Genomic DNA, 43,304 nt, shown 5'->3' with positions numbered 1-43,304 from the left:
GGACTTCCCGCACCTCCTCCGATGATCAGTCGGAAGACATGACGCCTGTTTAGGGGCGTCACGTCCAGATACAAGGAGCGGCTTCAGCCGCGACAGACGATCCAGGTGATGCGCGTCGCGGCTGAAGCCGCTTCTACACGAAACTTCCCCGCGGGCATCAGAGGCGTTCATCCACCGCGGTTTGCGGCGAGCGCCCGAGCAGCACGCAGATCGCGATCGCCGCCAGCGCGGTGATCGCTGCCAGCACCCGGGTGAGCGTGCCGAAGGCCGCGGCGTAGGCCAAGCGCAATTGCGCCGCGGACAGCGCACCGTCCTGCATGGATGCCGCCAGATCGCCGGCGACCAGCCGCTGCGCGGTGTCCGCCAGGACCGCGTGCGGCAGCAGCGGCGCGACCGCGGCCAGCCGCATCTGTAGCAACGCCGCCAGCAAGGCCGCCACGCTGGCCAGGGCGATGCCTTCGCCGGCCACGCGCAAGGTGCCGAACAGACCGGCGGCCATGCCGGCGCGTTCGGTCGGCACCACGCTGACCGACAGCGCATCCATCAGGCCCCAGGGCAGAGCGGTGCCGGCGCCGATCAGCAGCAGCGCCGGCAACGCCTGCGCCGGAGGGCGCGCACCCAGCCAGCACAGGCCGGCCGCGGCCGCCGCCAATCCGGCTGCGGACAGCCAGGCCGGTGCGATGCGCTGCGCCAGTGCGGCGGCCAGGCTCGGCACCAGCAGCATCGGCGCCGACAGCGCCAGCAGCGTCAGGCCGGCGCTGGCGGCCGGCGTGCCGTCCACGCCGATCATGCGCAACGGCAGCAGCACCAGCAGCACCACGTAGCTGTAGCAGGTGGCGACCGGCAGCAACTGCACGCCGACGAAGCGCCGGTAGCGGAACAGGCTCAGGTCCAGCAGCGGATGGCGGCGGCGCCGTTCGATCCGCACGAAGGCGAGCAGCAGCAGCGCGGCGGCACCGAGCAGGGCCAGCGTCACGGCGTTGCCCCAGCCGCTGTGGGGACCCTGGATCAGGCCGGCGGTGAACAGCGCCAGCGCCGCGCTGAAACACAGCGCGCCGGCGCGGTCCGGCGGACCGGCGGCCGGACCGCGCGAGGCCGGCAGCCAGCGCGCGGCCAACGTCCATGCCAGCGCCGCGACCGCGGCCACGCCGACGAAGATCGCGCGCCAGCCGAGCCGTTCGCTCAGGGCGCCGGCGGCCAGCGGGCCGAACGCCAGGCCGGTGCCGAAGGTGGTGCCGAGCAGGCTGAACGCGCGCGTGCGCGCCACGCCGGTGTACAACTGCGCCAGCGCTGCGGTGCCGGCGGCGAGCGCAGCGGCGGCACCGACGCCCTGCAGCGCCCGCCACAGGTCGATCGCCGCGACCGAGCCGGCCACGGCCACGGCCAGGCTGGCGCTGGCGAACAGCGCCAGGCCGGCGAGGAACACCCGGCGGCGTCCATGCCGATCGGCGAGCGCGCCGGCGGCCAGCAGCAGGCTGCCGAAGCTGAGCATGAAGGCGTTGGTGATCCAGGCCAGGGCCAGCGCGCTGCCGCCCAGGGCCGCGCCGATCGCCGGGGTGGCGACGGCGCCGCCGGAGAAGTTCAGCGGCAGCGTCAGAGCGGCCAGGCACACCGCGGCCAGGGCGGCGCCGCGGCGCGGCAGGGGGATGGAACGGGAGGTCGAAGCGGAGGTCATCGGAGCGACTCTTGCGGCGGATGCCGGGACGCCACTAGAGATACCGAGGCGGCAATTCGCGAAAAAGACCGCGATTCTCCGGACTTTGCGGAATGGAACGCTCTAATATCGCCGCATGGACCGCCTCACCGGCATCGTTGCCTTCGTTCGTGCCGCCGAGCAGCGCAGCTTCGTCGGCGCTGGTCGCGTGCTCGGCATCTCGGCCTCGGCGGTGGGCAAGAGCGTGGCCGCGCTGGAGCGCGAACTCGGCGTGCGCCTGCTGCAGCGAACCACCCGGCGTATCGCGCTGACCGCCGAGGGCGCGCTGTTCCTGGAGCATTGCCAGCGCGTGCTGGCCGACCTGCGCGAGGCCGAGGACGCGCTGGCGCAGACCCGGCAGGCGCCGCGCGGGCGGCTGCGGGTCGGCCTGCCGACCATCGGCTACCGCTTCCTGGTGCCGTTGTTGCCCGAGTTCCGCCAGCGCTATCCGGACGTGGAGCTGGACCTGGAGTTCGACGACCGCGTGGTCGACCTGCTCGAACACGGCCTGGATGCGGTGATCCGCAGCGGTGTGCAGGCCGACTCGCGGCTGCTGGCGCGGCGCCTGGGGCCATTCCGGTTCTGCCTGTGCGCGGCACCGGACTACCTGCGCCGCCGCGGCGTGCCACAGACCCCGGCGCAGCTGGCCGCGCATGACGGCGTGTTGTTCCGCGTGCCCGGTACCGGCAAGCCGCAGGACTGGCCGCTGGCGGAACCGGCGCCGCTGCCGCCGGCGGTGCTCACCTGCAACAACATGGAAGCGGTGCGCGCGGCGACGATCGCCGGCATGGGCATCGCCTGCATGCCGGCGTTCCTGGCGCAGGACGCGCTGGCCGACAGCCGCCTGCAGTCGGTGCTGGACGCGCACATGGCCGATGGCGGCGCGTTCTTCGTGGTGTGGCCGTCACGCCGGCAACTGTCGCCGAAGCTGCGCGTGTTCGTGGATTTCCTGGCCGAACGCCTGTTCCGCGCCGAGTGAGGCCACATCGTCCGTCGCGCGGCGCGCGTTGTCGCAGCCGCTGCGCCGCTGCACCGGCTAAAATGCGCGGGTGGATGTCTCTCATTTGCTCGACGATCTGAACCCCGCCCAGCGCGAGGCCGTTTCCGCAGCGCCCGGCCACTATCTGGTCCTGGCCGGCGCCGGCTCCGGCAAGACGCGCGTGCTCACCCATCGCATCGCCTGGTTGCACCAGGTGCATGGCGTGCCGGTGCACGGCATTCTGGCGGTCACCTTCACCAACAAGGCCGCGGGCGAGATGCGCCACCGCGCCGACCTGCAGTTGCGCAACGGCAGCCGCGGCATGTGGATCGGCACCTTCCACGGCCTGGCGCACCGCCTGCTGCGCCTGCACTGGCAGGACGCGAAGCTGCCCGAGAGCTTCCAGGTGCTCGATTCGGACGACCAACTGCGGCTGGTCAAGCGCGTGGTGCAGCAGCTGGAACTGGACGAGGGCAAGTTCCCGCCCAAGCAGATCGTGTGGTGGATCAACCAGCAGAAGGACGAGGGCCGCCGCGCCCAGCATATCCAGCCGGAGCCGCGCGACGAGTGGGTGACCACCCTGCGCAACGCCTACGCGCTGTACCAGGAGCGCTGCGACCGCGCCGGCCTGGTCGACTTCGCCGAACTGCTGCTGCGCGCGCACGAACTGCTGCGCGACACCCCGGCGTTGCTGGCGCACTACCGCGCCCGCTTCGCCGAGATCCTGGTCGACGAGTTCCAGGACACCAACGCCATCCAGTATGCGTTCGTGCGCGTGCTCGCCGGCGACAGCGGCCACGTGTTCGTGGTCGGCGACGACGACCAGGCGATCTATGGCTGGCGCGGCGCCAAGGTCGAGAACGTGCAGCGCTTCCTCACCGATTTCCCCAGCGCGCAGACCATCCGCCTGGAGCAGAACTACCGCTCCAGCGCCAACATCCTCAATGCCGCCAACGCGGTGATCGCGCACAACCCCGACCGCATCGGCAAGCAGTTGTGGACCGACTCGGGCGACGGCGAGCCGATCGACCTGTACGCGGCCTACAACGAGGTGGACGAGGCGCGCTACGTGGTCGAGCGCGTGCGCCAGTGGGTGCGCGACGGCGGCAGCTACAGCGAGGCGGCGGTGCTCTACCGCAGCAACGCGCAGTCGCGCGCGTTCGAAGAGGCGCTGATCGCCGAACAGGTGCCGTACCGGGTCTACGGCGGCATGCGCTTCTTCGAGCGCGCCGAGATCAAGGACACCCTGGCCTACCTGCGCCTGGTCGCCAACCGCGCCGACGATGCGGCGTTCGAGCGCGCGGTGAACACGCCGGCGCGCGGCATCGGCGACCGCACCCTCGACGAGGTGCGGCGGCTTGCACGCGCGCAATCGCTGTCGCTGTGGGCGGCGGCGCAACAGGCCGCCCAGCAGGGCGGCGACCTGGCCGCACGCGCGCGCAACGCGCTGGGCCAGTTCCTGGGCCTGATCGAACAACTGGCCGGGGAAGTGGCCGGGCTGCCGCTGCCCGAACAGATCGACCAGGTGCTGGCGCGCTCCACCCTGCGCGAGCACTGGAGCAAGGAGAGCCGCGGCGGGCTGGATTCGGAATCGCGTACCGACAACCTCGACGAACTGGTCTCGGTGGCCTCGCGCTTCGTCCGCGCCGACGGCGACGAGGATGCCGACGAAGGCCGCCAGGCGATGACCGAGCTGGTCGCATTCCTGGCCTACGCCTCGCTGGAGGCCGGCGAAGGCCAGGCCCAGGCCGGCGAGGAGGGCGTGCAACTGATGACCCTGCACTCGGCCAAGGGTCTGGAATTCCCGATCGTGTTCCTGGCCGGCATGGAAGACGGCCTGTTCCCCAGTGCGCGGTCGCTGGAAGAGAGCGGGCGCCTGGAGGAAGAGCGGCGCCTGGCCTACGTCGGCATCACCCGCGCCCGGCACAAGCTGGTGCTGAGCTACGCCGAGTCGCGGCGCATCCACGGCCAGGACAATTACAACGTGCCCTCGCGCTTCCTGCGCGAGATCCCGCGCGAGCTGCTGCACGAGGTGCGGCCGAAGGTGCAGGTGTCGCGCAGTGCCTCGCTGGGTGCGCCGCGCAGCATGGGGCACAGCGTGATCGAGGCGCCGGCGATCAAGCTCGGCGCCAACGTGCAGCACCCCAAGTTCGGCGGCGGCGTGGTCATCGACTACGAAGGCAGCGGCGCGCATGCCCGCGTGCAGGTGCAGTTCGACGAGGCCGGCGCCAAGTGGCTGGTGATGGCGTACGCCAATCTGACGGTGCTGTAGACCACATCCTGCATTCCTGAGCGGCGTGCTCGGGAATTCGCCGCAGGCGCCGGCGTTGCGTTTTCGCCGCCCAACTGCGTGCCGCGGTGAGCGGCCTGCGCATGCTGGCTCGCCGCTGTCGCAGCTTTCCCGCAGGCACATTGGCGGATCCCAACCGCTGGCCGGCCAACGCTGTCAGGGCTGCGCAGATCCCGCGGTCGCGCCTCCGCTCATCCATGCCGACGACCGCTCACGTGCCGTGCCCCCCGTTCGTCATAGGTCGCTGGAGTGCGCTGTGCGGGCGCGCCAGCCTTGCCCCACATCACCAAGGGGAAGGCGCATGACACATCGTTTGGCATGGTTGTTGGCAACGGTTCTGGCCATGGTCGGCACGGCGCATGCCGCGGCGGGCGCGGTCGCCGCGCAACCGGAAAAGGACCTGGCCCAGGCCGCCACGGCCTTCTTCAAGGAGGCCGGGCCGGGGGGCGTGGTGCTGGTGACCCGTGGCGATCGGGTCCTGCTGCGCCATGCCTATGGCCTGGCCGACGTGGAGAATGGGGTGGCGATGCAGCCGGCGTCGGCGTTGCGTCTGGCATCGGTCACCAAGCAATTCACGGCGGTGGCGGTGCTGCAACTGGTGCAGGCCGGCAAGCTGGAGCTGGATGCGACGCTGCTGTCGCTGGACCCGGCCTTGAGCGGCCCATTGGCGAACGTGACGGTCCGCCAGCTGCTGACGCAGACCTCGGGCATCAAGAACGTCAGCAGCATCCCCGCCTCGCGCGCCGCGCGCCGCGAGGACACCGACGCCATGCACCTGATCGGGTACTTCCGGGATCTGCCGCTGGAGTTCGTACCGGGGACGCGGTTCCGCTACAGCAATTCCAACTACATCGTGCTGACCCACCTGATCGAACGCCTCACCGGCCAGCCGTATGCGGCCTACCTGCAGCAGGCCATCTTCCAGCCGCTGGGCATGACCCACACGCGCTACGACGATCACCTGGCGCTGATCCCGCATCGCGCCCACGGTTACCGTCGTGCCGGGCAGGCGCTGCAGAACGCGGACTTCATCAGCATGTCGCAGCCGCAGGGCGCCGGCGGCCTGATCAGCACCGTCGACGACATGGCGATCTGGCACCGCGCGCTGCGCGACGCGAGGCTGCTGCCGGCGGCGGCGATCGCGCAGGCCATGGCCAAGACCCGGCTCGCCGACGGCAGCCTGTCGCCGTATGGCTTCGGTTGGATCATCGGCCAGGCGAACGGCTTGCCGGACGTGGAGCACGGTGGCTTCATCAACGGCTTCAACAGCTACGTGGTGCGCATCGGCGAGCCGGATGTGTTCGTGGTGGTGCTCACCAATGCCGAATTCCTGGATCCCACCACCCTGGCCGTGCGCCTGGCGGCGATGGCGGCAGGGCGGCGGTATCCCGGCACGGACCCGGCGCATGCGCTGCCGCCAGGCCGCATCGGGCAGTACCGGTTCGCCGACGGCGCCCGCGCGCTTGCGCAAGTGGACGGACGTCTGCAACTGCAGCGCGAAGGTGAGGATGCGCTGCCGCTGCAGGTGCATACGGATGGCCGCTACTATCTGGACGGCGGATTGGATGCGGTGAGTTTCGGCCAGGACCGCGACGGCCGGCCCACGATGACCCTGCACGACCGGCTGATGGGCGACAGCACCGGCGTACGCGAGGCGGATGCGGCTACAGGCTCAACAGCTCCCTGAAACGTGCGCTCTGCCGCCGCGACACCTCCACCTCCACGCCGCCGCGCAGCGTGAGCAACAGGCCACCGTTGCTCCACGGCGCCACCTGCTCCACGTAGTCGAGATTGACGATGTACTTGCGGCTGGCGCGGAAGAACTTCTCCGGCGCCAGCTGCGCCTCGATCGCGCCGAGCGGGCGGTACAGCAGCGGCGCGTGCTGCAGGAAATGCACGCGGCTGTAGTTCCCGACCGCTTCGATGACCCGCACATCGCGCGGCTTGACCAGGAAGCAGTGCTCGCCGTCCTTGATGAAGATGGCGCTGTCCATCGAACGCCGCACCGGGCTCGCCGGCATCGACTCGGACAGCTTCTGGATCGCCTGCGCCAGCCGCTGCGGTTCGATCGGCTTGAGCAGGTAATCCACGGTGTTGAACGCGAAGGCTTTCAGGGCGTAGGCATCGAAGGCGGTGGTGAAGACGATGCGCGGCACCTGTGACAGACGTTCGAGCACGTCGAAGGCGTTGCCGCCGGGCAGGTCGATATCCAGGAACACCACATCGGGTGCGGCCGTTTCGATCAGCGTCACCGCCGCCTCCACATCGGCGGCGTGGCCGACCACGCTCACCTGCGGATAGGCCTTGAGTTGATGCTGCAACTCGAAACGGGCCAGTTCCGAATCCTCCACGATGACCGCTTCGATCACGCCGCCGCTCCTATCCACACGCTGGCCACCACACACTGCTCTTCCTGGGCCAGGCGCAAGCCGGCGCCAGGCCCGAACGACAGCAGCAGGCGCTGCCGCAGGTTGTTCAAGCCGGTGCCTTGCCCGTCGTCGCGGCGCAACTGGCCGGTGTTGCGCACCTCCAGTTGCAGATCGCCGCGCTGCAGGGCCACACAGACCTGCAGATCGCCGCCGGCGCTGCTCGGCCCCAGGCCATGCTTGATCGCATTCTCCACCAGCAACTGCAGGCAGAAGCGCGGCACGCGCACTGCCAGCGCCTGCGGGTCCACCTGTTCCCGGTAGCGCAATCGCGCCCCCAGCTGCAGGCCGACCAGGCCCAGATAATCGCGCACCACCTCGAGCTCCTCGCGCACCGACACCAGGGCGTCGTCGCCGCCGGAAAACTGATAGCGAAGCGTGGCGGCGAAGCGGGTCAGTTGCCCGCGCGCCGCCTCCGGGTCGATCAGGATCAACGCGCGGATGTTGTTGAGCGCATTGAAGGCGAAATGCGGGTTGAGCTGGCCCAGCAGGCGCTGCAACTGCGCGTCCTTCAACGCCAGTTGCAGATCGCGCTGGGTGCGGGCCGCCTGCTGCAGCCGGGTCTGCCGGCTGATGGCCAGGTACAACAGGCTCCAGGCGATATAGGCCACGGCCAGCAGCGGCGCGCGCGCCATCGCCGGCTGCGCGTGCTGCAGCGCCGTCAGGGCCGGGCTCAGCCCTGCGCCTAGCCACAGCAGTGCATACACCAGCAGATCGATCGTCACCGCCGCCAGCACGCTGGCGGCAAACAGGATGCCCAGCCAGCGCACCTCGCCATAGCCATCGGCCTGCAGCCGCCGGTAGATCCAGCGCAACGCCAGGCTGCCTGCCAACCCGGCTGCACTCAGTGCGAGCGTCGCCATGAACTGCAGCGAATCGGCGACCGCGGCTTCGCTCGGGCGGGCCACGTAGGCGATCGCCAGGAACAACGACCAGCCGAACGCTTGCAGCAGCCAGAACTTGGGCGTCACGGGGCATGTCCGGTCATCGGGCCGCTACTGTAGCGCCGTTGCCGCACGCCCAGCCATTGAGGCGTGTGCTGAAGACGCCGAAGTGGACCGCCGGGGATGCCGAACTGGTTGGGTTCCTGGCCTACACCTCGCTGGAGAGCTGCGTAGGCCAGCACCAGGCTGGCATGCGCCGCGCCCGGCGCGTGCGTCAGTGTGACGACGGCGTGGCAGACGCCGCGACGCAAGTGAAGTAATTGGTGCGCATCGTCGGCGTGCCGTCCGGCGCGAACGCGGACACGGTTTCGGTCATCGAGCGTCCGTCCGCGGCGACGGCGGGTCGAGGCCACGCTCCTGTCCTTGGACAGCATCATCACCAGCACATTGGGCGCGGGCATCTGCAGCGCGAAGACATCGGCCTGGAAATTGTTCTTCACCGGCGTGGCGCGGCCATCGAGCGCGGCGACGCCTTCGGCATGCATGGTGCCGCCTCCCTGTTCGGCAATGTCGACCTTGACCGCCCACTTGCCCTGGCCCGCCTCGCTGAAGCGCAGGGTGACGGCCTTGGGCCGATCCTGGGTGCTCGATCCAGGCGCGCCACGTCCACGGCCCAGTTGCCGAGCAGGGGCGAGGGCGCAGCGGGTGCGGCGGAAGCGGACAGATACGGCGACAGCAGCGTCGCCAACGCGACGGCGAACAGCAGTTTCATGCGACCTCCTGGGGATGGTGTGCGGCGATGAGGGCAGCCAATGATGTGTGTGCTGCGCGCGTTCACTCGGTCGACCATGCCGGAGTGCCGAAGAGCGCGTCCGTGTGGCGGCATGACCGTCCTGCTCCAGGACGCGTGCGCTGCGACGCTAGTACCGGAGGCGTACTGCAACAAGTGCGGTGGTCACGGGTCTGGGTCCGCCGCGCGCACGGCCTAGCTCAGCCCGCACCGCGCCGTCTCCGTGCCTCCAGCACCGCGTAGCCGGCGCAGGCGAGCAGCAACGGGCCGAGGTAGTAGAAGGCGCGGTAGGCCAGCAACGCCGCCAGCAGTTCCGCTTGCGGCGCCTGCGATCCCAGCAGCGGCAGCACCACCGCCTCGAGTACGCCGATACCGGCCGGCACGTGCGCGATGGCGGTGGCCACGGCCGCCGCCAGCAGTGCGCCCAGGACGGAGGTGTAGGCCACGCCGGCCGGCATCAGCACGTACAGCAGGGCACCCATCAACGCCCAGTTGCCGGTGCCCAGGCCGAGTTGCAGCAGGGCCAGCGGCAACGGCGGCAGGTGCAGGACGTGGCCGCGCACCTGCAGGGTGTGACCATGCGCACGCTGGCAGGCGATCAGATACGCCAGCACCGCGGCCAGCATCGCCGCGCCGATCCATGGCAGCGCCGCGCCACTCAGTGACCACTGCGCCGGCGTGCGCAGGCGGCCACTGACCAGCAGCACACCGGTCAGCAGCAGATAGCCCATCCAGTTGGTGGCGATGGCGAAGCCGACCACGCGGCTGATCGTCGCCAGGCCCAGTCCGGCACGTGCGTACAGGCGGTAGCGGATGGCGGTGCCGCCGATCAGCGCGCCGACGTTCAGGCTGAACGCATAGGCGATGTCCGCGATCGCCATGACCCGCGACGTTGGCACCGCATGCGCCGCGTAGCGACGCGCGGCCAGGTCGTAGCCGGCATACAGCAGGTAGCTGGCCAGGCTCAGGCCGGCCGCGGCGACCAGGGTGCCGGCGCCGTAGCTGGCCAGGGTCGTGCCGACCGCCGCCCAGTCCACCGTGCGTGCCGCGCGCACCAGCAGTATCGCCACCAGCGCCAGGAAAGCCAGATACGCGAAGCGGCGCAGCATGCGCCAGCGCTTGCGCGTGCGGCTCATGGTGCGTGCCGGTTGCGCCGCAACACCGTGGTACGCGGCGTACGCTTGGGCAGTCGGCTGGCCCACTGCGGCACGTTGCGCAGCAGATGGAACAGCAACGGCCGCAGCAGCGGTTGCCAGAAGCGCCCGCGCGGTACCTGCGTGGGCACCACCTCCCGGCAATGCCGTTGCATCAGCCGTTGCAGCCGCCCATGCAGGTCGAGGGCGAAGGCGGCGTCGCGGATCACCAGGTTGGCTTCCAGGTTCAGCGCCAGGCTCAGCGGATCGAGATTGCTCGATCCCACCGTACTCCAGTGGCCGTCGATCACCGCGACCTTGCCGTGGAACGGGCGCTCGCAGTACTCGAAGATCTGCACCCCGGCATCGACCAGGTGCCGGTACAGCGCGCGTGCGGCGAACAGCGCCAGCGGCGTGTCCGGTTGTCCCTGGAAGATCAGCTTCACCGCCACCCCGCGGCGCGCGGCGGCGCACAGGTCGCGCAGGAAACCGTAGCCGGGGAAGAAGTAGGCGTTGGCGAGCACGATCTCCTGCTGTGCGCTGCGGAACGCCTGCCGGTAGGCGCGTTCGATGCTGCGCGAGCGACCGGCATTGTCGCGCGGCAGGAAGCACGCCTCGGCCTCGCCGGCGGGCGGCACATCGACTTTTTCCTGCGGCTCCCAACCGGCGCCGGTCCCGTGGGTATCCAGGGTCCGACGCACGAACGCGACCATGTCCGCCACCACCGGGCCGTGCACCTCCACCGCGTAGTCCTGCTTGGCCTCCGCGCCGAAGTCGGCCAGGTGATCGGCCGACCAGTTGATGCCGCCGATCATGCCGATGCGCCCGTCCACCACCAGCAGCTTGCGGTGCATGCGCCGGAACACGTTCAGGCGCACGCCGAGCAGGGTCGGCTGATGGTCGAACAGGCGCAATTCGGCCCCGGCCTCGGTCAGTTCGCGCACGAAGCCGGGCGAGAGATCCGGCGATCCGAACGCGTCGACCAGCAGGTGCACGCGCACGCCGCGATGCGCGGCGGCGACCAGGTGGTCCTTCAGCGCCAGGCCGACCTTGTCCTCGAACCAGATGAAGGTCTCCAGCAACACCTCGTGCCGGGCCGCATCGATCGCGGCGAAGGCGCGCGGGAAGTACGCATCGCCGTTCTCCAGCAACTGCAGGCGGTGGCCCTGGCGCCAGCGCGTGTCCCGGTTCTCTGCACGGCTCACAGCGCGATCCTGGCGTGCAGCGGGGCGTGGTCGGACAGGTGCGACCACGGGCGGCCGGTCAGCACCCGCGCGGCCTCGATGCGCACGTTGCGCACATAGATGCGGTCCAGCGGCAGCAGCGGCCAGCGCGCCGGGAAGCTGCGCGCCACGCGCCCGTGCAGGTGCGCGAAGGCCTCGGTCAGCCCATGCCGCTGCAACAGCGGATGCCCGCGCTGGCGCCAGTCGTTGAAGTCGCCGGCGACGATCAGTGGCGCCTGTGCCGGCAATTCGGCGATCAGCGCACCGAGCAGGCCGATCTGCCGGCGCCGGTGCGCTTCGCGCAGGCCCAGGTGCACGCAGATCGCATGCAGCGCCACGGCATGTCCAGGGATCTCCAGCACCGCATGCAGCAGCCCGCGGTGTTCGTGGCCGGCGATGGAGACGTCGCGGTTGACGAAGGAGGCAATCGGGAAGCGCGACAGCAGCGCATTGCCGTGGTGCCCGTGCGGATACACCGCATTGCGGCCGTAGGCGAACTGCGGCCACAGCGCATCGGCGAGGAACTCGTACTGGCTCTGCACCGGCCAGTCGGCGTGGCGGCCGGCATGCAGCTGATGCTCGCCCAGCACTTCCTGCAGGAACACCAGGTCCGCGGGCAGGGCGCGGATCGCCGCGCGCAATTCCGGCAGCATGAAGCGCCGCTTCAGCACGCTGAAGCCCATGTGCGCATTGACGGTCAGCAACTCGATCGCAGGCATGCCGGGCAGGACGGAAACTCCGCCTGCCATTGTCGCCGGCATGCGCGTGCGGCGTGTGACGGCGCCGCGTCGCGCACGTGCCGCCGCTGCGTTGCCGGCAGCGGCGGCGAGCCTGGGGCGTGTCACCCGTCCCCGAGCGTGCCGCGCCGCGACTGCGCGTGCCTGTGGCAAGGAACAGCGAGGATCTGGACGCGCGTCCATGCCCGAGCGATGACACGGCCACGGGTACGCGCAATCGCAGCCCTTCGGGTTGGGCCTGGCAGGCGCGCGGCCGGCGCCGCGCGGCTTGACCTGACGGCCAGTCAGGCGCTGCGCCACGCAACACCGGCCGCGCGCCTGCCAGACCCAACGCGGCGCGCTCGGGGACGGGTGACACGCCCTTGGCTCAGCGCCGTGCGGCGATGATCTTGCTCAGGTAGTCGGGCGTGCCCTCGACCCGCGCCAGGTGCGGATACTGCAGGCCGTCGTGGTAGTTCACCGGCACGTCGCGCACGCCGCCCTGGTACTTGAGCGTCAGCACGATCGGCGCGCTGCCGCCCTTGGCGTCGGCGATGGCCTGCTTGAGCGTGTCGCGCGAGTAATCCTGGCCGTTCACCGCCAGCACCGTGGCGCCGCTGCTGACGCCTGCCTTGAACGCCGGTCCGTCCCACAGCACGTCGTTGATGCTGGCGTCGTCGTTCATCACCAGGCCGATCGACCAGGCGAAGTTGTAGCGGTGCCGCGCCGACTGATGGCGGCCGTCGTACTGCTTCTCGAACGCGCTGGGCTGGTCGGTGTACACCAGCTTCCAGCCGCTGGCCTGCAGGCCTTCCAGCAGCGGCGGGTCCACCTGGTACACGCGCCGGTTGATGTAGTCGGCCCAGTCGTAGTGGACCACGCCGTCGAGCGCGGCGATGACGTCGTCGAAGGTATAGGTCTTGACCGCGAAGCTGCCGTCGTCGACGCCGAAGAACGCCTTGGCCACGTCGTCCAGCGACTTGCGCCCGCCGCTCATCGCACGCAGCTTGGCGTCCACCGCCAGCCACACCATCTGCCCGCCGCTGTAGTAGTCCTCGCTCATCTGCCAGCTGCGGTAGGGCAGCGGTGCGCGGTGCGCGGCGGTGGGGTCGTTGGTGGTGTCCTCCAGCGAGCGCCAGCGGAAGCCGGCGCGGTTGCGGTCGTAGTTGGCCGCAGTCATCGCCAGCGCATCGCGGAACTGCTGCGGCGTCCACATCCCGGCACGCGCGGTCAGCACATAGCCCCAGTACTGGGTCTGGCCCTCGTAGACCCACAGCAACGAGTCGCCCATCGGCACGTTGAAGGTCGGCGTCCATAGGTCGGCCGGGCGCCGGAACTTGCCGTTCCAGGAGTGCGTGTACTCGTGCGCCAGCAGGTCGCGGTCCGGCGCGTTCTCGTCCCAGGCGCTGAAGTAGTCGGCAGCCAGTCCGTTCTCGCTGGACTGGTGATGTTCCAGGCCGTTGCCGCCCAGCACGTCCGACAACGAGAACAGGAAGTCGTAATGGGCGTAGTGGTGCGAGCCGAACAGCTTGATCGCCTGCACCGGCAGGTTGCGGTGCACCTGCAGCTGCTCGGCGCTGATGTCCAGGAACCGCGGCGCGTCGGCGACCACGTCCAGGTGCACCGGCGCGCCGCCGGCCGGGGTCAGGTCCACGCGCTTGAAGTAGCGCCCGGCATAGATCGGCGAGTCGACCAGGGTGGTGAAATCCACCGGCTTGAAGGTGGCGGTGGCGCCGTCGCGGCTGGCGGTCTCCAGCGCCGTGCCGAACTCCCAGCCGGCCGGCAGGGTCACGCTGGGCGACACGGTGATGCCGCGGGTGTCGTGGCCGGCCGGGTACAGCGCCACCTTGTTCCACTCCAGCTGCAGCATCTTGTCGGTCATCTCGAAGCCGTCGTCGCGCGGCGACAGGTACTGGAAGCTGGCGTCGATCGCGCTCACGCCCTGCGGCACGTCGACGTGGAAGCTGTACACGTCGAAGGTGTCGCGGCGCCACGGCAGCGGCTTGCCGTTGGCGGTGAGGGTGAGGCCGGCCAGCATCGCCACCGGCCCGCTCGGCGAATGGTCGCCGGGGATCCACTGCGGGTACTGCAGGGTCAGCCGCCCGGCGCTGACCGGAATGGTCTCGTGGACCCGGTAGATGCCCTGGCGCACGTCGCCGGCGTCCACCTGCAGGGTCAGGGTGCCGGGGTAGGGCGTGTCCTGCGGCGCCGGCACGTCGGGCGTGCGCACCACCTGCGCCTGCGCGGCGCAGGCGAGCGCCAGGCCGATGCCGAGGACCAGCGCCCGGCGGGCGCGATGGGAGGCGGGGAAAGCGGTGGCGGACATGCGCGGCTCCGAAGGCAAGATGAGGTGCGGAAGCGCGGAACGTTAGCACTTGCCGCCATTGCCGGCGCACCGGGTCGGCCTGGCCGTGGAGGCGCCAGGCGATGCCGTTCATGCGGGCGCCGTGTGGCTGGTGGCGGTCGGGGGGCGGGGTGCAAAAATGACCTCGGCAACCTGTTGCATCGCCAGCGACTGAGTTGTTCCTGGTCCGCTGCGGCCATAGCGGTGCCCGCGGGCGATCGGGTCGCCCGGATCGCGCAGACCGGAAAGGCGGCCGCCATGCCGAATCTGGTCTTGTGGGAGCGGCTTCAGCCGCGACGCGCGGTGATTGAACTTGCGATCACGCCCTCAGCGATCACACCTTCGATGGAACCGGCGCCCTGATCGAGGACGCAGGCATACCCCGGAAAGGGTATGCGTTCGATGCCAGGGCGGCGCGGTCGATCGTGTACGCCGCCGTGTCCGTGTCGCCGCGCGACTAGTCCTTCAGTGCCCCGTCGCTCGGATCGCTGGCGGCGTAGGTGGAGGTCGGCAGTTCCGCGGCGTGCGGGTGCCGCAACGCCTCGCGCAGCGAGGCCGGCAGGTGCTCGACCGCCAGGATCACCTTGCCGAAATGCACGTCGCGCACCGCGCTCGACGGCACCACGAAATCGCCGCCATTCTCGATGTTGACGACGAACGTCGCACCGCCGTCGCGTACTTCGCGCACCGCGCCGACACCGACCTCGCCGTCGGCGACGAAGACCATCTGACCTGCTTCCACACGCTCGGACATCGCACACCGCCTTGTCTGGGAGAAAGTCCGCACGTGGCCGCATGGGCTGGCGCGGTGGTTCGATGATCGGCTTCGTGTGCGTTGCTGGATGGTGAATGCGGCGTGGCCTGCAGGTCATGACGGCGGCGCATCCGCCGCTTGCGCGCTGTTACGCAGTGCGATGCGATCATTCCGGTCGACCGATGCCTGGGAGGGCAGGATGCGAAGCGAGAAAGACAAGATGCTGGCGGGCGAGGCCTATCGTCCCAGCGATGCGCAGCTGCAGGCCGAGCAGGACGCGGCCAGTGCCTGGATGCTGCGCTACAACGCGGCGCTGGCCGAACCGCCGGCGCAGCGGCACGCGCTGCTGGTCGAAGGACTCGGTTCGGTGGGTCGCGGTGCGGTGGTGCGGCCGCCGTTCCATTGCGACTACGGCTACAACATCCACCTCGACGAGGACGTGTTCCTCAACTTCAACTGCGTGATTCTGGACGTGGCGCCGGTGCGCATCGGCGCCGGCACCCAGATCGGGCCGGCAGTGCAACTCTATGCCGCCGATCATCCGCGCGATGCCACGCAACGCGCCGAGGGGCTGGAGCTGGGGCGGCCGGTGACGATCGGGCGCAACGTCTGGATCGGCGGCGGCGCGATCGTGCTGCCGGGCGTGACCATCGGCGACGACGCGGTGATCGGCGCCGGCAGTGTGGTCACCCGCGACGTGCCGGCCGGCGCGCGCGTGGGCGGCAATCCGGCACGGTCACTGAAGCCGCACAGCGCCTGAATTTGATCCGGGTCAAGGCAGGCGCCGCGCATCGGGTGTGCAATGCTGTTCCAGCCGCCGCGCGCGGCGTCAGCGGAGCATCCCATGTACCAGCGCATCCTGATCGCCATCGATGGTTCCGAGTTGTCCGCCAAGGGCTTGCAGCAGGGGTTGGCGCTGGCCGCCACGCTCGGCGCCGAGGTGGATATCGTCACCGTGTCGGAGCCGTGGGCAATGGGCATGTACGACGCGATGGGCTGGAGCGTGGGCTACGAGGCCAGCCCCGAGTACCGCCAGGACCGCGAAGCCGGCGCGCAGAAGATCCTGGCGCCGGCGCTGGCCGCCGCCGCGGCCACCGGGGTGACCGCGCACGGCCGCCACGTGCTCGACCGTTACGCCGCCGAGGGCATCATCGACATGGCCGTGGCCTGCAACAGCGAGCTGATCGTGATGACCTCGCACGGCCGCCGCGGCATGAGCCGGGTGTTGCTCGGCAGCCAGACCGCGGAAGTGCTCGCCAACAGCCAGGTGCCGGTGCTGGTGATCCGCTGAGGTGTCGATCGGCCCGCGCCGGCGTCGGCGCGGGCACTGGAAGGTCCGAGGCCTGCCTGGCGGTTGCCGATGCGGCGTGCTGCGGCGGCGACGCACACCGTCCATCGCGATCAGGCGGTCGTTGGCCAGGCCGGCGACGTCCATCACGAATGACGCCTCGCGGCTTGATGCAGGCCGCCGGGCTGCAATGCGCAGGCGGCCCACGCATGGTTTCCGCCGCTCCGCACCCGCTGTCGTCACCGAGCACCTATCGCGGTGCCTCTGCCGCGCATCATGCTGCTGCCAGGGACCGCCGATCGCATGCGTCCCGGCCATGGCGTAGCGCACTGGCGCCGTAGCGCGTCTTCTGTGGACCGGGTTACCTGCGAGCGCGTGTCATCGTGCGCTCCCATCAGGATCAGGCTTGGGCCGATGGCCCGCCACGCCGCGCGCGGCGACGCTGTTCCCGCCCGTGCTGCCGCAGCCGTTCACAGGCCTGGATCCGCGCGCGTTCGTAGGGAAGTGCGGCGCCTTGCCATGCGCCCGCGGAGGCGGCGGACGACAGCGCATGGAGCGGCGTGGCGCCGCCGGCGCTCATCACCCACTGACTGAGGAGAACGCGCATGACCATCAACACCGAAGGCTATTACGTCAATGGCGGCAAGTGGAAGCTCGGCGCCGAAGGCCAGATCACCGGCCAGGGCAAGCAGCAGCACTCGGAGATCGGCGTCTACAACGCGCTCGGCAAGAAGGCCGCCGCGGGCCCGTACCTGATCGTGCAGGATGCGTTTCCCTGCGCCGTCTGCGATGCCACCTTCAAGAAGCAGGCGCTGCCGGTGCTGGTCAAGGTGACCGCGAACAACGGGTCCTACTCGGCCGATCAGGGCCTGGGCCTGAACCCGCCGGCCAGCATCTATCCGTACTACCTGTGGTACCACAACGGCGCCAAGACCGCCGGCACCGCGACCGCACCGGCCGGGTTTCCGGCGATTCCGGCCTTCGCCGACGTCTAGGAGGCGGCTGTTGGGCTGCGGCCAGCGCATACGCCTGGCCGCGCCGGGTTTGGGCTGTCGGCGGGCTTGCGACGTGTGCGGCTGTCATCCGGTCGTTTGTCGGATGCGCACGCATGCCAAGCGCGCTGCCGTTCCGCAGCGCGCTTGGCATGCGTCACCAGCTGTAGAGCTTCCAATACACCGGCGAGACGTTGTCCTTGCTGCCGTCCACCTCCATGTGGCCGTCGCCGTTGCGGTCGTACAGGTAGTAGGCCGGGCCGCGTGCCGGCGTCACCTTGACCATGCGCAGCTGGCCGCCCACCCGGTACTCGTCGACGGTGTCGCCGTTGTCCATCTTGCGCTGGGTGGTTTCCGCGCCGCGCACGTCCATCGGCGCGCCGTCCGGGCCAAGGCCGGTGGAGGCACAGCCCGCCAGCAGCAACAGCGGAACCAGGATCAGGGCTTTCATTGCGGTGTTCTCCACGGACGTTGTCGCCACCGATTATGCGCCGCGTCGGTGCCCGCAGGGCGCGAAGGCGGCGCCCGCCCGGGGGCTTGCGCCGCGTGCTTTCAGGAAACAGAAGGCGTCGTCAGCGTGTCGCTGCGCACCGGCCCTCACCCTCACCCCAACCCCTCTCCCGGTAGGAGAGGGGCTAGTGCCGTTCCCTTCTCCCCTCGGGAGAAGGTGCCCCGCAGGGGCGGATGAGGGTACGGGCGCAGCGTCGTGGACCAAGTCGGCGCGTCGCTCTGCGCCGTACCCTCACCCCAACCCCTCTCCCGGTGGGAGAGGGGCTAACCGCCGTGCACCGCTGCCCTGGGGCGGTACTCATTTCGGGGCCGCGAACACGCCGCAGCGTAGAATTGGCCGATGAGCCGATTAGTCCTGATCGACGGGTCCAGTTACCTGTATCGCGCGTTCCACGCGCTTCCGCCGCTGACCAATGCCGCCGGCGAGCCCACCGGCGCGCTGTTCGGCGTGGTCAACATGTTGCGCGCCACCCTCAAGGAGCGCCCCGAGTACGTGGCCTTCGTGGTCGATGCGCCGGGCAAGACCTTCCGCGACGACCTGTACCCGCTGTACAAGGCCAATCGGCCGCCGATGCCCGACGAACTGCGCGCGCAGGTCGAGCCGATGTGCCAGATCGTGCATGCGCTGGGCATCACCATCCTGCGCCAGGACGGGGTCGAGGCCGACGACGTGATCGGCACCCTGGCCCTGCAGGGCGCCGGCGACGGCCTGGACGTCACCATCTCCACCGGCGACAAGGATTTCGCCCAGCTGGTGCGCCCCGGCGTGCAGCTGGTCAACACCATGAGCGGCAGCCGCATGGATTCGGACGCGGCGGTGATGGAGAAGTTCGGGGTCTGGCCGCACCAGATCGTCGACCTGCTGGCGCTGATGGGCGATGCCATCGACAACGTGCCCGGGGTGGAGAAGTGCGGCCCCAAGACCGCCGCCAAGTGGCTGGCCGAATACGGCTCGCTGGACGGGGTGATCGCCCACGCCGACAGCATCAAGGGCAAGATCGGCGACAACCTGCGCGCGGCGCTGGAGCGGCTGCCGCTGAACCGCGAACTGGTCACCATCAAGACCGACGTGGCGCTGGCCGGCGGGCCGCGCACCCTGGGCCTGCGCGAACAGGAGCCGGAGCAGTTGCGTGGCCTGTACCAGCGTTACGGCTTCACCCAGGCGCTGCGCGACCTGGATGGCGGCGTGGCCGCGCCGGAAGCCGCCAGCGAGGCCACGCCCAGCCTGCGCGGCACCGCTGCCGGCTATGCCCGGGCCGCGGCGCCGGCCGCCGATACGGCGCTGGATCCGACACTGGCCGCCAAGGGCGACTACACCGCGGTGACCACACCCGAGGCGTTCGAGGAACTGCTGGTGCGCCTGCGCGCCGCCGATGGCTTCGCCTTCGATACCGAGACCGACGCGCTGGACGCCATGCGCGCCAACCTGGTCGGCCTCAGCTTCGCCACCGAGCCGGGCCGCGCCGACTACCTGCCGCTGGGCCACGACTACCCGGGCGCGCCGGTGCAACTGGATCGCGCGCTGGCGCTGGCGCTGCTCAAGCCGCTGCTGGAAGACCCGGCCAAGGCCAAGGTCGGCCAGCACGGCAAGTACGACCTGCACGTGCTGCGCCGCCACGGCGTGGAGGTGCGCGGCTATGCCGACGACACCATGCTGGAGAGCTTCGTGCTCAATTCCACCGCCAGCCGCCACGACATGGACTCGCTGGCCAGGCGCTACCTGGGCTACGACACGCTCAAGTACGAGGACGTGGCCGGCAAGGGGGCCAAGCAGATCGCCTTCTCGCAGGTGGCCATCGACGATGCCACCCGCTACGCCGCCGAGGACGCCGACATCACCCTGCGCCTGCACCGCACCCTGTCGGCGCAGTTGGACGCCGAGCCGGCGCTGGCGCGGGTCTACCGCGAGATCGAGATGCCGCTGGTGCCGGTGCTGGCGCGGGTCGAGGCCAACGGCGTGTGCGTGGACATCGCCGAGCTGCGCAAGCAGAGCCAGGACCTGAGCCAGCGCATGCTGGCCGCGCAGCAGAAGGCCACCGCGCTGGCCGGGCGCAGCTTCAACATGGATTCGCCCAAGCAGCTGCAGGCGGTGCTGTTCGACGAACTCAAGCTGCCGGCGGTGCTGAAGACGCCCAAGGGCCAGCCCAGCACCAACGAGGAGGCGCTGGAGGCGATCGCCGATCAGCACGAGCTGCCGCGGGTGATCCTGGAGTACCGCGGCCTGACCAAGCTGCGCAGCACCTACACCGACAAGCTGCCGGAGATGGTCAACCCCGACACCGGCCGCGTGCACACCAGCTACCACCAGGCCGGCGCCGCCACCGGGCGGCTGTCCTCCTCCGATCCGAACCTGCAGAACATCCCGATCCGCACCGACGATGGCCGCCGCATCCGCCGCGCCTTCGTCGCCCCGCCGGGACGCAAGTTGATCGCCTGCGACTATTCGCAGATCGAGCTGCGGATCATGGCCCACCTGTCCGAGGATCCGGGCCTGCTGCGCGCCTTCGGCAGTGGCGTGGACGTGCACCGCGCCACCGCCGCCGAGGTGTTCGGGCGCAAGCTGGAGGAGGTCACCGGCAACGAGCGCCGTGCCGCCAAGGCGATCAACTTCGGCCTGATGTACGGCATGAGCGCGTTCGGCCTGGCCCGCAACTTGGGCATCGGCCGCGGCGAGGCCCAGGACTACGTGGCGCTGTACTTCAGCCGCTACCCTGGCGTGCGCGACTTCATGGAGCGCATGCGCGAGCAGGCGCGCACCCAGGGCTACGTGGAGACCCTGTTCGGCCGTCGCCTGTATCTCAACGACATCAACGCCCGCCAGCAGGGTCTGCGCGCCGGTGCAGAGCGTGCCGCGATCAATGCGCCGATGCAGGGCACCGCCGCCGACATCATCAAGCGCGCCATGGTCGGCGTGGACGCCTGGCTGCAGGACCACCGCGACCGCGCGTTGATGATCCTGCAGGTGCACGACGAACTGGTGTTCGAAGCCGATGCCGACTTCGTCGACACGCTGCTGCCGGAAGTGACCCGGCGCATGTCCGCCGCGGCGGAGCTGAAGGTGCCGCTGGTGGTGGACAGCGGCGTGGGCGACAACTGGGACGAGGCGCATTGAGCGCCCGGGTCCTGGACATGGATCCAGGACCCGGCTTGACCTTGCGGTGTCTTGCGTAGACAGCGTGCGTATCTGCCCGATGCGGATTGAATCTGGTTTTCGGACAGATTATCCCGCCAGTGATTTTTGCTTGCCATTCGCGCTGTTTTTGGACCCGATCGCGCGCTGGAAGCGCTGGAATTCCAACTGGCGTCACACCCTGCAGGATGCGGCGCTGCAGCGGTTGAACGGAATTTTGACGCGGTTTATTTGGAGCCGATTTTCGGGAATGAATCCGTCCTTAATCTGACAAATTTTTAACTTAAATCTTCACGAACGAGCAAGGTGGGAAATGTTCTTATATCCCTCGACAGGCGCAATACCTGTCGCGGATCTCCTCCCATCCCCTGGAGCAGATCCAGGAACGGCGACTCCTCCCCAAGTCTCCGTTCCCTGGCCCCGCCGACCTCCCCCTGGTCCGCGGGGCTTTTTTATGCCCGCAGCTTTTTGGGACGTGGCGCCAGCGACGTGCGCTGGCGCGTTCAGCGGCGCGCGTCGGTGGGCTGTTGCAGTTGGTACAGCGCGTCGTCCAGCGTGTCCAACTGCGCGGCCAGCAGCGCGCGGGCGTCGTCCAGGCCGCGGTTGTAATAGTGCGGGCCGATGCGCTCGGCAACGAACTCGAGCAGGAATTCGGCCTCGAACGCACCGACCTGCTGCTGCAGCTCGGTGCGCAGGTAGGCCTGCAGTTGTTCAGCGATGGCGCGCTTGTCCTCGCGGCCGAGCACGGCGGTGCGCGCCGGCGCGCTCATGCCAGCCATTCGCGCGGCACCAGGTACTCGGCCAGGCGCGCCTCGGCGCTGCCCGGTTCGGGCTGGAAGCCGTACTCCCAGCGCACCCGCGGCGGCAGGCTCATCAGGATGCTCTCGCTGCGGCCACCGCTCTGCAGGCCGAACAGGGTGCCGCGGTCGTAGACCAGGTTGAATTCGACGTAGCGGCCGCGCCGGTACAGCTGGAACTCGCGCTCGCGCTCGCCCCAGGGCAGGCCGCGGCGGCGTTCCACGATCGGCAGGTAGGCGTCGAGGAAGCCGTCGCCGACCGCGCGCTGGTAGGCGAAGTCGCGCTCGAAATCGGCATGCAGGTCGTCGAAGAACAGGCCGCCGACGCCGCGGGTCTCGTTGCGGTGCTTGAGGAAGAAGTACTCGTCGCACCAGCGCTTGTGCGCCGGATAGCGGTCTTCGCCGAATGGCGCGCACAGGTCGTGCGCGGTCTGGTGCCAGTGGCGGGCGTCCTCGTCGAAGGGGTAGTACGGGGTCAGGTCGAAGCCGCCGCCGAACCACCAGGCCACGGTGGCGCCATCGCGCTGCGCCTCGAAGTAGCGCACGTTGGCATGGGTGGTGGGGATGTACGGGCTGAGCGGGTGGAACACCAGCGACACGCCGACCGCGCGCCACGAGGCGCCGGCCAGTTCCGGGCGGTTGGCGCTGGCCGAGGGCGGCAGGCGGGTGCCGGCGACGTCGGAGAAGCCGATGCCGGCCTGCTCGAACAGCGCGCCGTCACGCAGGATGCGGGTGCGGCCGCCGCCGCCCTCCGCGCGCTGCCAAAGGTCTTCGGCGAAACGGGCCTGGCCGTCGGCGGCCTCGACCGCCGCGCAGATGCGGTCTTGCAGGCCAGTGAGATAGTCGCGAACGCGGTCGAAGGTATGCATGCCGCCATTCTAGAAGCTGGCTGTGTCAGGCGTCTGCGGCGGGCTGCGCGGACTGTGCTGGCCGGTGGATGTGCGTCAGCGACGGAACTCGGCGCGCAGCGCGGGGCGGCACAGCTGGTAGACCAGCCAGCCGTGCAGGCCGGCGAAGACCAGCGCGGTCAGCGCGCCGCTGACCATGAGGGTGATCCGGCCCAGGGCCAGGTCGTGCTGGAGCTGTTGCGGGTCGAAGGCGTGCTGCGGCGCCCAAGCCTGCAGCAGGTCGAGCAGTTGCCACAGCAGCGGCAGCACCGCGAAGTTGGCCGCGGCGGTGACCACCAGGAACACGATGAAGGCCCGCCGCCCCCAGTCGCGCCGCTGCAGCAGCGCCCACGCCGCCGCGCACAGGCCCGCGGAAAGCAGCGCCGACAGCCAGGACAGCGCCAGCGCATGGGCCACGCACCATTGCAGCAGCGGCGGCAACGAAAGGCCGGCCTCGCGCAGCACGCCCTCGATCGCCCCGTCCGGCAGCATCATCAGCAGCAGCGCCTGGCCCAGCGAATACAGCAGCGACAGCACCCCAATCAGCAGCGAGAGCTTGGCCATCGCATCGATGGTCTGGTTACGTGCGGCGGTCACGGGGAGGGGCGGGGGCGGCATTCGGCGATCCTTCGAGACGGGCGGCGCTGGCGTTGTCGCACCGGCGGCCGTCCGGCAAGGATAGGGACGACGGACCAGGGCGCAAGCCGGGTGGTGCGCGAGGGGGCTCTGTCGGTGCGCGGCCTCTGTTCAGGGCGCGGCCGATGCGGTGTCGCCAGGAGCGGGGCGACGCCAAGGTCGTGCCGATGCCGTCCGCGTCCGGACTGCCTGGATGCAGGCGCTCGCGCAGAAGCGGCTTCGGCCGCGACGGGCCTGACCGGGAAAGCCTCGTCGCGACTGAAGTCGCTCCCACAGGGGCTTGCGGCGAGTCCGCCGTATGCACTGTGGGAGGGACTTCAGTCCGACGCAGTGCGCCATCGGAAGGCTCACCACGTCGCGCGTCGCGGCTGCATGGCAGTTGACCCCCTACGGAATGACGCGATGCGTGGCGGACGCCGGTGGTTGGCGGGGGCCTGCGGGCGCCGCGCGGCGGCTCCCCGGCGCCTGCCGCATGTCGACGGCAGGCGCCCCGGCGAGCGGCTGGCTCAGCGCAGCTCGCGCTCGAACAGCTTGAGGATGCGCTTGTACTCGTCCAGCCAGGAATCGGCGCGGGTGAAGCCGTGCTTCTCCAGCGGGTACGGCGCGATCTCCCAGTTGTCCTTGTGCAGCTCGATCAGCTTCTGGGTCATGTCCACCGAGTCCTTGAAGAACACGTTGTCGTCGACCATGCCGTGGGCGATCAGCAGGTGGTCGCGCAGCCCGCTGGCGTATTCGATCGGCGAGGAGGTGCGGTAGGCCTCCGGGTCCAGGTCCGGGGTGTTGAGGATGTTGGAGGTGTACTCGTGGTTGTACTGGCTCCAGTCGGCCACCGGGCGCAGCGCGGCGCCAGCCTTGAACGTGCCGGGGCTGCGGAACAGCGCCATGTAGGTCATGAAGCCGCCGTAGGACCCGCCGTAGATGCCGGCGCGGCTGCGGTCGCCCTGCTTGCTGTCGACCAGCCAGTCCAGGCCGTCCAGGTAGTCCTCCAGTTCCGGATGGCCCATGTCGCGGTAGATCGCGGTGCGCCAGTCGCGGCCGTAGCCGGCGCTGGCGCGGTAGTCCAGGTCCAGCACGATGTAGCCCTTCTGCACCAGCAGGTTGTGGAACATCTGCTCGCGGAAGTACGGGGTGTAGCGCGCCGACACGTTCTGCAGGTAGCCGGCGCCGTGCACGAACATCACCACCGGATAGCGCTTGCCCGGCTCCGGCTGCGCCGGGCCGTAGTACTTGCCCCAGACGGCACCGGCGCCGTGCTTGGACGGCACCTGCACGAATTGCGGCTGCACCCACTGGCGTGCCTTGAACGCGGCGCTGCGGGTGTCGGTGAGCACGCGCGCGTTGCCGCCGGCGGCCGGCAGCACCGCCAGTTGCGGCGGCAGGTAGGGGCCGGAGTAGTGCACCAGCAGTTGCTGGCCGTCCGGCGACAGCGCGAAGTCTTCCACGCCATCCAGCGACGTCAGCTCGGCGACGCGGTCGTTGCGCAGGTCGAGCTTGCACACCTCGTAGTCGCCAGGCCACTTGCGGTTGCACAGGAACAGGAAGCCCTGGCCGTCGGCGCTGACCACCGGCGCGGACACTTCCCACTTGCCGGAGGTGCGCTGGCGCGGCTTTTCGGTGCCGCGCTGGGTGTACAGGTGCGAATAGCCGGACTGCTCGGACAGCAGCCACAGCGTCTGGTTGTCCGGCATCCAGCCGAAATCGTTGAAGCTCCAGTTGATCCAGGCCGGATCGGTCAGGCGGTGGCGCGGCTGCAGCACCGCCTTGTCCAGGTCGACGCTGGCGATCCAGCGGTCCTTGTTGTCCACCGCGCGCAGCAGCACGGCGACGTTGCGGCCGTCCTCGCTCCAGTGCATCGAAGCGCCGCTGCCGTCGCCGTCGGTTTCCACGCGCACCGCGCGCGGGCCCTGCAGCGGCTCCTGCTTGGCGGCCTTGCGCAGCGCCGCCAGCGGATCGGTGCCGATGCCGGGCAGTACCGACAGGTCGAGCTTGCGCGCGCTGCCGGCCACCGCATCGACCAGCCACAGGGTCTGCGCCACCGGCGAATTGCGCCCGACCAGGGTGCGCGCTTCCTGGAACTCGGCGTAGCCGGATTCGGTCACGTAGCGCGGCATCTTGCTGTCGCGGCCTTCCTCGGCGCCCTTGGCGTGGGTCACCACCAGCAGGTGGCGGCCGTCCGGCGACAGCGCGCTGTCGTCGACCACCACGTCGTCGCCCAGGTACACCGGCGCCGGCGCGCGGCTGCTGTCGGCGCGGCGCCAGGCCTGCTCCTGCTGGCGCAGCAGCTCGCGCTGCGCGCGGTCGCGGGCCAGGGTTTCCAGGGTGCGCAGCTGCTGGTCGCGCAGCACGTCCGGTTTGGGCGCGGCGTCGGGATCGCGCTCGGCCTTGAGCACCGCGGCCTGCTGCACGCCACCGCCGGGGCTCCAGCGGTACCAGTCGTTGCCGACCCGCCACAGCGCGCCGCCATCGGTGGTGAACTGGGGCCGTGCGGCGGCCTGGTTGCTGCGGGTCAGCTGGGTCAGCGCGCCACTGCGCAGGTCGCGCAGGAACACGTCGCCGTTGCGCACGAACAGCATGCGCTGGCGGCGTGCGTCGTAGACCGGGTTGGCCGCGTCCAGGGTGCTGCGCTGGGCGTCTTCGACCCGCTGCGCAGCGCCGCCGTCGACGCCCTGACGATAGGTGTCGCGCACCGGGCTGCCATTACGCTTGAGCTGGTACTGCACCTGGTGCCCGTCCCAGGCCCACCAGGCGTCCTCGACCGGCGGCCCGATCCAGTCCGGATCGGCCATGGCCTGCTCGATGGTCAGCGGGGTGGCGGCATCCTGGGCCGCGGCCAGCGGCGGCAGGCAGGACAGGGACAGCAACACAACAGCGCTCAGGGCGAGACGACGCATCTGGAGTTCCGGGGAACGGCAAACCGCAAGCGTAGCAGCCGCCAGGGCGGCGGCGATTGCGCCGTTGGTCATGGGCGGGCTGTGCGCGCCCACACGATCGACCTGCTGCCGTGCACCCCGGTCCCGCGACGGCGGTGCCAATTCAGAGTGGCCGATGATGGTGCGGAATGAGCCTGCCGTTCCTGCTGTCGAACACCCCGCCATGATCGCTGTTGCGACCTCATCCCCCCCTCATACCCCGCTGGCGACGCAGGCTGCGCATGAAGAGACGCCTGGTCGCGCTTAGGCGGGACAGACATCTCCCGAGACGCCTTGGCACGGCGCGTGGTGAAGATCATGATGCGAGACATGCAGGGCAGCTTCGACGTGTTGCAGCCGTTCGGCTGTCAGCCTCGATGCACCGTCGTCATGGGGGCACGTTGAGAACGCGATTGTTGTGGATCATCTGGCTGGCCATGCTGGTTGGCGTCGCCGCGATGCTTGTCCTGCATCTGGCGCGTCCAGGCATGGTGTCCGGCGTCTATACCGCGCTGGCGCTGTGCAACCTGGCTGTACTTGGCATCCAGCGCCGGATGCGGTTGTCGCGCGCGATCGCGCAGGAGAATCCGGCGCTCGAAGCTCACCTCACCCATGTGCCGTTCCTGAAGGGGCAAGGCATCAACGACTTCCGCGGAATCAACTGGTTGTTCAGTGCGGGATCGACGGGTAGTGCGCGCCTGGATGCCCTGCGAGCCGACCAAAAGCGCTTCCTCCTTTGGACCGTGTCGGTACTTCTGTCGATTCCTGTGGTGAATATCGTCAGTTCTTTCTTTTGAGGCTGGTTGGAGCACGAGCATTGATGGCGCTGCCTGAAGCGACCTCGGGCCGTGGCGCCCGATGATGTCCGGCACGCGCGCGCTGCGACGCAGATGCAGACGTCCCGGTAACGGACGCCGCTGCGACAAACCGTCACATCCCATTTCGCCGCGCCGCACCAACAATAGGCATCGTTTCCGCTGCCTCAGGCGCTACTCATGGACGCCCTGCTGCTGTCACGCATCCAGTTCGGATTCGTCATCAGTTTCCACGTGCTGTTCCCGGCCTTCACCATCGGCTTGTCGAGCTGGCTAGCGTTCCTGGAGTGGCGCTGGCTGCGCACCCGCGACACGGTGTGGCGCGATCTGTACTTCTTCTGGCTGAAGATCTTCGCCGTGTCGTTCGGCATGGGCGTGGTCAGCGGCATCGTGATGAGTTTCCAGTTCGGCACCAACTGGGCGGTACTCAGCGAACGCGCCGGCAACATCCTCGGCCCGCTGCTCAGCTACGAGGTGCTGACCGCGTTCTTCCTGGAGGCCTCGTTCCTCGGGGTGATGCTGTTCGGCTGGCACAAGGTGCCGGAAAAGCTGCACTTCCTCTCCACCTGTCTGGTCGCCATCGGCACGCTGATCTCCACCTTCTGGATCCTCTCGGCCAACAGCTGGCTGCAGACGCCGGCTGGCTATGCGGTGGTCGAGGGCGTGTTCCATCCGGCCAACTGGCGCGAGGTGATCTTCAACCCATCGTTCCCGTACCGGCTCACGCACATGGTGCTGGCCGCGTTCATCACCACGTGTTTCGTGATCGGCGGCGTCAGCGGCTGGTACCTGCGCCGCGGCGAGCACCTGGACGCGGCCGGGCGCATGCTCAAGCTGGCGGTGGCCTTCGCCGCGATCGCGCTGCCGCTGCAGATCGCCGCCGGCGATGAGCATGGCCTGAACACGCTCGAGCACCAGCCGATCAAGGTGGCGGCGATGGAAGGGCACTGGCACGGCGAGGCGCCGGGGCAGGGCGTGCCGCTGGTGGTGTTCGCGGTACCCAACGAGGCGGCGGAGCGCAACGACTACGAAGTCGCCATCCCGCGCCTGGGCAGCCTGATCCTGACCCACACGCTGGATGGCGAGATCACCCCGCTGACCTCAGTGCCGGCGGACGAGCGGCCGCCGGTGAAGCCGGTGTTCTACGCGTTCCGGGTGATGGTCGGGCTGGGCATGGCGATGCTGCTGCTGGCGCTGGTGTCGCTGTTCTTCTGGTGGCGCGGCACATTGCTGCGCCGGCGCGCGCTGCACCTGGCGTGGAATGCGATGCTGCCGGCCGGGTTCGTAGCGCTGGTCGCCGGCTGGTTCGTCACCGAGATCGGGCGCCAGCCGTACGTGATCTACGGCTTGCTGCATACCCGCGATGCGGTCAGCCCGACGGTCAGCCCGGCGATGGTGTGGATCTCGCTGAGCGTGTACGTGCTCGCCTACGCGCTGGTGTTCGGCTTCGGCAGTTGGTACATCCTGCGCATGCTGCGCCATGGGCCGCTGCCGCACGAGCCGGCGCCGCGCGTGCAGGAGGGTGACAAGACCCCGGCGCGGCCGCTGTCGGCGGCCGACGACGACATCGAGGAGACCCGCTGATGGACATGGCGACCGTATTGCCGGTGATCTGGTTCGGCGTGATCGGCTTCGGCGTGCTGATGTACGTGCTGCTGGACGGCTTCGTGCTCGGCCTGGGCATCCTGGCGCCGTTCGCCGAGGACGAGGACCAGCTCGACCTGATGATGAACACCGCCGCGCCGATCTGGGACGGCAACGAGACCTGGCTGGTGCTCGGTGGCGCCGGCCTGCTGGCGGCGTTCCCGAAGGCCTATGCGATCGTGCTGTCGGCGCTGTACCTGCCGGTGCTGATGATGCTGATCGCGCTGGTGTTCCGCGGCGTAGCCTTCGAGTTCCGCTTCAAGGCGCGCAGTTCCAAGTACCTGTGGGGCTGGGCGTTCGCGCTGGGCTCGCTGTGCGCGGCGTTCTGGCAGGGGGTGATCCTGGGCGCGCTGGTGGAGGGCATGCCGCTGCAGGACGGCAAGTACCTGGGCGGGGTGCTGGGCTGGTTCAGCCCGTTCTCGATGCTCACCGGCGCGGCGGTGGTGTTCGGCTACGCGTTGCTCGGCGGCAGCTGGCTGATCCTCAAGACCGAGGGCGCGATGCAGCATATCGCCCGCACCCTGACCCGGCCGCTGGTACTGGTGGTGGTGGTGTTCATGGGCTTGGTCAGCGCCTGGCTGCCGTTCCTGGACTCGCGGATCATGGCGCGCTGGTTCCATGACGGGAACTTCTGGTGGCTGTCGCCGGTGCCGCTGCTGGTGCTGGTCAACGCGGTGGCGCTGTGGCGTGCGGCGATGGCGCAGGGCCGCGATGCGCGCCCGTTCGTGCTGACCCTGTGCTTCTTCGTGCTCGGGTTCTTCGGCCTGGTGCTGGGCATCTGGCCGAACATCGTGCCGCCCGGGCTGACCATCTGGGAGGCGGCCTCGCCGCCGTCCTCGCAGGGGTTCGTGCTGGTCGGGCTGGCGGTGTTGCTGCCGGTGATCCTGGGTTATACCGCCTGGTCGTACCGGGTGTTCCGCGGCAAGATCACCGCCGACACCGGCTACCACCATTGACGGCAGCCGCGGCGGCGGGCGGCCGGCTTGCCAGCGGCGGCGGTGGCGGCCAAGCTACCGGCTTCCCGCGCCGTGCGGGTCATCGCCCGCCGAGCCGCCGCCCCGCATGTCCGCCGTTTCCTCCGACATTCCCGCTTCGCCCCTGCTGCACCCGCTCGCCGTCGGCGACGCGCGGCGTCCGCTGGCCTTCGCCAACGGCGAGCACATCGACCTGGCCACCTTCCTTTGCCACGTGCGCGGCCTGGCCGCGGTGTTGCCGGCCGGGCGGCATGCGCTGAACCTGTGCGAGGACCGCTACCGCTTCATGGTCGCGTTCTGCGCGGTGGCGCTGCGCGGGCAGACCTCGCTGCTGCCGTCCTCGCGCGCGCCGGCGGTGGTGGCCGAGGTGCAGCGCACCCATGCCGACTGCTACTGCCTGGGCGACCTGGCGCTGGCCGAGCCGCCGCCGCGCTACTGGCAGGTGCCGGACGCGCTGCCGTCGCTGGACGGGCCGATGCCGCAGCTGGCCGACGACGCGCTGGTGGCGATCGGTTTCACTTCCGGCAGCACCGGCGCGCCCAAGCCCAATCCCAAGACCTGGGGCAGCTTCCTCACCAGCACCCGCCAGGACCTGCTGGCGCTGGTCGGCCTGTGGCCGGACACGGCGGTGCCGCAGGTAGTGGCGACGGTACCGCCGCAGCACATGTACGGCATGGAGCTGTCGATCCTGCTGCCGCTGGTGACGCCGCTGGCGGTGCACGCCGGCCGCCCGTTCTTTCCCGAGGACGTGGCGCGCGCGCTGGCGCAGTTGCCGGCGCCGCGGCTGCTGGTGACCACGCCGGTGCATCTGCGCGCGCTGGTCGAATCCGGCGTCGCCCTGCCGCCGCTGGCCGGCATCGTCTCGGCCACCGCGCCGCTGGCGCAGGAACTGGCCGCCGCCGCCGAGGCGCGCTTCGGTGGCGAAGTTCGCGAGATGTTCGGCTCCACCGAAACCTGCGTATTCGCCAGCCGTCGCACCGCGCAGGAAGTACCGTGGACGCCGCTACCGGGCGTGCGCGTGGCGCCGCAGCCGGACGGCACCCTGGTGCACGCGCCGCACCTGCCGCAGCCGGTGCTGCTGGCCGACCTGATGGAGGTGGACGCCGACGGCCGTTTCCAGGTACGCGGACGCCAGGCCGACCTGCTGGAGATCGCCGGCAAGCGCGCCTCGCTGGCCGATCTCACCCGACGCCTGCTGGCCCTGCCGGGCGTGGTCGATGGCGCGATGCTGCAGCTTGAACCGGAACCTGGGCAGGCGGTCGGCCGCATCGCCGCGGTGGTGGTGGCGCCGACCCTGGACGAAGTCGCGATCCTGGCCGCGCTGCGCCGCGAGCTGGACCCGGTGTTCCTGCCGCGCCGCCTGCGCCTGCTCGACGCCCTGCCGCGCAACGAGACCGGCAAGCTGCCGCGCGATCGCATGCTGGCCTTGCTGGCGGCGGGGCGCGAGGACTGACGGAGCGGTCGCCGTTCTGTGTTCGCCATGGCCGATCGCGGCGACGGACATCGTCACGGGTTGTTGCCGCGGTTCAGCAGGACATGTCCTGACCTCGTAGGAGCGGCTTCAGCCGCGACGACGTTACCGATAACGCCCGTCGCGGCTGAAGCCGCTCCTACGACAACATGGGAAGTGGCATGCGCCGACGCGCTGCCTCAGCCATGCACCCCGTCGATCTCCACCGCCAGTTCGTCGCGACAGATCACTGCGTGCAGCAGCAGGCGCGGCACACGGTCGCCGAAGCGCGCGTCGAGGGCGGCGGCGACCAGCGGCAGGTCGGCGGTTTCGCGCACGTAGACCTTCAGGCGGGTGCCGTCGCCGAACTGCGGCGGCAGGTCCGGGGCGTGTTCGCGCGCGGCCGCCAGCAGGGCGTCGAAGTTGGCGAAGGTTTCCTCCAGCTGCGCCAGCAACTGCCCCTGGTGCATGGAGGCATGGCCGACCACGCTGGCGGTGCCGGACAGCAGCAGCGGCATGTCGCTGCCGGCCGGCGGCAGCATGGCGCGGGCGAAGCTCGGCGGTTGCGGGCCGTACTGGCGCGGGTAGCGGTAGGCGCTGACCTGGCGCGGGTTCTCCAGCGGGGTGCCGGCCTGCGCGGCGGCCAGCCAGTAGATCTGCATCACTCGCGCGTCGTCGCAGCGGCCGACCGCGGTCGCCGCGGGCAGCTGGGTGGCGTCGAAATCGCCCAGCCCGCGCGCGCGGCCGACGCAGAAGCGCCGGTAGCGTTCGCGGTCGCCGCTGCCCAGGGTGATCGCGTCGAGGTAGTTCCAGATGCGCAGCAGGCGCGGGGTGGCGCTACCGGCGACGAAGGCGGTGATCTGCGCGTAGGCGAGCGCGGCGGCCTCCTCGATGTCCAGGTCGACCTGGCGTTCGTCGATCTCGATCACGCCGAACTGCAGGCGGCCATCGCTGGCCCAGGCGATGGCGCCGTCGCGGCCGCTGTGCACCGGCGCGTCGGTACGCCACACCTCGAGCATGCGCGGGCCGTGCGGCTGCAGCGGCACGCGCAGGTAGCGCGGGTCGTCGTGGTAGGGCGCGGTTTCGCCGAAGCCGAACACCGCCAGCACGCGGTCCTCGCCCAGCACCTGGCCGGGATCGGTCTCGGCGACGTAGTCCACCTGCAACTGTGGATGGCCCTGCGTGTGGTGCGGGAACTGCAGGTGCGGGCGGCTCATGGTGCGTCTCCGTGCAAGGTGTCGCCGTGGAACTGTTCGCGGGCCTGGCGGCGGCGGTGGCGCCAGGCGCGCCACGCCCGCGGCAGCATCGCCACCGCGGACAGCGCATAGATGGCGCGGAACACGCGCAGGCGGCGCAGTACCGCGCGGTTGTCGAAGACGTCGCCGGCGAGCATCGCCACCACTGCCTGTTCCACCTGCAGCACGTTGCGCGGCTGCGCGAACAGCTCGCGCATGGTCGGCGAGGTGAAGCGGTAGATGAACCACTTGAATTCGTCCAGGCCGCCGCGCAGGTGCCGCTCCAGGCGCCGCTGCAGCCGCGCCTCGCTGGCCGGGTCGCGCAGCGCCGCATCGACCATGGCCGCGCCGCGCTCGGCGCTGTGCATGGCCAGGTACACGCCCGAGGAGAACATCGGGTCGACGAAGGCGTAGGCGTCGCCGAGCATCAGCCAGCGCGGCCCGCTCATGCGCGTGCATTCGTAGGCGTAGTTGCCGGTGGCATGCACCGGCGCCACGCGCTGCGCGCCGGCCATGCGCGCCACCACGTCCGGATTCAGCGCCAGCGTGCGCAGCAGGAACGTCTCGCTGTCGCAGCCCTGGCGGGTCTTCATGTACTCCGGGTCGCACACCGCGCCCACGCTCATCACGTCGTCCGGCAGCGGGATCAGCCACATCCAGCCGTGCGCGTGGCGGTAGATGCTGATGTTGCCGGCATCCTCGCCCGGGCGCCGCGCCACGCCGCGGAAATGGCTGAACAGCGCCGCCGACTGGTGCCGCGGGTTGGCGCGCTTGAGCTTGAGTTTGTTGCCGAGGAAGGTGTCGCGGCCGCTGGCGTCGATCAGGTAGCGCGGCCGGTAGTGGCGCACGCCATCGGCGCTGCGCGCCTGCACCGTCGGCGTGTCGCCATCCAGCTGCACCGCCTCGACCCGCACGCCCTCGTGCACGTCGGCGCCGACCGCGCGCGCATGCGCGAACAGCACCCGGTCGAAGTCGGCGCGCGGCACCTGCAGCGCGAAGTCGGACTGCGCGCCCAGCGCATGCGCGAAACGGAAGGTGTTGTAGCCGCCGACGTCGTTGGGGAAGTCGGCGCCGAGCTTGAGCACGCCGATCGCCCGCACCTGCTCGAGCACGCCCAACCGCTGCAGGATCGGCATGTTCATCGGCAGCAGCGATTCGCCGATGTGGAAGCGCGGGTGGTGGTCCTTTTCCAGCACGGTCACCCGCCAGCCGCGTTGCGCCAGGACGATCGCCGCCGCGCAGCCGGCCGGCCCCCCGCCGATCACCAGCACGTCGGGCGTGTCTGCCGCGGCGGCGCTGGCGGTGGGGGGAGGGGAAGCAACAGCGGGGGACGTCATCCTGAAGGAACCTGCGGGCGCAACGGCGGGGCGAAACGGCATGATAGCGTGCTGTTCGCGGGCCGATGGTTGCGCCGCAGCGCCCGATGCACCATCTTGTCGCACCCGTCCTTTCGCCTGGAAGCCCCTGGATGTCTTCGCAAACCGCCGCCGAACGTGAACTGGCCGAGCTGCTGGTCGAGAGCCTGAACCTGGAAGACGTCCAGCCCGGCGATATCGATCCGGAGGCGCCGCTGTTCAATACCGGCCTGGGGCTGGACTCGATCGACGCCCTGGAACTGGCGCTGGCGATCAGCAAGCGCTACGGCTTCCAGCTGCGCTCGGACAACGACGAGAACCGCCGTATCTTCGCCTCGCTGCGCGCGCTGTCGGCGCATGTCGAAGCCAACAAGACCAGCTGAGCCGGCCGACGCCGCGCCCTGGGCGCTGGCCCTGGGCGTGCTGCTGGCGCTGGCCTACTCGCCGCTGGCGCACTGGGCCAACGCCGCGCACCGCCCGGACCTGGCGGTGCTGGCCGGCGCGGCGCTGGTGCTGATGGTGCTGGTGGAGCCGATGGCGCGCTGGCGGCCCTGGGCCTGGGTGCTGGCCATCGCCGCGACGGCGGCGCTGCTGCCGCTGTGGCGCTCGCCGCACGCGCTGCTGCTGCTGGCCGCGCCGCCGGTGCTGTTCACCGCCTGGGTGGCCTGGTTCTTCGGGCGCAGCTTGCAGCGCGGGCGCACGCCGCTGATCACCCGCATCGTCGAGGCCCTGTACCGGCAGGCCGGCATGCCGATCACCCCGGAGCAGTTGCGCTATACCCGCCGCCTGACCCTGGCCTGGACCCTGTTGCTGGTGGGGCTGACCCTGCTCAACCTGGTGCTGGCGCTGTGCGCCCAGCCCAGCGGGGTGCTGGCGCAACTGGGCCTGGCCGCGCCGCTGCCGATCAGCGACGCGCGCGCCTCGTTGTTCGCCAACCTGCTGGGCTACGGCGTCATCGGCGGCTTCTTCGTCGGCGAGTATCTGCTGCGCGGGCGCTGGTTTCCGCAGCGTCCCTACCGTAATCTGCCCGACTTCCTGCGCCAGCTGGCGCGGCTGGGGCCGGTTTTTTGGCGGGATCTGTTGCGCTGACGCGCGCAGTGCAGGGGACGCAAGGTCGTGCAGATCATCAAGGAAAACACCAAATTGCCGCAGGCAGGGATGCCCTCGCGCATGGCCTGGGCCGTGTGGAACGCCCTGCAGTTGCTGTTCACCCTGGCGCTCACCGCGCTGGGCATCGTCGTCGCGCTGGTCCTGCTGCGGCTGACCGGGCCGCGCCTGCCGCTGCGCATGGGCGCGCGCTTCTGGGCGCCGGTGCTGTTGTTCGGCGCCGGGGCGCGGCTGCAGGTGGAGGGCCAGGAGCGGGTGGACTGGTCGCGCAATCACCTGTTCGTCAGCAACCACCAGTCGATCATCGACATCTGCGCGCTGTTCATGGCGCTGCCGGTGCCGCTGCGCTTCCTGCTCAAGGACGAGATGCTGAAGGTGCCGTTCGTGAACTGGTATGCGCGCGCGACCGGCATGCTGTTCCTGGACCGCGACAGCCGCCGTGCCGGGGCGATGATGCGCCGCGAGGCGGCGGCGCTGCTGCGCCGTGGCCAGGACCTGTGCCTGTTCCCGGAAGGCACCCGCAGCCGCAGCGGCGCGCTGGCCGAGTTCAAGGCCGGGCTGCTGCAGGCCGCGATCGACGCGGGAGTGGATGTGGTGCCGGTGGCGCTGGACGGGGCGGGCAAGGTGCTGCCGCCGACCAGCCTGTTCCGGGTCCGGCCCGGCGTCATCCGGGTGCGGATCGGCACGCCGATCCAGGTGAACGGCGAGGACGGCCCGCTGAATCGCCAGGAAGTGACGCAGCGCGCGCACCAGGCCGTCCGTGCCATGCTCGAACCCAGGATATGAGTCGCCCGTATGCATTTCGTCGTCCCGCATGATCATCCCAGCCTGCCCGGCCACTTCCCGGGCCGCCCGGTCGTCCCCGGCGTCGTGGTGCTGGACCACGTGCTGCAGGCCGTCGAGGCGGCGCATGGCGCGCGCGCGCCGCTGCGCCTGCCGCAGGTGAAGTTCCTGCAGCCGCTGCTGCCCGGCCAGCCGGCGCGGGTGGAACTGGACGGCGCCGCGCCGCGCTGGCGCTTCCGCGTGCTGCGCGGCGAGGACCTGCTGGTCAGCGGCGAACTGAACGCCGAGGCGGCGCCGTGAGTGCCGGCTGGAAGCACCGGCCGGAAGGCGGCGGCCGCTTCGCCCTGTGGCTGATCCGCGGCATCGCGCGCTACGGCGGCCGCGCCGTCGGGCGCCTGCTGCTGTATCCGATCACCCTGTACTTCCTGCTGGTACGCGGCCCGGAGCGGCGCGATTCGCGGCACTACCTGAGCCGCGTGTTCGACCGTCCGGCCACCCTGCTGGAGGTGGCGCGGCACATCCACACCTTCGCCGCGACCATCCTCGACCGGGTGTTCATGCTGTGCGGGCAGATGCACCGGTTCCGGGTGCAGATCCAGGGCCTGGACCAGTTGCACACGCAGATGGACCGCGGCCGCGGCGTGCTGATCTTCGGCTCGCACCTGGGCAGCTTCGATGCGCTGCGAGTGCTGGCCACCGAGCGCCCGGACGTGCAGGTCAAGGTGGTGCTGGACAAGGCGCACAACCCGGCGATGACCGAACTGCTGGGCGCGCTGAACCCGCAGCTGGCCGCCAACATCATCGACGCCGGCATGGACAGCACCTCGATCGTCATGGCGATCAAGCAGGCCACCGACGAGGGCGCGCTGGTCGCACTGCTGGTGGACCGGCCGCGCCCGGAGGACCCGGCGCTGCCGGCTGCGTTCATCGGCCAGGGCGCGCTGTTCCCGACCTCGCCGTGGCTGATCGCCGCCGCGCTGAAGGTGCCGGTGGTGCTGGCGTTCGGCCTGTACCGCGGCGGCAACCGCTACGAGCTGGTGTTCGAGACCTTCAGCGAAGGCCTGGACCTGCCGCGCCGGCAGCGTGCGCCGGTGCTGGCCGCGCTCATCCGCGATTACGCCGCCAGGCTGGAGCATTACACCCGCTCCGCGCCCTACAACTGGTTCAACTTCTACGACTTCTGGAACAACCGCCATGCCGATGCGCCGCACCTTGCCGTGGATGCTGATACTGCTGTGCAGCGCCGCACCGCTGAGCGCCGCATCGCCTGAGGCGCCGGACGCCGACTGGATCCTGCAGAAACTGGCGCGGCCGGCGCCGGTCAGCACCGCCTTCGTCGAGCTGCGCGGCTCGGCGCTGTTGAAGACGCCGTTGCGGGTGCAGGGCGAGTACCGCCGTCCGGACGCGCAGACCCTGGTGCGCGAGGTCACCGCGCCGTACCACGAGACCACCACCCTGCGCGGCGGCGAAGCTACGCTGGAGCGCGACGGCAAGCCGCCGCGGCGCTTCTCGCTGACGCGCGTGCCGGAACTGGCCGGCCTGCAGAGCGGGTTCGGCGCGTTGCTGTCCGGCGACCGCGCACTGCTGCAGCAGCAGTACACCATCAGCAGCACCGGTACCCGCGAGCGCTGGCAACTGGAGCTGCAGCCCAAGGATCCGGCCGTGGCCGCGCACGTGCGCAGCCTGCGCCTGTACGGCCGTGGCGCCGAACTGCGCTGCATCGAGACCACCCCGGCCAAGGGCGACGTTCAGCGCACCCTGCTGGCCGGTGCCGCGCAGGCCGCCGGCGCCCTCGCCGACGGCGCTGCGCTGACCGCGCTGTGCCACGGCGACGCGGCGTGATCCCCGCACGAGGCGCCCGCCGGCAGCGTGCTGCCGGCCCGACGGCTGCGCGTGCGGCGGCTGACCGCTCGGTGCAGGCCGGCATGGGGGCGCGGCGATGACGCGTGCCCTCAGTTCGAAGATGCGCATCTCGCTGGCGCTGCTGTGGCTGGCGCTGCTGACCGTGGCCGGCATCTGGCTGGGCAACGCGCTGCAGGTGTCGGGGGATTTGCGCAAGTTCATGCCGGAGGCGCAGACCCCCGCGCAAAAACTCCTGCTCGACGAACTCGGCGAAGGCCCCGGCTCGCGGCTGCTGCTGATGTCGCTGTCCGGGGCCGATCCGGCCACGCTGGCGCGACAGTCGCAGGCAATGCGCGCCGAACTGGCCGCGCAGCGCGAGGTGTTCGAGCTGGTCGCCAATGGTGCCGATGCCGGCCTGGATGCGATCCCGCCGCGCCTGCTGCCGTACCGCTACCTGCTCAGCGACAGCTTCGACGCCACGCCGCTGGATGCGCCGACCCTGCGCGATGCGCTGCAGGCGCGGCTGCAGGACTTGGGCTCGCCGGCGGCGGCGATGGTGGAGCCGCTGCTGCCGCGCGATCCGACCCTGGAGGTGCTGCACCTGGCCGAGAGCCTGCAGCCGGCTGGCGGCCCGCAGCAGCGCGAGGGCGTCTGGTTCGACCGCATCGGCAAGGACGCGCTGCTGGTGGCGCAGACCCGTGCCGCCGGCTTCGACCCCACCGGCCAGCAGCGCGCGGTGGATGCGATCCATGCTGCCTTCGCCAAGGTCACGGCCGGCAGTACCAGCAAGCTGACCCTGACCGGGCCGGGCGCGTTCTCGGTGGAGATCGGCGGACGCACCCAGAACGAGGCGCAGTGGATCGGCACCCTGGATACGGTAGGGCTGATCGTGCTGTTGCTGGTGGCATACCGCAGCTGGAAGATTCCGGTGCTGGGCGTGCTGCCGCTGGCCAGCGCCGGCCTGGCCGGGCTGGGCGCGGTGGCCTTGCTGTTCGATGGCGTGCACGGCATCACCGTGGCGTTCGGTTTCACCCTGATCGGCGTGGTCCAGGACTATCCGATCCACCTGTTCAGCCACCAGCGCCCGGGCCTGGATCCGCGCGAGAACGCGCGCCATCTGTGGCCGACCCTGGCCACCGGCGTGGTCTCCACCTGCATCGCCTACGTCACCTTCCTGTTCTCCGGTGTGGACGGCCTGCGCCAGCTGGCGGTGTTCACCATCGCCGGCCTGTTGGTGGCAGCGCTGACCACGCGCCTGCTGCTGCCGGCGCTGATCGATCCCTCGCCGCGCGACCATGCCGACTCGCCGATGCTGGAGCGGCTGTGGCGCGGCATCGCGCGGCTGCCGCGGCCGCGCTGGTCGCTGCTGCCGCTGGCCCTGCTGGCGGTCGTCGTCATCGTGTTCGCGCCGGGGCCGTTCTGGCAGAACGACCTGTCCAAGCTGACCCCGGTGCCGGCCGAGGGCCTGGCCCGCGACGCGCACCTGCGCCAGGAACTGGGCGCGCCCGACGTGCGCTACGTGCTGGCGCTGCCGGCCGCCTCCGCCGATGCGGCGCTGGCCGCATCCGAACGCCTGCGCCCGCGCCTGGACGCGCTGGTGGCACAGGGCGAGCTGGCCGGCTACGACATGGCCGCGCGCTACCTGCCCAGCGCCGCCACCCAACGCCGGCGCCAGGCCGCCTTGCCCGATCCGGCGCAGGCGCAGGCGATCACCGCCGCCGCGGTCGCCGCCACGCCGTTCCGCGCCGACGCCTTCGCGCCGTTCCTGGCCGACCTGCAGGTCGCGCGCACCGCGCCGCTGCTGACCGCGCGCGCGCTGCACGGCACGCCGCTGGCGACCCCCGTCGGCGGGCTGCTGCTGGAGCGTCCGGATCGCACCACCGCGCTGGTGTCGCTGACCGGGCTGCGCGATCCGGCGCAACTGGCGCGCGCGGTGCAGGGCAGCGGCGCGCAACTGCTGGACCTGAAGGAAGCCTCCGAGTCGCTGGTCGCCGCCTACCGCGGCCGCGTGCTTGCCGCGCTGGGCGTGGCCGCGGTGCTGCTGGCGCTGACCGTGGCGATCGCCCTGCGCACGCCGCGGCGGATCGTGCGCGTGCTGCTGCCGATGGCGCTGACCACGCTGCTGATCCTGGCGATCCTGCGCGGCTGCGGGGTCGAGCTGAACCTGTTCCACCTGATCGCGCTGATCCTGGCCGCCGGCCTGGGCCTGGACTACGCGTTGTTCTTCGATCACGCCGGCGACGACCGCGCCGACCAGTTGCGCACCCTGCATGCGCTGATCGTGTGCAGCCTGATGACGCTGTTGGTGTTCGCGCTGCTGGCCGCCTCCAGCATCCCGGTGCTGCGCGCGATCGGCAGCACCGTAGCGTTGGGCGTGCTGTTCAATTTCGTGCTGGCGCTGCTGATTTCGCGCGAGACCGCCAGCGACGCCCAGGAGAGCCGCCATGCACACTGAGCCATTCCACGGACGAGATGCGATCGCCGCGCTGGTGCCGCACCAGGGCCTGATGTGCCTGTGGGAAGAGGTAGTGGCCTGGGACGCGCAGCGCGTGGTGTTGCGCAGCGTCGCGCATCGCAGTGGTGCGCATCCGTTGCGCAGCGGCGAACGCCTGCACGCGCTGCACCTGTGCGAGTACGGCGCGCAGGCGATGGCGGTGCACGGCGGCCTGCTCGGCCGCGCCGCCGGCACGCCGGTGCGGCCGGGCATGCTGGTGGCGCTGCGCGGGGTGCAGTTGCACGTCAGCGAACTGCAGGACCTAGCCGGGCCGATCGACGGCGAGGCCGAGGTGCTGCTGCAGGCCGAGGACAGCCAGCAGTACGCCTTCCGCATCACCCATGCCGGACAACTGCTGGCCGAGGGCCGCGCGACGGTGATGCTGCGCGCGGCATAGCGCCCGGCGCCTCTGTAGAGCGGCTTCAGCCGCGACGCTTGACCGACAGCGCCTGTCGCGGCTGAAGCCGCTCCCACAGGAGTGAGCAGGCTGGCGTCGCGCCCGTGAATCGCTAGGATGGCGGCCCCGCTTCCATTCCGCCCGAGGAACTGCCGATGTCCCAGCCCGCTTCCCCGCGCCGCGCCCTGGTCACCGGCGGCAGTGGCGATCTCGGTGGCGCGATCTGCCACGCCCTGGCCGCGCAGGGCCTGCACGTGATCGTGCATGCCAATGCCAACGTCGCGCGGGCCGCGGCGGTGGTGGAGGCGATCGTCGCCGCCGGCGGCAGCGCCGAGGCGGTGGCGTTCGATGTGGCCGACGCGCAGGCCAGTGCGCAGGCACTGGCGACGCTGCTGGAGCGCGGCCCGATCCAGGTGCTGGTCAACAACGCCGGCATCCACGACGACGCGCCGATGGCGGGCATGAGCGCGGCGCAGTGGCACGCCGTCATCGACGTGTCGCTGCACGGCTTCTTCCACGTCACCCAGCCGCTGCTGCTGCCGATGGCGCGTACCCGCTGGGGCCGCATCGTCAGCGTGTCCTCGGTGGCGGCGGTGCTGGGCAACCGCGGGCAGACCAACTACGCCGCGGCCAAGGCCGCGCTGCACGGCGCCAGCATGTCGCTGGCGCGGGAAATGGCCAGCCGCGGGATCAGCGTCAACGTGGTCGCACCGGGCGTGATCCAGGGCGCGATGGCCGAGAGCGCGTTCCCGCCGGAGACGATCAAGCAGATGGTCCCCGCCGGGCGCCCGGGCAAGCCGGAGGAAGTGGCCGCGCTGGTCGCCTTCCTGTGCTCGGACGCAGCCGCCTACATCAACGGCCAGGTCATCGGCATCAACGGCGGCATGGGCTGACCGCACAGACGACCACGCGAGCGTCGCGCCGCCACGCCGGCGGCGCGATGGCGGTTCGCGCTCAGCGGCAGACGAAGCTGCTGGCCGCCTCCACGTCGCCGCCGACGTAGCGCGCCACCTGCGGATACGGACACAGCGGACGGCTGCGCTGGCTGCTCCAACTGGCAGGCACTTCGCTGTTGGGCGCGGCGCTGCCGCTGCCGCGTGCGCTGGCGACGATCGCGGTCGGCGCCTGGTCCTGCTCGACCCAGGCCACCAGCGGGGTCAGCGCGTCGAACTGGTCGGTGGCCGGTCCGCCGGCGCAATGGGCCATCGCCGGCACCGCGAACAGGCGCGCGTAGCTGGCGGCCTCGGCATCGGCCGCGCGCAGGCGGTCGTACCAGGCCGCGGTGTCGGCGAAGGAGAAGATGCCGTCGCCGGTGCCGTGGTAGACCAGCAGCTTGCCGCCGCGCGCCTTCAGCGTGGTCAGCCGGGTCTCGTTCGGCGGGGTCATGTACGACCAGGCGGATTCGCCAAAGGCGCCGGCCGTGGCGAAGATCTTCGGCGCGTCGCGGTCCATGTCGAACTGCAGCGCATAGCGCTTCAGGTCCTGCAGCACCGCCGGATCCTCAGGCGGAGTGACGAAGCCGAAGGCCACCGATCCGGGCACCAGAGTCAGCGAGGCGTCCTGCCGCCAGCCGGCCCAGTCGCCGCTGGCGATGCCCGGGTCGTAGGGGAAGGGCGCGTACAGCGGCGTTCCGGCGCTGTTGCGCACGCCGGCGTGGATGGCGCCGAGCGCGCGCTTCTGCGCCGGGGTCAGGCATTGGCCGGTCCGCCCGGCGCTGCCGCAGGTGGCGACGTCGCGGTCCAGGTCGAAGCGGCGTTGGCAGGCGAGCACGTCCTGCACCATGCCGTCGCGCACGCCGTCCAGCGCATCGCAGGTGGCGACGATGCGCTCGGCCACCAGGCTGCGCTCGGCGGCAGTCAGGCCGCTGCGCGTGTCGCTGCCGCCCGCCAGCGCCGCCAGCTGCTGGGCCGCGGCCAGGTCCGCGATGGCCGCCTTGGGCAGGTGGAACCCGGGGTCGCCGACCAGGATGCCGTCGTAGTCCTGCGCATCGCGCGCAGCGGCGACCATGCCGTGGCGGCCGCCGTTGGAGCAGCCGCCGAAATAGCTGTAGTCCGGCGCCTTGCCGTAGGCGATCTGCACCACGCGCTTGGCCATCGGCGTCAGCGCCTGCACCGCCTGGTAGCCATAGTCCAGCCGCGCCTGCGGGTCGCGGCCGAACAGCGGGTTCTGCGCGTTGCTGTGCCCAGCGTCGGAACTGATGACCGCAAAGCCCATGCGCAGCGGGTTGTCGCGCTGGCCACCGCCGCCGATGTCGCCGAGCGCGGGCACCACGTTGCCGTCCAGGCCGCCGTTGGCCTGGTAGAAGAAGCGTCCGTTCCATGCCGCCGGCAGGCGCATCTCGAAGCCGATCGCATAGGACTGGCCGTCCGCGCCGACCCGTTCGTGCATCAGGCCGGTGATCTGGCAGTGCGCGCCGATCGGCTGGCCGGCCACCTGCAGGGCGCCGGCGGCCACGCTGTGCACCGCAGTGAAGCGGGTGCCGGGATAGGCGAGCCGGCTCGCCAGCGCGTCGCAGGACTGTTGCAGCGGTGCCGGGGTGGCCGGCGCGCGAGGGGCCGTCTGCGCGTGTGTGGTGGAGGAGGCGGCAAGAGCGGCCAGGGGCAGGGCCAAGGCGAGCAGCGTGGAGCGCATGCAGTTCTCCTGGAGGACGCGCCGGGCGCGGCGGGCCTGTGTCGCGCCGGTGGCGCCAGGGCGTCAACCACCGCGCGTGCGAAAACGCGAATACGCGGGCGATATTCGCCCCGTGTGATGTGTGCCGCGCAATGGCGCGGCTCCCTGGTGCCTCGTGGCACCGCGCGAAGCCCACGTTGTTGCAGGGCCGCACGGC

General features: G+C 70.5%; 38 protein-coding genes. 21 read left to right on the top strand and 17 right to left on the bottom strand.

Going from position 1 to position 43,304, the window contains the following annotated elements:
• Positions 1–157 precede the first annotated feature (157 nt).
• Positions 158–1,675 carry an MFS transporter gene (locus GGR71_RS19905; RefSeq protein ID WP_160958373.1) on the bottom strand — a complete coding sequence of 506 codons (1,518 nt, stop codon included), beginning with the start codon at positions 1,673–1,675 and terminating at the stop codon, positions 158–160.
• A gap of 115 nt (positions 1,676–1,790) precedes the next feature.
• Between GGR71_RS19905 and GGR71_RS19900 the strand changes: the two genes are divergently transcribed.
• The 3 genes from GGR71_RS19900 (at position 1,791) to GGR71_RS19890 (ending at position 6,649) form a co-directional block, all read left to right on the top strand.
• Positions 1,791–2,672 (top strand): LysR substrate-binding domain-containing protein, encoded by an 882-nt coding sequence (locus GGR71_RS19900; protein WP_160958370.1) that lies wholly within the window; start codon positions 1,791–1,793, stop codon positions 2,670–2,672.
• Positions 2,673–2,742: 70 nt separating this feature from the next.
• Positions 2,743–4,944, top strand: a complete 2,202-nt coding sequence (uvrD, locus tag GGR71_RS19895) for a DNA helicase II (RefSeq protein WP_160958367.1) — start codon at positions 2,743–2,745, stop codon at positions 4,942–4,944.
• Positions 4,945–5,263: 319 nt separating this feature from the next.
• The gene (locus tag GGR71_RS19890) at positions 5,264–6,649 is read left to right on the top strand and encodes a serine hydrolase domain-containing protein (protein WP_160958364.1); all 1,386 of its coding nucleotides are present in this window, start codon (positions 5,264–5,266) and stop codon (positions 6,647–6,649) included.
• Here the strand turns inward: GGR71_RS19890 and GGR71_RS19885 are convergent.
• The 8 genes from GGR71_RS19885 to GGR71_RS19850 form a co-directional block, all read right to left on the bottom strand.
• Entirely contained in the window at positions 6,627–7,331 is a 705-nt protein-coding gene (locus GGR71_RS19885; protein ID WP_160958362.1) for a LytTR family transcriptional regulator DNA-binding domain-containing protein, read from the bottom strand. The genes GGR71_RS19890 and GGR71_RS19885 overlap by 23 nt on opposite strands.
• Positions 7,328–8,359, bottom strand: a complete 1,032-nt coding sequence (locus tag GGR71_RS19880) for a sensor histidine kinase (protein ID WP_343160795.1) — start codon at positions 8,357–8,359, stop codon at positions 7,328–7,330. The genes GGR71_RS19885 and GGR71_RS19880 overlap by 4 nt, the downstream gene beginning before the upstream one ends.
• The gene (locus GGR71_RS21240; protein WP_237474273.1) at positions 8,356–8,817 is read right to left on the bottom strand and encodes a hypothetical protein; all 462 of its coding nucleotides are present in this window, start codon (positions 8,815–8,817) and stop codon (positions 8,356–8,358) included. Before GGR71_RS21240 ends, GGR71_RS19880 begins: the two co-directional genes overlap by 4 nt.
• Positions 8,818–9,262: 445 nt before the next feature.
• A complete protein-coding gene (locus GGR71_RS19870) occupies positions 9,263–10,198 on the bottom strand; it encodes a lysylphosphatidylglycerol synthase domain-containing protein (RefSeq protein WP_202404841.1) in 936 nt (311 codons plus the stop codon).
• On the bottom strand, positions 10,195–11,400 hold the full coding sequence (clsB, locus tag GGR71_RS19865) for a cardiolipin synthase ClsB (protein ID WP_160958357.1): 1,206 nt from the start codon (positions 11,398–11,400) through the stop codon (positions 10,195–10,197). The genes GGR71_RS19870 and clsB overlap by 4 nt, the downstream gene beginning before the upstream one ends.
• A complete protein-coding gene (locus GGR71_RS19860; protein WP_160958355.1) occupies positions 11,397–12,137 on the bottom strand; it encodes an endonuclease/exonuclease/phosphatase family protein in 741 nt (246 codons plus the stop codon). The genes clsB and GGR71_RS19860 overlap by 4 nt, the downstream gene beginning before the upstream one ends.
• Positions 12,138–12,522: 385 nt before the next feature.
• Positions 12,523–14,460, bottom strand: coding sequence for a M61 family metallopeptidase (locus GGR71_RS19855; RefSeq protein ID WP_160958353.1), 1,938 nt, complete (start codon positions 14,458–14,460; stop codon positions 12,523–12,525).
• 475 nt (positions 14,461–14,935) lie between these two features.
• On the bottom strand, positions 14,936–15,232 hold the full coding sequence (locus GGR71_RS19850) for a hypothetical protein (protein WP_237474272.1): 297 nt from the start codon (positions 15,230–15,232) through the stop codon (positions 14,936–14,938).
• 199 nt (positions 15,233–15,431) lie between these two features.
• Here GGR71_RS19850 and GGR71_RS19845 point away from each other — a divergent pair, with 199 nt between their 5' ends.
• The 3 genes from GGR71_RS19845 (at position 15,432) to GGR71_RS19835 (ending at position 17,515) form a co-directional block, all read left to right on the top strand.
• Positions 15,432–15,992 (top strand): sugar O-acetyltransferase, encoded by a 561-nt coding sequence (locus GGR71_RS19845; protein WP_160958350.1) that lies wholly within the window; start codon positions 15,432–15,434, stop codon positions 15,990–15,992.
• Positions 15,993–16,076: 84 nt separating this feature from the next.
• Entirely contained in the window at positions 16,077–16,523 is a 447-nt protein-coding gene (locus GGR71_RS19840) for a universal stress protein (protein ID WP_048491167.1), read from the top strand.
• Between the two features lie 602 nt (positions 16,524–17,125).
• Complete coding sequence (locus GGR71_RS19835; protein WP_160958347.1) at positions 17,126–17,515, top strand: hypothetical protein; 390 nt, start codon at positions 17,126–17,128, stop codon at positions 17,513–17,515.
• 154 nt (positions 17,516–17,669) lie between these two features.
• Here the strand turns inward: GGR71_RS19835 and GGR71_RS19830 are convergent, their stop codons facing one another.
• Positions 17,670–17,963 carry a DUF2782 domain-containing protein gene (locus GGR71_RS19830; RefSeq protein ID WP_017910345.1) on the bottom strand — a complete coding sequence of 98 codons (294 nt, stop codon included), beginning with the start codon at positions 17,961–17,963 and terminating at the stop codon, positions 17,670–17,672.
• Positions 17,964–18,362: 399 nt separating this feature from the next.
• On the opposite strand from GGR71_RS19830, the gene polA reads away from it, so the two are divergent.
• On the top strand, positions 18,363–21,134 hold the full coding sequence (polA, locus tag GGR71_RS19825) for a DNA polymerase I (RefSeq protein WP_160958344.1): 2,772 nt from the start codon (positions 18,363–18,365) through the stop codon (positions 21,132–21,134).
• A gap of 64 nt (positions 21,135–21,198) precedes the next feature.
• Complete coding sequence (locus tag GGR71_RS19820) at positions 21,199–21,423, top strand: hypothetical protein (protein WP_160958341.1); 225 nt, start codon at positions 21,199–21,201, stop codon at positions 21,421–21,423.
• Between the two features lie 232 nt (positions 21,424–21,655).
• Here the strand turns inward: GGR71_RS19820 and GGR71_RS19815 are convergent, their stop codons facing one another.
• The 4 genes from GGR71_RS19815 to GGR71_RS19800 form a co-directional block, all read right to left on the bottom strand.
• Positions 21,656–21,922: a DUF2164 domain-containing protein gene (locus GGR71_RS19815; protein WP_160958339.1), complete on the bottom strand. Its 267-nt coding sequence runs from the start codon at positions 21,920–21,922 to the stop codon at positions 21,656–21,658.
• Complete coding sequence (gene hemF / locus GGR71_RS19810) at positions 21,919–22,818, bottom strand: oxygen-dependent coproporphyrinogen oxidase (RefSeq protein ID WP_017910342.1); 900 nt, start codon at positions 22,816–22,818, stop codon at positions 21,919–21,921. The genes GGR71_RS19815 and hemF overlap by 4 nt, the downstream gene beginning before the upstream one ends.
• Before the next feature lie 75 nt (positions 22,819–22,893).
• Positions 22,894–23,454, bottom strand: a complete 561-nt coding sequence (locus tag GGR71_RS19805) for a hypothetical protein (RefSeq protein WP_160958336.1) — start codon at positions 23,452–23,454, stop codon at positions 22,894–22,896.
• A 524-nt stretch (positions 23,455–23,978) separates the two neighbouring features.
• The gene (locus GGR71_RS19800; RefSeq protein ID WP_160958334.1) at positions 23,979–26,363 is read right to left on the bottom strand and encodes a S9 family peptidase; all 2,385 of its coding nucleotides are present in this window, start codon (positions 26,361–26,363) and stop codon (positions 23,979–23,981) included.
• A gap of 434 nt (positions 26,364–26,797) precedes the next feature.
• On the opposite strand from GGR71_RS19800, the gene GGR71_RS19795 reads away from it, so the two are divergent.
• The 4 genes from GGR71_RS19795 (at position 26,798) to GGR71_RS19780 (ending at position 31,267) form a co-directional block, all read left to right on the top strand.
• The gene (locus tag GGR71_RS19795) at positions 26,798–27,178 is read left to right on the top strand and encodes a hypothetical protein (RefSeq protein ID WP_184452253.1); all 381 of its coding nucleotides are present in this window, start codon (positions 26,798–26,800) and stop codon (positions 27,176–27,178) included.
• A 198-nt stretch (positions 27,179–27,376) separates the two neighbouring features.
• On the top strand, positions 27,377–28,780 hold the full coding sequence (locus GGR71_RS19790) for a cytochrome ubiquinol oxidase subunit I (protein WP_160958329.1): 1,404 nt from the start codon (positions 27,377–27,379) through the stop codon (positions 28,778–28,780).
• Positions 28,780–29,796, top strand: a complete 1,017-nt coding sequence (gene cydB / locus GGR71_RS19785) for a cytochrome d ubiquinol oxidase subunit II (RefSeq protein WP_160958326.1) — start codon at positions 28,780–28,782, stop codon at positions 29,794–29,796. Before GGR71_RS19790 ends, cydB begins: the two co-directional genes overlap by 1 nt.
• Positions 29,797–29,902: 106 nt before the next feature.
• A complete protein-coding gene (locus GGR71_RS19780) occupies positions 29,903–31,267 on the top strand; it encodes an AMP-binding protein (RefSeq protein WP_160958324.1) in 1,365 nt (454 codons plus the stop codon).
• 197 nt (positions 31,268–31,464) lie between these two features.
• On the opposite strand, the gene GGR71_RS19775 is transcribed toward GGR71_RS19780, so the two are convergent.
• On the bottom strand, positions 31,465–32,481 hold the full coding sequence (locus GGR71_RS19775; RefSeq protein ID WP_160958321.1) for a chorismate transformation enzyme, FkbO/Hyg5 family: 1,017 nt from the start codon (positions 32,479–32,481) through the stop codon (positions 31,465–31,467).
• The gene (locus GGR71_RS19770) at positions 32,478–33,836 is read right to left on the bottom strand and encodes an FAD-dependent oxidoreductase (protein WP_184452251.1); all 1,359 of its coding nucleotides are present in this window, start codon (positions 33,834–33,836) and stop codon (positions 32,478–32,480) included. Before GGR71_RS19770 ends, GGR71_RS19775 begins: the two co-directional genes overlap by 4 nt.
• Before the next feature lie 131 nt (positions 33,837–33,967).
• Here GGR71_RS19770 and xanC point away from each other — a divergent pair, with 131 nt between their 5' ends.
• From xanC to fabG, 9 genes are all read left to right on the top strand, one after another.
• Positions 33,968–34,237: a xanthomonadin biosynthesis acyl carrier protein XanC gene (gene xanC / locus GGR71_RS19765; RefSeq protein ID WP_003470209.1), complete on the top strand. Its 270-nt coding sequence runs from the start codon at positions 33,968–33,970 to the stop codon at positions 34,235–34,237.
• On the top strand, positions 34,212–34,943 hold the full coding sequence (locus GGR71_RS19760; protein WP_160958319.1) for a COG4648 family protein: 732 nt from the start codon (positions 34,212–34,214) through the stop codon (positions 34,941–34,943). The genes xanC and GGR71_RS19760 overlap by 26 nt, the downstream gene beginning before the upstream one ends.
• 54 nt (positions 34,944–34,997) lie before the next feature.
• Positions 34,998–35,747, top strand: a complete 750-nt coding sequence (locus GGR71_RS19755) for a lysophospholipid acyltransferase family protein (protein ID WP_184452255.1) — start codon at positions 34,998–35,000, stop codon at positions 35,745–35,747.
• Positions 35,748–35,756: 9 nt separating this feature from the next.
• Positions 35,757–36,044 carry a dehydratase gene (locus GGR71_RS19750; RefSeq protein WP_048491109.1) on the top strand — a complete coding sequence of 96 codons (288 nt, stop codon included), beginning with the start codon at positions 35,757–35,759 and terminating at the stop codon, positions 36,042–36,044.
• Entirely contained in the window at positions 36,041–37,015 is a 975-nt protein-coding gene (locus GGR71_RS19745; RefSeq protein ID WP_160958314.1) for an LpxL/LpxP family acyltransferase, read from the top strand. The genes GGR71_RS19750 and GGR71_RS19745 overlap by 4 nt, the downstream gene beginning before the upstream one ends.
• On the top strand, positions 36,939–37,586 hold the full coding sequence (locus tag GGR71_RS19740; RefSeq protein WP_304951786.1) for a LolA-related protein: 648 nt from the start codon (positions 36,939–36,941) through the stop codon (positions 37,584–37,586). Before GGR71_RS19745 ends, GGR71_RS19740 begins: the two co-directional genes overlap by 77 nt.
• Before the next feature lie 97 nt (positions 37,587–37,683).
• On the top strand, positions 37,684–40,041 hold the full coding sequence (locus GGR71_RS19735; RefSeq protein ID WP_160958312.1) for an MMPL family transporter: 2,358 nt from the start codon (positions 37,684–37,686) through the stop codon (positions 40,039–40,041).
• A complete protein-coding gene (locus tag GGR71_RS19730; protein ID WP_160958309.1) occupies positions 40,031–40,477 on the top strand; it encodes a phosphotransferase in 447 nt (148 codons plus the stop codon). Before GGR71_RS19735 ends, GGR71_RS19730 begins: the two co-directional genes overlap by 11 nt.
• Before the next feature lie 155 nt (positions 40,478–40,632).
• On the top strand, positions 40,633–41,370 hold the full coding sequence (gene fabG / locus GGR71_RS19725; protein ID WP_160958306.1) for a 3-oxoacyl-ACP reductase FabG: 738 nt from the start codon (positions 40,633–40,635) through the stop codon (positions 41,368–41,370).
• Positions 41,371–41,431: 61 nt separating this feature from the next.
• Here fabG and GGR71_RS19720 read toward each other — a convergent pair whose 3' ends face one another.
• A complete protein-coding gene (locus GGR71_RS19720) occupies positions 41,432–43,108 on the bottom strand; it encodes a tannase/feruloyl esterase family alpha/beta hydrolase (RefSeq protein WP_160958303.1) in 1,677 nt (558 codons plus the stop codon).
• Positions 43,109–43,304 lie beyond the last annotated feature (196 nt).

Source organism: Xanthomonas sp. F1 (assembly GCF_014199855.1).
Note: the sequence above shows the minus strand (reverse complement) of the source record. Positions and strands in the feature narration are given on the sequence as shown.

Bases quoted from the DNA above. Each gene is read 5' to 3' on its own strand.
- GGR71_RS19805 (WP_160958336.1), bottom strand. From the start codon at position 23,454: ATGCCGCCCCCGCCCCTCCCCGTGACCGCCGCACGTAACCAGACCATC.
- GGR71_RS19860 (WP_160958355.1), bottom strand. From the start codon at position 12,137: ATGCCTGCGATCGAGTTGCTGACCGTCAATGCGCACATGGGCTTCAGC.
- xanC (WP_003470209.1), top strand. From the start codon at position 33,968: ATGTCTTCGCAAACCGCCGCCGAACGTGAACTGGCCGAGCTGCTGGTC.
- GGR71_RS19870 (WP_202404841.1), bottom strand. From the start codon at position 10,198: ATGAGCCGCACGCGCAAGCGCTGGCGCATGCTGCGCCGCTTCGCGTAT.
- GGR71_RS19835 (WP_160958347.1), top strand. From the start codon at position 17,126: ATGACCATCAACACCGAAGGCTATTACGTCAATGGCGGCAAGTGGAAG.
- GGR71_RS19845 (WP_160958350.1), top strand. From the start codon at position 15,432: ATGCGAAGCGAGAAAGACAAGATGCTGGCGGGCGAGGCCTATCGTCCC.
- GGR71_RS19830 (WP_017910345.1), bottom strand. From the start codon at position 17,963: ATGAAAGCCCTGATCCTGGTTCCGCTGTTGCTGCTGGCGGGCTGTGCC.
- GGR71_RS19790 (WP_160958329.1), top strand. From the start codon at position 27,377: ATGGACGCCCTGCTGCTGTCACGCATCCAGTTCGGATTCGTCATCAGT.
- GGR71_RS19890 (WP_160958364.1), top strand. From the start codon at position 5,264: ATGACACATCGTTTGGCATGGTTGTTGGCAACGGTTCTGGCCATGGTC.
- GGR71_RS19735 (WP_160958312.1), top strand. From the start codon at position 37,684: ATGACGCGTGCCCTCAGTTCGAAGATGCGCATCTCGCTGGCGCTGCTG.
- GGR71_RS19775 (WP_160958321.1), bottom strand. From the start codon at position 32,481: ATGAGCCGCCCGCACCTGCAGTTCCCGCACCACACGCAGGGCCATCCA.
- GGR71_RS19855 (WP_160958353.1), bottom strand. From the start codon at position 14,460: ATGTCCGCCACCGCTTTCCCCGCCTCCCATCGCGCCCGCCGGGCGCTG.
- GGR71_RS21240 (WP_237474273.1), bottom strand. From the start codon at position 8,817: ATGCATGCCGAAGGCGTCGCCGCGCTCGATGGCCGCGCCACGCCGGTG.
- polA (WP_160958344.1), top strand. From the start codon at position 18,363: ATGAGCCGATTAGTCCTGATCGACGGGTCCAGTTACCTGTATCGCGCG.
- GGR71_RS19780 (WP_160958324.1), top strand. From the start codon at position 29,903: ATGTCCGCCGTTTCCTCCGACATTCCCGCTTCGCCCCTGCTGCACCCG.
- GGR71_RS19770 (WP_184452251.1), bottom strand. From the start codon at position 33,836: ATGACGTCCCCCGCTGTTGCTTCCCCTCCCCCCACCGCCAGCGCCGCC.
- GGR71_RS19740 (WP_304951786.1), top strand. From the start codon at position 36,939: ATGCCGATGCGCCGCACCTTGCCGTGGATGCTGATACTGCTGTGCAGC.
- hemF (WP_017910342.1), bottom strand. From the start codon at position 22,818: ATGCATACCTTCGACCGCGTTCGCGACTATCTCACTGGCCTGCAAGAC.
- GGR71_RS19750 (WP_048491109.1), top strand. From the start codon at position 35,757: ATGCATTTCGTCGTCCCGCATGATCATCCCAGCCTGCCCGGCCACTTC.
- GGR71_RS19815 (WP_160958339.1), bottom strand. From the start codon at position 21,922: ATGAGCGCGCCGGCGCGCACCGCCGTGCTCGGCCGCGAGGACAAGCGC.
- GGR71_RS19730 (WP_160958309.1), top strand. From the start codon at position 40,031: ATGCACACTGAGCCATTCCACGGACGAGATGCGATCGCCGCGCTGGTG.
- cydB (WP_160958326.1), top strand. From the start codon at position 28,780: ATGGACATGGCGACCGTATTGCCGGTGATCTGGTTCGGCGTGATCGGC.
- fabG (WP_160958306.1), top strand. From the start codon at position 40,633: ATGTCCCAGCCCGCTTCCCCGCGCCGCGCCCTGGTCACCGGCGGCAGT.
- GGR71_RS19800 (WP_160958334.1), bottom strand. From the start codon at position 26,363: ATGCGTCGTCTCGCCCTGAGCGCTGTTGTGTTGCTGTCCCTGTCCTGC.
- GGR71_RS19850 (WP_237474272.1), bottom strand. From the start codon at position 15,232: ATGTCCGAGCGTGTGGAAGCAGGTCAGATGGTCTTCGTCGCCGACGGC.
- GGR71_RS19905 (WP_160958373.1), bottom strand. From the start codon at position 1,675: ATGACCTCCGCTTCGACCTCCCGTTCCATCCCCCTGCCGCGCCGCGGC.
- GGR71_RS19760 (WP_160958319.1), top strand. From the start codon at position 34,212: ATGTCGAAGCCAACAAGACCAGCTGAGCCGGCCGACGCCGCGCCCTGG.
- GGR71_RS19840 (WP_048491167.1), top strand. From the start codon at position 16,077: ATGTACCAGCGCATCCTGATCGCCATCGATGGTTCCGAGTTGTCCGCC.
- GGR71_RS19900 (WP_160958370.1), top strand. From the start codon at position 1,791: ATGGACCGCCTCACCGGCATCGTTGCCTTCGTTCGTGCCGCCGAGCAG.
- GGR71_RS19720 (WP_160958303.1), bottom strand. From the start codon at position 43,108: ATGCGCTCCACGCTGCTCGCCTTGGCCCTGCCCCTGGCCGCTCTTGCC.